59 protein-coding genes, 1 pseudogene and 1 riboswitch (2 of these 61 running past the window's edge) are annotated in these 55,661 nt (G+C 65.4%); of the genes and pseudogenes, 24 read left to right on the forward strand and 36 right to left on the reverse strand.

Going from position 1 to position 55,661, the window contains the following annotated elements; all coding sequences use genetic code 11:
* Positions 1-1,193: the 3' portion of an acyl-CoA dehydrogenase family protein gene (locus ACGFK1_RS21330; RefSeq protein ID WP_393433696.1), read on the forward strand. It extends 91 nt beyond the left edge of the window; 1,193 of the gene's 1,284 nt are visible here — the last part of the coding sequence; its start codon lies off the left edge, out of view; its stop codon occupies positions 1,191-1,193.
* 187 nt (positions 1,194-1,380) lie between these two features.
* Positions 1,381-1,770, forward strand: coding sequence for a hypothetical protein (locus tag ACGFK1_RS21335; protein ID WP_393433699.1), 390 nt, complete (start codon positions 1,381-1,383; stop codon positions 1,768-1,770).
* Here ACGFK1_RS21335 and ACGFK1_RS21340 read toward each other — a convergent pair.
* The gene (locus tag ACGFK1_RS21340; protein ID WP_393433701.1) at positions 1,767-1,988 is read right to left on the reverse strand and encodes a hypothetical protein; all 222 of its coding nucleotides are present in this window, start codon (positions 1,986-1,988) and stop codon (positions 1,767-1,769) included. The genes ACGFK1_RS21335 and ACGFK1_RS21340 overlap by 4 nt on opposite strands.
* A 478-nt stretch (positions 1,989-2,466) precedes the next feature.
* Here ACGFK1_RS21340 and ACGFK1_RS21345 point away from each other — a divergent pair, with 478 nt between their 5' ends.
* Positions 2,467-2,808, forward strand: a complete 342-nt coding sequence (locus tag ACGFK1_RS21345; RefSeq protein WP_393433704.1) for a hypothetical protein — start codon at positions 2,467-2,469, stop codon at positions 2,806-2,808.
* A gap of 8 nt (positions 2,809-2,816) precedes the next feature.
* Here ACGFK1_RS21345 and ACGFK1_RS21350 read toward each other — a convergent pair whose 3' ends face one another.
* The gene (locus ACGFK1_RS21350) at positions 2,817-3,911 is read right to left on the reverse strand and encodes an ROK family protein (RefSeq protein ID WP_393433707.1); all 1,095 of its coding nucleotides are present in this window, start codon (positions 3,909-3,911) and stop codon (positions 2,817-2,819) included.
* A 77-nt stretch (positions 3,912-3,988) separates the two neighbouring features.
* Here ACGFK1_RS21350 and xylA point away from each other — a divergent pair, with 77 nt between their 5' ends.
* The 4 genes from xylA to ACGFK1_RS21370 all read left to right on the forward strand — a co-directional run bounded on the left by xylA (position 3,989) and on the right by ACGFK1_RS21370 (position 8,455).
* Entirely contained in the window at positions 3,989-5,212 is a 1,224-nt protein-coding gene (gene xylA, locus ACGFK1_RS21355) for a xylose isomerase (RefSeq protein ID WP_393433710.1), read from the forward strand.
* A 91-nt stretch (positions 5,213-5,303) separates the two neighbouring features.
* Complete coding sequence (locus ACGFK1_RS21360) at positions 5,304-6,377, forward strand: sugar ABC transporter substrate-binding protein (protein ID WP_393433713.1); 1,074 nt, start codon at positions 5,304-5,306, stop codon at positions 6,375-6,377.
* Between the two features lie 15 nt (positions 6,378-6,392).
* Positions 6,393-7,178, forward strand: a complete 786-nt coding sequence (locus tag ACGFK1_RS21365; RefSeq protein ID WP_393433716.1) for an ATP-binding cassette domain-containing protein — start codon at positions 6,393-6,395, stop codon at positions 7,176-7,178.
* An 11-nt stretch (positions 7,179-7,189) separates the two neighbouring features.
* Positions 7,190-8,455 (forward strand): sugar ABC transporter permease, encoded by a 1,266-nt coding sequence (locus tag ACGFK1_RS21370; RefSeq protein ID WP_393433719.1) that lies wholly within the window; start codon positions 7,190-7,192, stop codon positions 8,453-8,455.
* Positions 8,456-8,460: 5 nt separating this feature from the next.
* On the opposite strand, the gene ACGFK1_RS21375 is transcribed toward ACGFK1_RS21370, so the two are convergent.
* Entirely contained in the window at positions 8,461-9,663 is a 1,203-nt protein-coding gene (locus ACGFK1_RS21375) for an NAD(P)/FAD-dependent oxidoreductase (RefSeq protein WP_393433722.1), read from the reverse strand.
* Between the two features lie 52 nt (positions 9,664-9,715).
* Between ACGFK1_RS21375 and ACGFK1_RS21380 the strand changes: the two genes are divergently transcribed.
* From ACGFK1_RS21380 to ACGFK1_RS21390, 3 genes are all read left to right on the forward strand, one after another.
* A complete protein-coding gene (locus ACGFK1_RS21380) occupies positions 9,716-9,961 on the forward strand; it encodes an acyl-CoA dehydrogenase family protein (RefSeq protein ID WP_393433725.1) in 246 nt (81 codons plus the stop codon).
* Positions 9,958-10,875, forward strand: coding sequence for an acyl-CoA dehydrogenase family protein (locus ACGFK1_RS21385; protein ID WP_393433728.1), 918 nt, complete (start codon positions 9,958-9,960; stop codon positions 10,873-10,875). Before ACGFK1_RS21380 ends, ACGFK1_RS21385 begins: the two co-directional genes overlap by 4 nt.
* Before the next feature lie 271 nt (positions 10,876-11,146).
* Complete coding sequence (locus tag ACGFK1_RS21390) at positions 11,147-11,959, forward strand: hypothetical protein (RefSeq protein WP_393433731.1); 813 nt, start codon at positions 11,147-11,149, stop codon at positions 11,957-11,959.
* Positions 11,960-11,966: 7 nt separating this feature from the next.
* Here the strand turns inward: ACGFK1_RS21390 and ACGFK1_RS21395 are convergent, their stop codons facing one another.
* The 3 genes from ACGFK1_RS21395 to ACGFK1_RS21405 all read right to left on the reverse strand — a co-directional run bounded on the left by ACGFK1_RS21395 (position 11,967) and on the right by ACGFK1_RS21405 (position 15,194).
* A complete protein-coding gene (locus ACGFK1_RS21395) occupies positions 11,967-12,506 on the reverse strand; it encodes a hypothetical protein (protein WP_393433734.1) in 540 nt (179 codons plus the stop codon).
* Positions 12,507-12,516: 10 nt separating this feature from the next.
* Positions 12,517-13,800 (reverse strand): condensation domain-containing protein, encoded by a 1,284-nt coding sequence (locus ACGFK1_RS21400; protein ID WP_393433737.1) that lies wholly within the window; start codon positions 13,798-13,800, stop codon positions 12,517-12,519.
* Between the two features lie 113 nt (positions 13,801-13,913).
* On the reverse strand, positions 13,914-15,194 hold the full coding sequence (locus ACGFK1_RS21405; protein WP_393433739.1) for a uracil-xanthine permease family protein: 1,281 nt from the start codon (positions 15,192-15,194) through the stop codon (positions 13,914-13,916).
* Positions 15,195-15,266: 72 nt separating this feature from the next.
* Between ACGFK1_RS21405 and ACGFK1_RS21410 the strand changes: the two genes are divergently transcribed.
* Positions 15,267-15,701 (forward strand): ester cyclase, encoded by a 435-nt coding sequence (locus ACGFK1_RS21410; RefSeq protein ID WP_393433742.1) that lies wholly within the window; start codon positions 15,267-15,269, stop codon positions 15,699-15,701.
* Here ACGFK1_RS21410 and ACGFK1_RS21415 read toward each other — a convergent pair.
* From ACGFK1_RS21415 to ACGFK1_RS21425, 3 genes are read right to left on the reverse strand one after another with little or no spacing between them, the layout of a single operon-like run.
* On the reverse strand, positions 15,682-16,917 hold the full coding sequence (locus tag ACGFK1_RS21415; protein WP_393433745.1) for an APC family permease: 1,236 nt from the start codon (positions 16,915-16,917) through the stop codon (positions 15,682-15,684). The two genes, ACGFK1_RS21410 and ACGFK1_RS21415, sit on opposite strands and share 20 nt — an antisense overlap.
* Positions 16,918-16,931: 14 nt before the next feature.
* The gene (locus tag ACGFK1_RS21420; RefSeq protein ID WP_393433748.1) at positions 16,932-17,273 is read right to left on the reverse strand and encodes a hypothetical protein; all 342 of its coding nucleotides are present in this window, start codon (positions 17,271-17,273) and stop codon (positions 16,932-16,934) included.
* Positions 17,274-17,284: 11 nt separating this feature from the next.
* Positions 17,285-17,509, reverse strand: coding sequence for a hypothetical protein (locus tag ACGFK1_RS21425; RefSeq protein ID WP_393433750.1), 225 nt, complete (start codon positions 17,507-17,509; stop codon positions 17,285-17,287).
* A gap of 105 nt (positions 17,510-17,614) precedes the next feature.
* Between ACGFK1_RS21425 and ACGFK1_RS21430 the strand changes: the two genes are divergently transcribed.
* Complete coding sequence (locus tag ACGFK1_RS21430; RefSeq protein WP_393433753.1) at positions 17,615-18,853, forward strand: TetR/AcrR family transcriptional regulator; 1,239 nt, start codon at positions 17,615-17,617, stop codon at positions 18,851-18,853.
* Here the strand turns inward: ACGFK1_RS21430 and ACGFK1_RS21435 are convergent.
* From ACGFK1_RS21435 to thiC, 7 genes are all read right to left on the reverse strand, one after another.
* Positions 18,820-19,086 (reverse strand): hypothetical protein, encoded by a 267-nt coding sequence (locus tag ACGFK1_RS21435; RefSeq protein ID WP_393433756.1) that lies wholly within the window; start codon positions 19,084-19,086, stop codon positions 18,820-18,822. The two genes, ACGFK1_RS21430 and ACGFK1_RS21435, sit on opposite strands and share 34 nt — an antisense overlap.
* A gap of 19 nt (positions 19,087-19,105) precedes the next feature.
* Positions 19,106-20,590, reverse strand: a complete 1,485-nt coding sequence (locus ACGFK1_RS21440) for a flavin-containing monooxygenase (protein ID WP_393433759.1) — start codon at positions 20,588-20,590, stop codon at positions 19,106-19,108.
* A 43-nt stretch (positions 20,591-20,633) separates the two neighbouring features.
* Positions 20,634-21,359 (reverse strand): septum formation family protein, encoded by a 726-nt coding sequence (locus tag ACGFK1_RS21445; RefSeq protein WP_393433761.1) that lies wholly within the window; start codon positions 21,357-21,359, stop codon positions 20,634-20,636.
* Positions 21,360-21,375: 16 nt separating this feature from the next.
* Complete coding sequence (locus ACGFK1_RS21450) at positions 21,376-21,912, reverse strand: DUF4190 domain-containing protein (RefSeq protein ID WP_393433764.1); 537 nt, start codon at positions 21,910-21,912, stop codon at positions 21,376-21,378.
* The gene (locus tag ACGFK1_RS21455; RefSeq protein ID WP_393433767.1) at positions 21,909-22,526 is read right to left on the reverse strand and encodes an alpha/beta family hydrolase; all 618 of its coding nucleotides are present in this window, start codon (positions 22,524-22,526) and stop codon (positions 21,909-21,911) included. The genes ACGFK1_RS21450 and ACGFK1_RS21455 overlap by 4 nt, the downstream gene beginning before the upstream one ends.
* Positions 22,523-23,359, reverse strand: a complete 837-nt coding sequence (gene thiD / locus ACGFK1_RS21460) for a bifunctional hydroxymethylpyrimidine kinase/phosphomethylpyrimidine kinase (RefSeq protein WP_393433770.1) — start codon at positions 23,357-23,359, stop codon at positions 22,523-22,525. The genes ACGFK1_RS21455 and thiD overlap by 4 nt, the downstream gene beginning before the upstream one ends.
* Entirely contained in the window at positions 23,356-24,915 is a 1,560-nt protein-coding gene (thiC, locus tag ACGFK1_RS21465; RefSeq protein WP_393433773.1) for a phosphomethylpyrimidine synthase ThiC, read from the reverse strand. The genes thiD and thiC overlap by 4 nt, the downstream gene beginning before the upstream one ends.
* Positions 24,904-25,062, reverse strand: a riboswitch (TPP riboswitch). (Overlaps the previous gene by 12 nt.)
* Positions 25,063-25,196: 134 nt before the next feature.
* Here thiC and ACGFK1_RS21470 point away from each other — a divergent pair.
* Entirely contained in the window at positions 25,197-26,966 is a 1,770-nt protein-coding gene (locus ACGFK1_RS21470) for an MFS transporter (protein ID WP_393433776.1), read from the forward strand.
* 172 nt (positions 26,967-27,138) lie between these two features.
* Positions 27,139-28,074, forward strand: a complete 936-nt coding sequence (locus ACGFK1_RS21475; protein WP_393433779.1) for a lysophospholipid acyltransferase family protein — start codon at positions 27,139-27,141, stop codon at positions 28,072-28,074.
* On the opposite strand, the gene ACGFK1_RS21480 is transcribed toward ACGFK1_RS21475, so the two are convergent.
* From ACGFK1_RS21480 to ACGFK1_RS21500, 5 genes are all read right to left on the reverse strand, one after another.
* The gene (locus ACGFK1_RS21480) at positions 28,057-28,461 is read right to left on the reverse strand and encodes a hypothetical protein (protein WP_393433782.1); all 405 of its coding nucleotides are present in this window, start codon (positions 28,459-28,461) and stop codon (positions 28,057-28,059) included. The genes ACGFK1_RS21475 and ACGFK1_RS21480 overlap by 18 nt on opposite strands.
* Before the next feature lie 7 nt (positions 28,462-28,468).
* Positions 28,469-30,061 carry a DUF222 domain-containing protein gene (locus ACGFK1_RS21485; RefSeq protein WP_393433785.1) on the reverse strand — a complete coding sequence of 531 codons (1,593 nt, stop codon included), beginning with the start codon at positions 30,059-30,061 and terminating at the stop codon, positions 28,469-28,471.
* Positions 30,062-30,150: 89 nt separating this feature from the next.
* Positions 30,151-30,951, reverse strand: a complete 801-nt coding sequence (locus tag ACGFK1_RS21490; protein WP_393433788.1) for an exodeoxyribonuclease III — start codon at positions 30,949-30,951, stop codon at positions 30,151-30,153.
* A gap of 3 nt (positions 30,952-30,954) precedes the next feature.
* A complete protein-coding gene (locus ACGFK1_RS21495; protein ID WP_393433791.1) occupies positions 30,955-31,830 on the reverse strand; it encodes a GNAT family N-acetyltransferase in 876 nt (291 codons plus the stop codon).
* A gap of 3 nt (positions 31,831-31,833) precedes the next feature.
* Complete coding sequence (locus ACGFK1_RS21500; RefSeq protein ID WP_393433794.1) at positions 31,834-32,427, reverse strand: peptide deformylase; 594 nt, start codon at positions 32,425-32,427, stop codon at positions 31,834-31,836.
* Positions 32,428-32,564: 137 nt separating this feature from the next.
* On the opposite strand from ACGFK1_RS21500, the gene ACGFK1_RS21505 reads away from it, so the two are divergent.
* From ACGFK1_RS21505 to ACGFK1_RS21525, 5 genes are read left to right on the forward strand one after another with little or no spacing between them, the layout of a single operon-like run.
* On the forward strand, positions 32,565-32,873 hold the full coding sequence (locus ACGFK1_RS21505) for a DUF3263 domain-containing protein (RefSeq protein ID WP_067805391.1): 309 nt from the start codon (positions 32,565-32,567) through the stop codon (positions 32,871-32,873).
* A gap of 42 nt (positions 32,874-32,915) precedes the next feature.
* A complete protein-coding gene (locus ACGFK1_RS21510; protein ID WP_393433797.1) occupies positions 32,916-33,380 on the forward strand; it encodes a LytR C-terminal domain-containing protein in 465 nt (154 codons plus the stop codon).
* 10 nt (positions 33,381-33,390) lie between these two features.
* Positions 33,391-34,101 (forward strand): superoxide dismutase[Cu-Zn], encoded by a 711-nt coding sequence (gene sodC / locus ACGFK1_RS21515; RefSeq protein ID WP_393433800.1) that lies wholly within the window; start codon positions 33,391-33,393, stop codon positions 34,099-34,101.
* On the forward strand, positions 34,091-35,227 hold the full coding sequence (locus ACGFK1_RS21520) for a glutamate--cysteine ligase (RefSeq protein ID WP_393434100.1): 1,137 nt from the start codon (positions 34,091-34,093) through the stop codon (positions 35,225-35,227). The genes sodC and ACGFK1_RS21520 overlap by 11 nt, the downstream gene beginning before the upstream one ends.
* Before the next feature lie 2 nt (positions 35,228-35,229).
* Positions 35,230-35,862 carry an LON peptidase substrate-binding domain-containing protein gene (locus ACGFK1_RS21525; RefSeq protein WP_393433803.1) on the forward strand — a complete coding sequence of 211 codons (633 nt, stop codon included), beginning with the start codon at positions 35,230-35,232 and terminating at the stop codon, positions 35,860-35,862.
* 20 nt (positions 35,863-35,882) lie between these two features.
* Here ACGFK1_RS21525 and ACGFK1_RS21530 read toward each other — a convergent pair whose 3' ends face one another.
* From ACGFK1_RS21530 to ACGFK1_RS21565, 8 genes are all read right to left on the reverse strand, one after another.
* Positions 35,883-36,782, reverse strand: coding sequence for a class I SAM-dependent methyltransferase (locus tag ACGFK1_RS21530; protein ID WP_393433806.1), 900 nt, complete (start codon positions 36,780-36,782; stop codon positions 35,883-35,885).
* A complete protein-coding gene (gene mnhG / locus ACGFK1_RS21535; RefSeq protein ID WP_393433809.1) occupies positions 36,769-37,131 on the reverse strand; it encodes a monovalent cation/H(+) antiporter subunit G in 363 nt (120 codons plus the stop codon). The genes ACGFK1_RS21530 and mnhG overlap by 14 nt, the downstream gene beginning before the upstream one ends.
* Entirely contained in the window at positions 37,128-37,415 is a 288-nt protein-coding gene (locus tag ACGFK1_RS21540; RefSeq protein ID WP_393433812.1) for a monovalent cation/H+ antiporter complex subunit F, read from the reverse strand. Before ACGFK1_RS21540 ends, mnhG begins: the two co-directional genes overlap by 4 nt.
* A gap of 31 nt (positions 37,416-37,446) precedes the next feature.
* Positions 37,447-37,980, reverse strand: coding sequence for a Na+/H+ antiporter subunit E (locus ACGFK1_RS21545; protein ID WP_393433815.1), 534 nt, complete (start codon positions 37,978-37,980; stop codon positions 37,447-37,449).
* The gene (locus tag ACGFK1_RS21550; RefSeq protein ID WP_393433818.1) at positions 37,977-39,572 is read right to left on the reverse strand and encodes a Na+/H+ antiporter subunit D; all 1,596 of its coding nucleotides are present in this window, start codon (positions 39,570-39,572) and stop codon (positions 37,977-37,979) included. The genes ACGFK1_RS21545 and ACGFK1_RS21550 overlap by 4 nt, the downstream gene beginning before the upstream one ends.
* Positions 39,569-40,039, reverse strand: coding sequence for a Na(+)/H(+) antiporter subunit C (locus tag ACGFK1_RS21555; protein WP_393433821.1), 471 nt, complete (start codon positions 40,037-40,039; stop codon positions 39,569-39,571). Before ACGFK1_RS21555 ends, ACGFK1_RS21550 begins: the two co-directional genes overlap by 4 nt.
* Positions 40,036-42,912 carry a Na+/H+ antiporter subunit A gene (locus tag ACGFK1_RS21560; RefSeq protein WP_393433824.1) on the reverse strand — a complete coding sequence of 959 codons (2,877 nt, stop codon included), beginning with the start codon at positions 42,910-42,912 and terminating at the stop codon, positions 40,036-40,038. Before ACGFK1_RS21560 ends, ACGFK1_RS21555 begins: the two co-directional genes overlap by 4 nt.
* A 61-nt stretch (positions 42,913-42,973) precedes the next feature.
* Positions 42,974-43,633: a potassium channel family protein gene (locus ACGFK1_RS21565; protein ID WP_393433826.1), complete on the reverse strand. Its 660-nt coding sequence runs from the start codon at positions 43,631-43,633 to the stop codon at positions 42,974-42,976.
* Between the two features lie 98 nt (positions 43,634-43,731).
* Between ACGFK1_RS21565 and ACGFK1_RS21570 the strand changes: the two genes are divergently transcribed.
* Entirely contained in the window at positions 43,732-45,228 is a 1,497-nt protein-coding gene (locus ACGFK1_RS21570; RefSeq protein WP_393434103.1) for a potassium/proton antiporter, read from the forward strand.
* A 522-nt stretch (positions 45,229-45,750) separates the two neighbouring features.
* A complete protein-coding gene (locus ACGFK1_RS21575; RefSeq protein ID WP_393433829.1) occupies positions 45,751-47,082 on the forward strand; it encodes a hypothetical protein in 1,332 nt (443 codons plus the stop codon).
* Positions 47,083-47,151: 69 nt separating this feature from the next.
* Here ACGFK1_RS21575 and ACGFK1_RS21580 read toward each other — a convergent pair whose 3' ends face one another.
* Together ACGFK1_RS21580 and ACGFK1_RS21585 are read right to left on the reverse strand one after the other, a co-directional pair.
* Positions 47,152-48,438: an SLC13 family permease gene (locus ACGFK1_RS21580; protein WP_393433832.1), complete on the reverse strand. Its 1,287-nt coding sequence runs from the start codon at positions 48,436-48,438 to the stop codon at positions 47,152-47,154.
* A 12-nt stretch (positions 48,439-48,450) separates the two neighbouring features.
* Positions 48,451-48,945, reverse strand: a complete 495-nt coding sequence (locus tag ACGFK1_RS21585) for a CBS domain-containing protein (RefSeq protein WP_393433835.1) — start codon at positions 48,943-48,945, stop codon at positions 48,451-48,453.
* 133 nt (positions 48,946-49,078) lie between these two features.
* Here ACGFK1_RS21585 and ACGFK1_RS21590 point away from each other — a divergent pair, with 133 nt between their 5' ends.
* Together ACGFK1_RS21590 and ACGFK1_RS21595 are read left to right on the forward strand one after the other, a co-directional pair.
* Complete coding sequence (locus ACGFK1_RS21590; protein WP_393433838.1) at positions 49,079-49,933, forward strand: sensor histidine kinase; 855 nt, start codon at positions 49,079-49,081, stop codon at positions 49,931-49,933.
* A complete protein-coding gene (locus ACGFK1_RS21595; protein ID WP_393433841.1) occupies positions 49,933-50,589 on the forward strand; it encodes a response regulator in 657 nt (218 codons plus the stop codon). The genes ACGFK1_RS21590 and ACGFK1_RS21595 overlap by 1 nt, the downstream gene beginning before the upstream one ends.
* Here the strand turns inward: ACGFK1_RS21595 and ACGFK1_RS21600 are convergent.
* A complete protein-coding gene (locus ACGFK1_RS21600) occupies positions 50,556-51,020 on the reverse strand; it encodes a DUF1707 domain-containing protein (RefSeq protein ID WP_393433844.1) in 465 nt (154 codons plus the stop codon). The two genes, ACGFK1_RS21595 and ACGFK1_RS21600, sit on opposite strands and share 34 nt — an antisense overlap.
* Positions 51,021-51,063: 43 nt before the next feature.
* On the opposite strand from ACGFK1_RS21600, the gene ACGFK1_RS21605 reads away from it, so the two are divergent.
* Positions 51,064-51,552 (forward strand): SRPBCC family protein, encoded by a 489-nt coding sequence (locus ACGFK1_RS21605; protein WP_393433846.1) that lies wholly within the window; start codon positions 51,064-51,066, stop codon positions 51,550-51,552.
* A gap of 73 nt (positions 51,553-51,625) precedes the next feature.
* Here the strand turns inward: ACGFK1_RS21605 and ACGFK1_RS21610 are convergent.
* From ACGFK1_RS21610 to ACGFK1_RS21625, 4 genes and pseudogenes are all read right to left on the reverse strand, one after another.
* Positions 51,626-52,047: pseudogene (locus ACGFK1_RS21610) on the reverse strand (GrpB family protein).
* Between the two features lie 223 nt (positions 52,048-52,270).
* Complete coding sequence (locus ACGFK1_RS21615; protein WP_393433849.1) at positions 52,271-54,472, reverse strand: AAA family ATPase; 2,202 nt, start codon at positions 54,470-54,472, stop codon at positions 52,271-52,273.
* A gap of 1 nt (position 54,473) precedes the next feature.
* Positions 54,474-55,328, reverse strand: coding sequence for a CDP-diacylglycerol--serine O-phosphatidyltransferase (gene pssA / locus ACGFK1_RS21620; RefSeq protein WP_393433852.1), 855 nt, complete (start codon positions 55,326-55,328; stop codon positions 54,474-54,476).
* Positions 55,325-55,661, reverse strand: the end of a protein-coding gene (locus ACGFK1_RS21625; protein WP_393433855.1) for a phosphatidylserine decarboxylase. It continues 362 nt past the right edge of the window; only the last 337 of its 699 coding nucleotides appear in the window; the start codon falls outside the window, past its right edge; it ends in the stop codon at positions 55,325-55,327. The genes pssA and ACGFK1_RS21625 overlap by 4 nt, the downstream gene beginning before the upstream one ends.

Genomic DNA, 55,661 nt, shown 5'->3' on the forward strand with positions numbered 1-55,661 from the left:
ACGTGTTCCCGTACGCGGTGCGTTCACCAGATCCGCACGTCAAAGCATATGTCCGCGGCCTGCAACAGCAGATAAAGAATCAGGGTCTGTGGGCGTTGTTCCTCGACAAGGATCTGGGCGGCCCCGGCTTCGGACAGCTCAAACTCGCGCTGCTGAACGAGGTCATCGGGCGCTACCCGGGCGCGCCGCAGATGTTCGGCGCCGCCGCCCCCGACACCGGCAACATGGAGATGCTGGCCGCGTTCGGCACCGAGGAACAGAAGAAGCGCTGGCTGGAGCCGCTGCTGAACCAGGACATGTTCTCGGCGTACTCGATGACCGAGCCACAGGGCGGGTCTGACCCCAACCTGTTCAAGACGCACGCCGTACGCGACGGCGACGAGTGGGTGATCAACGGCGAGAAGTGGTTCACCTCAGCAGGCCGGGTGGCCGACATCCTGTTTGTGATGTGCACGAACGGCATGTTCGTGGTGCCGCGCCAGACACCAGGGGTTGAGATCCAGCCAGAACCCCGCAATCACAACCACATCATCTATCGCGATGTCCGGGTGCCGCTCGACCATCTCCTCGGTCCTGAGGATGGCGCGAAAACGTTGGCGCAGCGCCGACTCGGTGGCGGCCGCATCCATCACGCAATGCGCACCATCGCACAGTGCAAGCTCGCGTTCGACATGATGTGCGAGCGTGCGCTGTCGCGCGAATCGCACGGCAAGATCATCGGCGAGCATCAGATGGTGCAGGAAAAGATCGCCGACTCCTACGCCGCGATCCGGATGCTGCGGCTGCTGGTGCTCGAAACAGCTTGGAAGATCGATCATTCGAGCACGAAGGACGCCCGCACAGACATTGCGACGGTGAAGTTCACGATGGCCAAGGTGCTTCGGGAAGTGTCGTTCAACGCGCTGCACATCCTCGGTTCGCTCGGCACGACCGACCTGACCCCGCTGCAAGCGATGTACGCGAGTGCGCCGACGATGGGACTGGCCGACGGCGCCGACGAGGTGCACAAGGCGACGGTGGCACGTCGTGTGTTGCGCGAATATCAGCCGCAGGTGCATCCGTACTGGCCGTCGGAGTACATTCCCGCCAAACGCGAGGCGGCGTGGGCGAAGTTCGAGCAGAAGTTCGAAGCCGACCCGCAACTGCGCGCATCGGCAGAGGCGTACAAGAAGTACTTCGCCAACCGCCGCTGAGAGGCCGGTGAGCAGACGCAAAGTTGCGCGACACGCCGCGGCGACACGCACTTTCGCGTCTGCTCACGCCGAAGACCACGCTTATTCAGTCTCTGGGCGAAGGCTGTGAGGCCGAACGGGTAGAGGTCCTGCGGAGTCCGCTTGTCCGCGAGCAACATTCGATGTATCAGCCGGTGCGACGATCTTGTTGGCCGCAGCCGAGGCGATCTGGTCCGGGATGTCCGGGTTGGCGTCGTCGGCCAGCTCGTTGCAGACCGGCGTCAGGGATACGGCGATGAACGCGAACCTGACGCACCTGGCTGATGGCCCCGGCCACCGCCGAGGCTCTGTCGAAGCTGAAGATCGCCAGCGGCTACAACCAGTCGCTGATCCAGTTCGTGCAGGACGGCATCACCGTCGCCGGTCTGCCGCGTGGGACGTGGACAAGAGCCAGCTCCGCTACGTGCTGCGCCAGGGCTCGACGGTCGAGCGCTTCCCGAGCGTCACGAACGATGGTCTTTACATCCGCGCCAACAGCCGGGTGGACTTCGCATTCCTGAACCCGGCTGGCGTCATTCGTCTGCATGACGCGGCCTAAGGAGCACCTTGCTTCTCCTCGGGGTCTCGCTCCTCCCAGATGATTGGCGGTAACCCGACCGCCGTTTCCCACTCGCGCACAGGATTTTTGGATACGGCGCATGACCATTCAGCTACCCCTGCGGTCAGCGCGTGTGAGGGCCACCACGACGACTGCCATGGCTCCAGGTTCGACAACAGGGAACTCGGTGGCACCAAGTGCCGCAGGAGTCGCTCCATCCGATGCTCCTTGTCGTCGTCCCAGTGCGTTTCCGGCTTGAAATGGACGAGCGCGTTTCTGAGCGAAAGCAAGGCGACGACGTCTTGCCCTGGCCGTCGGCCTGTGTCAATGCGCGGTTGCGACGCACAGGTCAGGACTAAGTTGAACTTATCTAGCACCGACAGGCTCCGCTCCAGCCGGTCATTGAGACCTCGTACTCGAACCTGAAGCGAGAAAAATTAACGACTTCATCCGTTCCTACTTCGGGGCAGATGACCTCCTCCCATCGCGTAACCGAAGACATCGCCGCTCGAGTCCTGGCGCGACGGCGTAGGGCGGAGCGGTGTAAAGTCGAACCACCGAGTACCCGCTGTTACACCACCCGGCCCTTGACACGGGTTGATACGCTCACTTCGGCTGTGAGATTGATGATCTCGCGGCCTTTTTGGTGCCCTCGGCCGATTCCGGCCGGGGGCCTTCTTCGTATCTGGAGGAAGCATGACCGAACTCATCTCAGACGATGGGCAGACGTGGGCGGTTCCAGCGATTGGCGATGCGCTGTCCGACATGTTCAAGAAGGACCCGAACTGGTCGCTGTTTCAGGACGGCGGCCACAAGCGGTTCGGCGACGGGCAGGGCGGCGACGACCGGGTGTGCCCTGAATGCGGCGAATTGTGGGGCTTCGTCTGGATGCACATGTGGGTGAATCGCACGGTCAAGGTGTGGGCCAACATCGACTCGTTCTACTGCCCGAACAGTCATCGCTGGACCGTGGTGTGCGTCCCGCCGGTAGACATTGACCAATCTGGTTTTTCGGGAGTTCGTTGGGCCGTGGCTTGATCGATGCCTCAGCCGGAGGCGCTGAAGTAGTGCGCGGCGGGATCAGCGAATAATGGCGCGAATGCCGCCTCGGCGGCACCGATCATCAAGGTCTGCGTCCCCAGGCTGGCCGCGACGATGCGCACCTGCTCGTGGGGTACGCGCATGGAATGGCGCGATACCGCGGTGTCGAGTGCAGCGGCGGCTTGTTCCGGGAAGACCCGGAGGAATCCGCCGAGGACGACAAGATTGGGGTTCAGCAGGTTGATGGCGTTACCGAGCGCGATGCCGAGGTATTGCGCTTGGTGAGCAACGGTTTTAGCGGTCGTCTGACTGACTTCGGTTTCCAGGCATCCGATGCGTCCACAATGACACGGTGCCGCACCGCCGACATAAGTGTGGCCGAGTTCGCCCGCGTAGCCGGCGGCGCCCTCGAGAAGCTCACCCGCGACGACGAATCCGGCACCGATACCGCTCGCGCCACCGTTGACGTAGATCATGTGGTGCGCGTCGGGGTGGCCACCGAAGATGTGTTCGGCGATCGCGCCGAGGTTGGCATCGTTGACCGCGAACACGGGTAGTTCTGCTGCCGCACAGAGCATCTCGCCCAGATGCACTTCGTGCCAGCCCAGGTTCGGGGCCAGCCGAACCACGGAGTCGGGGGCGTGGACGAGACCTGGGACGGCCACACCTATCGCGGTCACGCGGCGGCTGCGGTCCAGCTTGCGCCGAATCCGGTCGACGGCCTTAGCGGTGACGGCGACAGTCTCGACTGCGCTGGGGATACCCTCGGTGGGATACCTGTCGACACTGAGCACCGTGCCGCCCAACGCGACTACACCGATTGTGACAGCGTCGGTTTCAGGGTTGACCGCGATCGCCAGCGTGTCGGTCCGCGGCCGCACGATCGGGCTGGGCCTGCCCACCTGACTGGCAGGTGCGGCCTGGGTTTCTTCCACCAGGCCACCCTCGACAAGGTCCTCAACGAGGTCCTTCACCGTCGAACGGGCCAGACCTGTCTTGCGCGTCAACTCTGACCTCGTCAGCGTGCGACCGCGGTGGACCAGCGTCAGTACTGCAGACAGGTTGCGGCGCCGGACATCGTCGGTATTGGTGCCGATCATCACCGAACCTCCCTTGACAGTGACGCAGGGCACATCTTATGTTCGGGCACAGAACAAATCTAGTGCCAGGAGTAGCCATGTCCGTCCTCGACTCGACCGTCGCTGCAACCGGTGATCTCGCCCCTGAGCCGTCCGACAAGTTCTCGTTCGGCCTGTGGACCATTGGCTGGACCGCCAACGACCCGTTCGGCGCGGCGACCAGGCCCGCCTTGGACGCGGTTGAGGCGGTGGAGCGGCTCGCCGAGCTGGGTGCGTACGGCCTGACCTTCCATGACGATGACCTGTTTCCGTTCGGTAGCAGTGAGGGCGAACGCCGCCGTGCCATCGACAGGTTGACGTCCGCCTTGCATGCCAACGGTCTGGCCGTGCCAATGGTGACCACCAATCTGTTCACCCACCCGGTGTTCAAGGACGGCGCGTTCACCAGCAATGACCGGGGCGTCCGGCGCTTTGCGTTGCGCAAGGCGCTTCGCAACATCGACCTTGCCGCTGAGCTCGGCGCCGAAACATTCGTCATGTGGGGTGGTCGCGAGGGCAGCGAGTATGACAGTGCAAAGGATGTGCGGGCGGCGCTAGAACGTTATCGCGAAGCGCTGGACCTGTTGTGCGAGTATGCAATTGACCAACAGTATCCGGTCCGGTTCGCGATCGAGCCGAAGCCCAACGAACCTCGTGGCGATATCCTGCTCCCTACCGTCGGGCATGCGCTGGCTTTCATCGACACGCTCGCCCACTCCGAGATGGTCGGCGTAAACCCCGAGACGGGACACGAGCAGATGTCCGGACTGAACTTCATGCATGGCATCAGCCAGGCGCTTTACTCCGGCAAGCTGTTTCACATCGACCTCAACGGCCAGCGCGGCATCAAATTCGACCAGGATCTCGTGTTCGGCCACGGGGACCTGGCCAATGGCTTCGCGCTCGTCGACCTGTTGGAGAACGGCGGTGTCGACGGCGGGCCGAGCTACACCGGGCCACGCCATTTCGACTACAAGCCCAGCCGCACCGAGGACATCACCGGCGTATGGGACTCGGCCGCCGCGAACATGCGGATGTATCTACTGCTGAAGCAGCGCGCCGCCGCGTTCCGTGCCGATCCAGAAGTCGGCGAGGCGCTCCTGGCGGCGCGCGTCGACGAACTGCGGACTCCGACACTGGCGGCCGGCGAGACGTATCGCGAATTGCTGAACGACAGGTCGGCATACGAAGACTTCGACGCTGATTCCTATTTCGGCGCTAACGGATTCGGGTTCGTTCGGCTGAATCAATTGGCCGTCGAACACCTGATGGGCGCGCGCTGACATCCGCCCTCGACAATCTGGACGTGATGCACGTCACCCTATATGTTGTCCGGGGCAACAAACAACGGTGGAGTTGAGGAAAGGCGGTCTAGTGAAACGAGTCAGCGGTCTGGTGCTCGCCGTCGTCGTCGGAGCGGGCCTGACGCTCACCGCGTGCGGCGACAATGGCGGGGGTGGCGCCGGCGGTGATGCCAAGGCGCAGAAGATCGGCGTGATCCTGCCGGACACCAAGTCGTCCGTGCGCTGGGAGTCCAAGGACCGTCCGGAACTCGAGGCCGCGTTCAAGGCGGCCGGGGTGGCCTACACCATCCAGAACGCTGAGGGTTCTGCGGACAACATGGCGACCATCGCCGACGGCATGATCGCCGACGGCGTGACGGTGCTGGCGATCGTCAACCTCGACTCCGATAGTGGTGCATCCATCCAGCAGAAGGCGGCGAGCCAGGGCGTCAAGACCATCGATTACGACCGGCTGACACTTGGCGGGTCCGCCGATGTCTACGTGTCGTTCGACAACACCAAGGTAGGTGAACTGCAGGGGCAAGGCATGGTTGACTGCCTGGCAGGCAAGCAGTCGAATGTGGTGTTCCTCAACGGTTCTCCCACCGACAACAACGCCACTCTGTTCACCGGTGGCGCGCACACCGTTGTCGACAAGGTGCCGACGATCAGGATCGTCGGCGAGCAGGCCGTGCCGGACTGGGACAACGACAAGGCGGTGACGATCTTCGAGCAGATGTACACCGCCGCGGACGGCAAGGTCGACGGCGTCTACGCCGCCAACGACGGCCTCGCCGGATCGGTGATCTCGATTCTGCAGAAGAACGGGCGGGCCGGACAGGTACCGGTGACCGGCCAAGACGCCACTGTCGAGGGTCTGCAGAACATCCTGGCAGGCAACCAGTGCATGACCGTCTACAAGTCTGCGAAGGAAGAAGCGGCGGCACTCGCCGCGGCGGCGATCGCCCTTGCCAACGGTCAAGAACCCAAAGCCAACAGCAAGTCTCGCGACGACAAGGGCAACCGAGACGTGCCGTCGGTGCTGTTGACGCCGAAATCGATCACCAAGGACAACGTCGACGTGGTGTTCAGCGACGGCGGCCAGACCAAACAAGACGTCTGCACCGGCCAGTTCGCGGCCGCCTGCACCGCCGCAGGACTGTAGAGAGCGGTGTCCGCTGTGTCTCCGGCGAACGAACCCATCCTCGAACTCCGCGGCGTCAACAAGAGTTTCGGTGTCGTGCACGTGCTGCACGAGGTGGATTTTGCGGTGTATCCCGGTGAAGTCACCGCGCTGGTCGGCGACAACGGTGCGGGCAAGTCGACTCTGGTCAAGGCGATCGCGGGAATCTATCCTCTCGACACCGGGACCTACGTGTTCGACCGCAACCCGGTCACGGTGCACGGACCCAATGATGTATCGGCGCTCGGCGTCGAGGTGGTGTACCAAGACCTGGCGTTGTGCGACAACCTCGACATCGTCTCCAACATGTTCCTCGGACGAGAGCTCAAGCGAAGGGGAGCGCTCGACGAATCCAAGATGGAATCACTTGCTCGCGAGGCGCTTTCGTCGCTATCCGTGCGAACAGTGAAGTCGGTGCGCCAGCCGGTGTCCAGCTTGTCCGGTGGGCAACGTCAAACGGTGGCGATCGCCAAGTCGGTGCTGTGGAATGCCAAGGTGGTGTTGCTCGATGAGCCCACCGCAGCGCTCGGCGTCGCACAGACCCGGCAAGTGCTCGACCTGGTCCGGCGGTTGGCCGATCAGGGCGTCGGTGTGGTGTTCATCTCGCACAACTTGAACGACGTGTTCGAGGTGGCCGACCGGATATGTGCGCTGTACCTCGGCCGGGTGGCCGCGGAAGTGAAGGCAGCCGAGGTCAGCCACAGCCAAGTCGTGGAACTTATAACGGCGGGCCGCTCCGGTGACCTCGGCCTGGCGCCGGCCGACGCCGCACAGTCGATGTGAGGACGACACAGATGACGACTCTGAATTCGAAACTCGCCGATGCCGACTTCGCCGCCGACACCCGATCCGACGACACGTTCGCCGATGCGGTACGCAGCTATCTGCAGCGCGTGCGGGGCGGCGACATGGGCTCCCTGCCCGCGATCCTCGGCCTTGTCGTGTTGTTCATCGTGTTCGGGATCGCCAACGAGCGGTTCACCTCGGCGCTCAACCTCGCCAACCTGGTCACCCAGGCCGGTTCCATCTGCGTGCTGGCAATGGGATTGGTGTTCGTGTTGTTGCTCGGTGACATCGACCTGTCGGCGGGGGTCGCGGGGGGCGTGTCCGCCTGTGTGATGGGCTTGACCATCGTCAATCACGGCTGGTCCTGGTGGGCCGCGATGCTCGCGGGCATTCTGTGTGGGGCGGTGATCGGGCTGGCGATCGGCGTGCTACGTGCCAAACTGGGCATTCCGTCCTTCGTCGTCACGCTGGCGTTTTTCCTTGGGCTGCAAGGTGTGACGCTGAAGCTGATCGGCGAGGGCGGATCGATTCGGGTGGACAACCCCGTCATCCGTGGCATCACGATCGACAATATGTCGGTCACGGCGGGATGGTTGTTCGCCCTGCTGATCGTCGCGGGCTTTTCGGGTATGGAGTTGTATCGGCATCGCACCAAGGTCACCCGGGGACTGGTGCACGCCCCATTCGGTGTGGTGATCGCGCGCATCGTCGGTGTCGCAGTGGTCGCGCTGGGGATGGCGTACGTGCTGAACCTCAACCGCAGCGTCAATCCGAACGCCGAAATCCGGGGCATCCCCTACGTTTTACCGCTGGTCGGGGTGCTGTTGATCGCCCTGACACTGGTGCTCAATCGCACCTCCTACGGTCGGCACATCTATGCGGTGGGCGGCAACGCCGAGGCCGCGCGCAGGGCGGGTATCAACGTCGCCCGCATCAGGGTGTCGGTGTTTGTCGTGTGCTCGTCGCTGGCCGCGATCAGCGGCATCATCGCGGCGTCCTACGGCGGCAAGGTGTCCGCCTCGTCCGGCGGAGGAAACGTGTTGTTGTACGCCGTCGGGGCTGCGGTGATCGGCGGCACCAGCTTGTTCGGCGGTAAGGGGCGTGCCATCGATGCGGTCATCGGTGGGGTGGTGGTGGCGACGATCGCCAACGGGCTTGGCCTGTTGAACCAGGCCTCGTACATCAACTTCTTGGTCACCGGCGGGGTGCTGCTGCTGGCGGCGAGTGTGGACGCCATCTCGCGTCGACGTCGATCGGCGACCGGCCTGTCCTAAGGGGGCTAGTGCGCGGCTTTCTCCGGGAACGGCAGTGAAATCGGCTCGGCCGCAACACGACTGTTGCCATCGGCGTCGAAGCGGTCCAGCCCGAGGTCGGTGAGGTCGAGCCAGGCGCACTCGCCGCTGGTGGTCAAGTCCACAGCGACCTGAGCGACGGCAGGCCCCCACATCATGCCGTGACCTGCGGGGCTGGCCACCACGGTGCCGTCGACAGGGCCCTCGTCGGTCAGCAGTGGGCCGAGGATGGGCAGATGATCGGGCGTGTAGTCGATGGTGGCTGCCCATGTACGCCGCAATCCCAGCCCCTTGAGGCCGGGAAGTAGCTGCTCGATGCGATCGCGCGCCTTCAGGTAGTAGATCTCGTCGAAATCCGTTGCCACCCCGGGCGCTTCGTCGGGATTACTCATTCCCCACAGCAGGCCGCCGCCTTCTCCTGGGCGCCAATAGATTCCGGAGGTGATGTCAAACACCATCGGCACCTCATGGACATCGAAAGCCGACACCGGCGCGGTGACCACCACCTGATGGCGGGTGCCGCCCGCAGGCACTTTGGCGCCGGCCGCCGCGCCGACGTCGGCGAGCTTGGGTCCGCCGGTGAGCACCACGCGGTCCGTGTCGATCGGGCCGTCGGAGGTCTCGACGCCGACCACCCGGCCGCCCACGGTCCGCAGTCCGGTGAACCTGCACCTTTCCCGGACGTCGACGCGATGCGCGGTCAACGCAGCGGTGTAGGCCAGGACATTGCGCGGGGCCTCGATATAACCATCGCCCGGCGCATATGACGCGCCCAGCGTGACACCCGGTGCCAGGCCGGTGTTTCGGTCGTCGATCTCCGAACCGGACAACCACTGCACCGTGAGGCCGAGCCGTTGTTGTAGCGCGATGCGGTCGAGGGCTTGCTGAACCTCTGCGTGTGTGAAGCACGGCATCAGGTAGCCCTGCGGCACGAAGCCGCAGTCAAGCGGGAAGCGGTCGCCGCTCGCGGCGTAGAACGACTGCGTCCACAGGCCGAGTTTGATCGCCGTCTCGGTACCGCCCTGTGCGCGCACCATGCCCGCGGCACGGCTACTGGCGCCGTCGCCCAGCGTCGACTTCTCGAGCAGGACGACTTTCTCGACGCCGCCTTCGGCGAGCAGCACGGCCGTCCATGCCCCGACCGTTCCACCGCCCACCACCACCACGTCGGCGCTGCGGGAGCTGGTCATACTACGGAACGCTGGCATAGACTGAACGCTCAGTCAAGAGGCGGAGGCGCGGATGTACGGGCTGACCGATGACGATCTGCGGATCAGGGACACGGCGCGTGCGTTCGTCGAAACGCTGATACCCCATGAGGTCGAAGCGGAGTTGGCGGGCGGCCTGCTGCCCAAGGAGGTGACGGCCGCCCATCAGACCCGGGCAATCGGAATGGGCTTGTACGCAACGAATATGCCGACCTGGGTCGGTGGTTCGGGTTGCACCGCCTGCAGCAGGTGCTCGTGCAGGAGCAGTGTGGTCGGGTGACCAACGGGCTCGGCTGGGTAATGGCCACCCCGCCGCAGTGGTGGGTGGAGGTAGCCACCGACCACCAGCGCGAGCGGTGGCTACTGCCGTCGGTCCGCGGGGAAAAGCACGAGGCCTATGCGATCACCGAGGAGTTCGCTGGTTCCGACGTGTCCGCGCTGCGAACGACCGCACGCCGTGACGGTGACGAGTATGTGATAAACGGCGTCAAGTGGCATGTGACCTCGTTCAACCTGGCCGATTATGTGTTCGTCGAGGCGGTGCTCGACGGTGGCGACCACGTTCTGCTTGTGGTCGATCTGCCGTGGCCGGGCGTGGAAGTCGTTCGCACGCCCAAGTATTCGCACAACATCGCCGATGAGCATCCGATCGTCGCGTTCAATGACGTGCGGGTGCCGATAGCCAACCTCGTCGGGGCCGAGGGCGCTCCGATGACATTCACGCAGGACTGGTTTCGCTTCGAGCGCATGATGGTCGCCGCGAGATGCGTTGGCGCGGCGCGACGTCTGGTCGACGAGGCGACGGCGTTCGCCCAGACACGGGTCGTGGCCGGGCGGCCACTGGGTGACCACCAGTTGGTCGCGGGCATGCTGGCCGACAGCGCGACAGAATTGTTCGCCGCGAGGACGATGCTCTACGAGGTGGCACGTTCGATCGACGCCGGCGCTGACCGCAAGAGCGTGCACGGCCAGGCCTCGATGGCCAAGCTGTACTGCTCGGAGATGGCGGGGCGGGTGGCCGATCGCGCTGTGCAGATCTTCGGCGGCCGCGGCTACATGCGGGAAAACGTCGCGGAGCGAATGTTTCGTGAACTGCGGTTCGAGCGCATCTGGGAAGGAGCCAGCGAGATCCAGCGGGTCATCGTCGGGCGCCAGCTGATGAATCGCGGGCCAGCGGGGTTGCTCGACATGTGATGCGGGTACCATCAATGCGGGTCGGGTGAGTGTCGAAAGAGCGCATCGGACCAGGTTGAACATGTTGACGAAGCCGCAAATTGTTGTAGCCACCGTCGTGGCCGCTCTCACCGTGTCGACAGGTTTACCGCTCGGCCAGTCGGCAACCGGCTTGGGCGTCGGTGTCGCGACCGCGTCGCCCTGCCCGCCGTTCCTCCCCTGTCAGGGACCCCCGAAGCCACCGAAGCTGCCTGGCTTTGGTGGTGGCGGTGGTGGGCCGAAGGCTCCGAAGTTGCCCGATTTCGGTGGCGGTGGTGGGCCCAAGGCTCCGAAGTTGCCCGACTTTGGTGGCGGTGGTGGGCCCAAGGCTCCGAAGTTGCCGGATTTCGGTGGCGGTGGTGGGCCCAAGGCTCCGAAGTTGCCCGACTTCGGTGGCGGTGGTGGGCCCAAGGCTCCGAACCTTCTCGGCCCGGCCGACATTCGACACGCCTTCACGCGTGGCGGCCCACCCGCCGCGGTGCGCCTCAATGTGCCTGGCGCGCTTCGGATTCCCAAAGATCTTCGCCCCGATTTCCGCGTCCACGTGCCCGGGTTGGGCCGCCTGACTCCCGACGCCCGCATCGACCTGCGCTGGCCCGGTGGTCCAGCAGCGCACCTGCGCGGCGACTTCAAGGCTGGCTGGCCGTGGCTCGTGCGCCCTCGCGCCGACTTCGGTCCCAACCTCCGTTGGCCATGGCCATGGGCAGGCCGGGTGCCCGGTGACTTGCGCGCAGGCTTCCACTGGTTGGTGTCGCCGAGAGATCTACGTGTCGACTTCCGGGTGGGTCCTCTGCTGGACTTCAGTGCTGACTGGCGTGGTCTGCGCCTGCGGTTGGGTCCGCCGCCATGGCACGGCGGCGTCGCGCCGTGGGGCCTCGGACCCGCGCCGTGGGGCTGGGGGCCGCCGCCTCCACCAGATTGGGCGGGGTGGATTCCGCCGCCGTGGGGTCCGGCGCCGGCACCGTTCGACTACTGGGGCATCACCGTGATCCCGGTGTGGGATCCGTATTTCCAGCAATGGGGCTTCTGGGAGTTCGGGATCTGGGTGCCGCTGCCCGGGCAGTAGGCGACCGCTACCACTGCACCCCGAGTGCCTGGCAGATCGCCAGCGGCCCACCGTAGGCGACGATGCTGTCGGTCCACGCGGCCTCGTCGTATTTGGTGCCGGGGCCGGGCCGGATGCTGGCCACGAACAACTGCATGTCGTCGATGTAGCGCTGCAACGAGCGCGTCAACAGTCGCGGCGGATTCGCGTTCGCGTCCAACACCTGCTGGGTTCGTCGCGCCCAATCCTGAGTGTCCGTGACGAACTTCGGTAGCGCCGCATCTTGCTCCGGTGACCCCGGCTGCCCGGTCGCCAGGAATGCGTTGCTGCGGTCGTCGTTCTCCTTCATCAGCGGCGCGATGGCCTCGCACAGCTTGCGATCCGCGTCCGGACTCGGCGCTTGCTGATTCGGAGACGCCGAAGGCGCGGGCGGCGCGGGGGCTTCCTTGTTCAACGCCACGATCGCGATGATCAGGGCAGCGATGGCAATCAGGATGGCCAGCACGACACCTGCGGCTCCTAGGAATCGGCGCCCTGCCGGCTGCACTGGTCCGCCATAGGGGTTCATGTAGTCCAGGTTAGGATGGCGAGTTGCGCGGCTGAGCTGCTGCTTGGATCAGAGCGGCTTTGACGGTTTCGAGGTACACATCGCTAGGCGTGTATCCAGTCGACACCATTCGCAGTCGTCCGTCGTAAGTCGTGACGCCGATGACATGATCGTCGACCTGGGACTGGAGGACAGGACCCCAAAGAGCCGTCGGCTTGATGGGGCCGAACGCGTCTAGATCTTGGACGCCGAGGTTGCTGATCATAAGTTCGAACGGCATGATCTGGGTGAAGAGTTGCTCTGGCACGGCACATTCCGCATCGACGTTGACCGCTTGCTTGATCATCGACGACGTTGCGGCAACGCCTGCCTCAGACCTCGCGATCGCGAGCTCGCCGGTCATCGCCCTGGCCTGCTCCCAGAGTGCGGTGCCGTCCCATGGCGTCATCCCGGTGACCGTGCAGGTGAAATAGTCCACGCAGTCACCGACAGCACCGATCATCGGGCGAACATTTATCGGGCTCAGCACGCGGACGAATTCCTTGTCGGACAGTGTCGCGTGCGCACGCGAGGCAGCGGCGATCAGCGCCGCATGTACGGTGGTCCGCTCGGCCCGGCATCGATCGACCAAGCGGGCGGTGTCCGCGGTGTCCAACGCCACGGTGTGGATCTCGGGGTGGGTTCCGTCAAACGGCCTGATCGAGCGAGGTTCTGCCATTCGGGGATCGCAACTGGCATCGGACCGCGGGGTATCTGCACATGAAAGTGTTTGCGCGACAATGTCTTCCAGCGGCGCCGGTACGTCGCGCGGCGCGGAGATTTTTCCGTTGAGCGCGTCCACGAGGTCGCTCAGCACCGTGATCGACGAAATGCCGTCGGCTATGGTGTGATCGAACGTCAGCAGGATCGTCGAACCGGCCCGATGGTTGACGAGTACGGCCCGCATCAGCGGTGCCGTGGAACGGTCGAACGGGTGGGCCAATTCGGCGGTCGCGAAAGACTGCCAGGGCCTGCTGCTTTCGTGCACCGTCAGGTCGATCGGTGCAACGGAGTCGGTGCGATAGAACCCGAGTCGCGAGCTGGGTCGGTCTTCGACGTGGACCGACAGCAGAGGGTGACGCCTCTGGATGGCCGACAGCGCCGTCCGTACTTGTTTTTCGGTGAAGGTCACATCGAATTCAGCGACTTGGCAGAAGTGTGCCGGGTTGCGTTCCGCGTAGCGGTAAAAGAGCCGTTCAAGGGCGTCGACGGACCGAACGAGTCGAGTCTTCGCTTGGCTGTCGGGGCGGTTGCTCGTACGTGTCGGGGCCGACATCGAACCTCCTTGGAGTCTGAACCTTTCGGCGGTCACAAGGATCGACGATTCAGACCGCGGTTTCTGCTCAACCATGTGCCGCAAATCACAGATGAGCTATGAACCTGCTGTGACTAGTTTGTCGGCATCGGTTCGCTGTCGCGCGTTCGAGTTTTCCTGAACCCCAACATGCGCATGCCGTGATAGACCACAAGCGCGGCGATCGATCCCAACGCGATACCCGTGAACGTGAGATCGCCTGCCTGCCAGGTGAAGTCCGCGATACCGATGATCAGCGGGATTGCCGCCGTCATCTGGTTCAGCGGCTTGGAGAAGTCGACACCGTTGGTCAACCAGATCCGTACCCCGAGTACTCCGACCAACCCGTACAGCACCACCGTCGCACCGCCGAGCACTCCTGGCGGAATCGCCGAGATCGCCGCGCCCACTTTGGGGCACAACGACAATGCGACGGCGACCGCGGCGGCCACCCAGTATGCGGCGGTCGAATACACCCGCGTAGCCGCCATCACACCGATGTTCTCCGCGTACGTGGTCGTTGCCGAGCCGCCACCGAAACCCGCCAACGTGGTCGCCACCCCATCGGCAGCGAGGGCGCGGCCCATCACAGAATCCACATCTGTATCAGTCATCTGGCCCACCGACTTCACATGCCCGATGTTCTCAGCCACCAATGCGATGACCGCGGGCAGGAACATCGGCAGCACGGCGATCGTGAAAGTCGGGGCCTGAAATTCGGGTAGCCCGAGCCAGGGTGCCGCCGTAATTGCCGATGTGTCGACGTCACCGAGCGCCAACGCCAGCAGATAACCCGCGACGACGGCAAGGAAGATCGCGAGCCGCCCGATGATGCCGCGGAAGAAGGCCAGCGTCGCCACCAACAGCACCAGCGTCACGAGCCCGACAAGCGGGCCCTTCTCGAAATTCGATTTCGCCGCGGGCGCCAGGTTGAACCCGATCAGCGCGACGATCGCGCCGGTGACCACCGGAGGCAGCGTGATGTCGATCCAGTGGGTGCCGACCAGATGCACGACCGCGCCGATCACGATCAACACGACACCGACCGCGACCAGGCCACCCAACGCGCTGCCAGTCCCGTGTGACGCGGCCGCGGCGGTGACCGGGGCGATGACCGAAAAGCTCGAGCCCAGGTAGCTGGGCAGCCGGTTACCGGTGATCAGCAGGAACAACACGGTGCCGATGCCGGAGAACAACAGGGTGGTAGCCGGCGGGAATCCCGTCAGCACGGGCACCAGGAAGGTGGCGCCGAACATCGCCACCACGTGCTGCGCGCCGATGCCGATCGTGCGCGCCCAACTCAGCCGCTCACCGGGGCCGACGACGAAGTCGTCGTCGGCCCGGCTCTCGACGGGTTTCCATGTCAGCGGGATCACGGTTGTCGACTACACACCATCATCAGCTCGCTTGCACGGCAATCGGCGTATCGTCGGCATTCTCTGGGGGAGGTGTGGGCCTTGTCGCTCGAGGACAACAAGAATCTGGTCCGTCGTTTTTACCGAGAAATCGACGCAGGCAATCTCGATGCGTTGGACGAGTTGGTGGCCGAGGATTACCTCGACCATTCGCCCGCGCCGTTTCCCGGCCTTGACGCGCCCGGCCGCGCGGGGCTCAAACAGGCCTTCCGGTTGTTCTGGGACGCGACGCCGGGCACCCATCAAATCGAGGACCAGATCGCCGAGGGCGACAAGGTCGTTACGAGGCTGACTGCCCGAGGCAGGCATCGCGGCGATCTGCCCGGCATCCCGGCCACTGGCAATGAAATGTGTATGACAGCAACGGTGATTCACCGCATCGCTGATGGCCGCCTGGTGGAGAAGTGGTCGGACAAGGATGTGCTCGTGATGCTGCAGCAGCTTGGCGTCATCCCGCCGATCGGTTAGCGCGAACTGTATACGCCACGGCGCCGATCGCCACGACGACCGCACCGACGAGCACCGACGAAACCGGCAGCAACACCGCCAACATCAGGCAGCCCACAAGGCCGAGGCCGGGGATTGTCCTGCGTCCCAGGGTCCACGCCGACGCATTCGCGATCGCGTAGTACAGCAACACCGCGAACGACGAAAAACCGATGGCCCCACGCACATCCACCAGCGCCGCCACTGCGGCGACGACGACTCCGACCACGATCTCGGCCCGATGCGGAGTGTTGAACCGGGGATGCACCGCGGCCAGCGCCTGCGGGAGATGGCGGTCGCGGGCCATCGCAAGCGTTGTTCGCGAGACACCGAGGATCAACGCCAGCAGCGAGCCGAGGGCGGCCACCGCGGCGCCGACACGCACCACCGGTTCCATGGCGGGAAACCCGGCCGCGCGTACCGCATCCGCCAACGGCGCGGCCGCCGAAGCCAGTGCGGTGCTGCCCAATTCGCTCAGCACGGCGACCGCCACCACCGCGTACACCACCAACGTGATGCCGAGCGCGATCGGGATGGCGCGGGGAATGGTGCGGGCCGGATCGCGCACCTCTTCGCCCAGCGTTGCGATTCTCGCGTAACCGGCGAACGCGAAGAACAGCAGCCCGGCCGCCTGCAGTACGCCGCGGACCGTTGCATCGTCGCCGAGTGCCAGGCGGGTGCCGTCCACGTCACCGAAGCCGAGCACGACCACGACCACACCGGCGAGCACCGCAAGCACCACTGCCACAATCACTCGGGTCAGTAGTGCCGACTTCTGGATGCCTGCGTAGTTCACCGCCGTCAGCGCCACCACCGCGGCCACAGCGACCGCGTGCGCATGGTCCGGCCATACGTAGTAACCGACGGTCAGCGCCATCGCCGCGCATGATGCCGTCTTGCCGACGACGAAGCTCCAGCCCGCGGTGTACCCCCAGAAATCACCGAGACGCTCGCGCCCGTAGACGTAGGTGCCGCCGGACTGCGGATACAACGCGGCCAACCGGGCCGACGACGTCGCATTGCAGTAGGCGACGACGGCCGCGACGGCAAGTCCGATGAGCAACCCTGAGCCCGCGGCCGCCGCAGCGGGTGCCAGCGCGACGAAGATGCCTGCGCCCACCATCGAACCCAGTCCGATGGTCACCGCGTCGAATGTGCCGAGCCGACGCCGCAGCGCGGGGCTGTCCGGCGTGCTCACGCGAGAATGCTATTTCACGAAGCTGGGTCTTCCCCAAACACCGATTCCCGGCCCCATACGGTGGCGGCGACGGCAACGACGATCACCAGCACTATCCCGCCGACCACGACAAGTGGGATGGTCCACAGCCGTCGCAGCATCAGCGCGGTGCCGCATTGGTCGACGTAGTCATGCTGGCCGGCTGCCGCGGCGGCCTGGCTCAGGTCGGAGGCGAAGCCTGTCCCACACTTGATCTGAAAGCCCCACTGGTCGAACGCATCCAAGAACACCGGAAAGTTCAGCGCCAGCAGTCCGACTGCGATCAAGACGGCGCAAACGACCCCGATGTAGAACGCGCGGTGGTGGTAGTGGTGCACAGGTTCCCCGTTCAAGTCATACAGACGTCGGCGAACAGCAGCACCGGCCACGACACGATCGACCCGAGGTAGGAGACCGCCAGGTCCACGCCTGCCATGTGCTGTAGATGCGCCGTGTGGGTGCTGGACCAGATGACCCCGACGATCAGGTAGGGAACGCCGACAACGACGGCGACGATGATCAGCTGAGCTATCGTCACCTGGAATCCCAGCAGCCGTCGCACCGTGTCGAGCACGCCACTATGTTAATGGCGATTCTCGACGTACGCGAAGAGTTTCTCGTGATGTTGCAACTGAAGTGGGCCTGAAATGTATGCGCACCGTCCGATATGGTGTTTGCCATGGCGCGCAGCAGGCCCACCCAGGCCGAGAGTGTCCGGCGCCGGCCGAAGGATCGCAAAACGCAGATCGCCCGTGCGTCGGCCGAGGCGTTCAGCGCGCTCGGGTACTACGGCGTCAGCATGGAGACCATAGCGACGCGGGTGGGCATCTCGGCCGCGGCGCTGTACCGCCATTACACGGGCAAGTACGAACTCTTCCGCGACGCGGTGCTCAACCTCGGCCAGCAGCTGGTCGACTGCACGGCGTTCGCCGACGAGGAGGAGGGTGATCCCGAGGGGACGTTGCGGCGACTCGTGTCGGCGCTGATCGACACGGCGATGGCCAACCGTGAATCCGGTGGGCTGTACCGCTGGGAAGGCCGCTACCTACACGGCGACGACCAGGCCACCCTGTTCGCCCAGATGCGCACCGTCCATCACCGAATTCAACGGCCGCTGACAGCAATTCGGCCCAACCTGACATCACGGCAGCGCTGGACGTTGTCAACGTCGGCGCTTTCGGTGATCGGCAGCATCGTCGATCACCGTGCCAAGCTGCCCGCCATCCAGGTGCGGGCGTTGTTGGCAGACCTCGCCGGCGTCGTGCTGGCGGCCGACCTCCCCGACGTCGACAACAGCGTCGCTGAACCTCGTCAGCCGCTGCCCGCGGCCGCTGATACGCCGAAATACGAAGCGCTGCTCAATGAATCGATGCGGTTGTTCAACCTCAAGGGGTACCGAGACACCAGCATGGAGGACATCGCGGCCGCCGTCGGGATGCCCGCGTCAGGCATCTATCGATATTTTTCAGGTAAGAGCGACATCCTCGCGGCCGCGTTCCGGCGAGCCGCGGACCGGGTGTCGGCGGAGCTGTCGGAGATCGTGGCCGGCACACCCGATCGGGGCGAGGCGCTGTCGGCGGTGATCGACGCCTATGTCGCGCGATCGTTCGACGGGCCCGAACTGGACTATGTGTATTACACCGAGCGGCTCAACATGACACCTAGCGACCAGAAGATCCTGCGCAACCTACAGCGAGCCAATGTGGAGTCGTGGGTGGAACTCGTTGTGTCGGTGCGGCCCGACTGGACGCCGGGGCAGGCGCGCTTCGCGGTGCACGCGGCGATGTCGCTGGTGATCGACTTGGGTCGGCTTACGCGGTACGAGAATTCGGCGTCGGCACGCGCGGTCGTGGAACGGCTGCTGGACCTGACGCTGCTGGGCCGCTACCGGTTGCGGGCCGCGTTGCCCGCCAAGTAGGCGAGGTAACCGATCGTGCCGGCGGTCGCAAGCCGACGCGTTCTCGCCGAACTCAATCCGAGCCCCAGGGCCGTCTCGACACCACCGTGGATGTAGACGCGCTGGCGCGTGTTGCGCGGAAACGCCGACCTGGTGATGCCGTCGAACAGTTGCGGGCTGGTGAAGTGAGACAGTCCAAGACCGGCGACCGCCAGCCCGGCGAACTTGGCCAGACGCAAATTACTCTTCAGCACTGGTGAGGATCCTCTCGACTCATGCAATCTTGTAGTCGCTCAAGGGAAAATCCGACGCCTCTTTGATGGCCCTGCTTGTCGACATCGGCCGCAGCAGAGTCGGTTCACCCTGCGGATTGAAATAGTACGACCGCGAACTCGCGCAATTGCCGATCGTCCATAGCGAATCGCCGAGCAGTTCGGTCATCCGATCCCGGTACCTGGTGTTGGCTTCTTCGGTCACCTCGAAGGTGGCGGCGTTGCGTCGCTTGAGTTCGCCGAACAGCCGATCCATGTGCCGCATCTGGTATTCCATCGTGTTGAAGAAGTTCAACCCGAGGAATGCGAACGGACTCGCGAGGCTGAGGTAATTCGGGAAGTGCGGCATCGTCACGCCCTGATAGGCCTGGAACCTGGTCTCGCGCCACCACTTTCCGAGATTTCGCCCCTCGCGCCCGATGATCTCGATGGCAGGGAAGTTGGCCTCCCACAGATCAAATCCGGTGGCAAGCACCAACGTGTCGATGAGCGTCTTCGAGCCGTCGGCGTTCACGATACCGTCGCCCTCGATTCGGGTGATCCCGTCGGTCTGCAGGTGCACGTTGGGCTTCGTGAAGGCGCGGTAGTAGCCGTTGGAGAACGTCGGCCGCTTGCAACCGAAGTCGTAATCCGGGGTGAGTCGCATGCGTAGTTCCTTGTCGCGGATCGATGCGAAGCGGTGCATCTTCGACAAGTCCGCCGCGGCGATGTTGAGTCTGCGGAAGTACCGGTGGTGAATGATCGCGGTGTTGATCATGAACTCGTAGATCGAATCGGTCAGCCACCGAATTGCACGCTGAGTCAAGGGGACTCGCGCGAACAGCCGCTTGGCCCGTTCGCCGAACTTGATGTCGATCTTGGGTACCACCCAGATCGGGGTGCGTTGGTAGACGGTGAGGTCGGCGACTCGCTTCGCCAATTCCGGAATGAGTTGTACGGCGGTGGCGCCGGTGCCGATCACGGCCACCCTGCGGCCCTCGAGCGGATACTCGTCGTCCCAGGCTGTGGTATGGATGACTTTGCCTGCGAACTCGGTCACGCCGGGAATGTCGGGCACCTTCGGCTGCGACAGGAAGCCGGTCGCGGTGATCAGGAAACGGGCCGACAGCACTTCACCGTCGGCCAGTGTCACCTTCCAGACGCCTGCTTCCTCGTCCCACCGGGCACCCTCAACGACGGTGCGCAGGCGGATATGTCGGCGGATGTCGAACTTGTCCGCGACGTCGTCGGCGTATTGCTTGATCTCCGCGCCGGTGGAGAACAGCCGCGACCAGTTCGGGTTGGGCTCGAAGAAATACGAGTACGTCGTGGTCGGTACGTCAACGGCCAAGCCGGGATAGCGATTGACGTGCCAGGTGCCGCCGAGGTCGTCCTCGCGATCCAGGATCACGAAGTTGTGGAAGCCCATCCGCTTGAGCTGAATGCCCGCCCCGATACCGCCGAAGCCGGCTCCCACGATGACCGCGTCGTAAAGCTCCGAAGTCATGCTGCAGACGGTACCTCAGGTAACGCAAACTTTGCCGACCGGCTCAGCCCTTGAGCGAGCCTGTCCGCGGTGGGTCCAGTGTCGCAACGCAGGTCACCGCCCGGTCGCCCTGCGCCCACGTCTCGGCCGTCGGGTAGAGCACATACATCTGGACCGAATCGTCGACGAGCGCCTCGGGTGAGTAGGTGGCCAGGGCGGGTTCGCACTTGTTCTGAAACTCCTCGATGGCCGACTGGCCCGGAAAGTCGCCTTCGGGCATCTGCAACACCGCGAACACCTCGCCCGCGTGCGTTTCGTCGCAGCCGACGGTGTTGAGCGTGAGCACCTGCATGCTGTCGGGGATCTTCTCGAGGCAGTCGCCGACCTGCACGTCGGTTGCGGTGACTGTGCCCTTCCAGACAGTGAGCGCGAGGGTGAGTCCGATGACCAGGCCGACTACCCACAGGCCGGACAGCACCAGACCGGCGATCGCCAACCCGCGGCCGCCCTGGCCCTGTTTGGCCTTCTTCAGCCCGACGACGCCGCAGATCACGCTGATCAGTACCCCGCCGATCAAACCGAAGATCAGCGAGACGACGGCCCACCAGTTCGTCGGCTGGGCAGGCGGCGGGGCGTAATAGCCGGGCTGTGGTTGCTGCTGGTACGGCATCGGCGGTGGCTGGTAAGCGCCCTGCGGCGGGGGATATTGACCGGGCGCAGGCTGGCCGTACGGCCCGAATGGCTGCTGCGGCTGGCTGTACGGCGGGAAGTTGCCCGGCGGTGTGGTCACCGGCCTGACAGTAACGTCAATCACGCAGCGATGACGACCGTTCATGCTTTGCCATCGCGACGCAGACGATGGAGCGGTCGCCCTTTGCCCACGCGATTTCGAACACCGGGCCGTCTGGCGAATCCGGCACGTAGCCGAAGAACTCGGCTCCGCAGTCCGCCGGATGCGCGTCAGGCCGCGTCATCACCGCGACCACCTCGCCGTAGTGCGGCCGGTCGCAGCGCACCCGTTTCACCCAGGTGGGAAGCTGGTCATCGTAGGAGTCCTTGACGCAGTCACCGGTGGCGAGGTCACTCGCCCGCACCGACTTCCCTTGTCCCGAAACGCCATACGCGATCACCGATGTGATGGCCGCAACCCACACGGCCGAGATGACAAGCGCCGCGATCGCCAGACCACGGCCGCGCTGGCGCCGACCCCGGATCTGCACCAGTGCCACGATCGCGAAAATCACGCTGAGGATGGTGCCGCCGAGTATGCCGAGGACGAACGCGGCGATGGCCCAGCCGTTCGTGCCGCCCACCCGTTCCGGGTCGGGCGACGGCACGGTCACGCAAGCAACCGTAGCGCCGCGTCGACAGCAAGCACCGGCACGTCCAGCGTCTTGGAGCCGAGGTCATGGCGATCGCCGGTGACCTCGACGATTTCGGTGGGCGCCGACACCAGCGCCGCGGCCTTGCGCAGTTCGTCGATGGTGCCGAACGGGTCGGCGGTGCCGTGGGTGAACACCGTCGGGACCGTGATGGCGGGCAGATGATCGGTGCGCGCTCGCTCCGGCTTGCCAGGCGGATGCAGGGGATATGAGAACAGGGTGAGCACGTCGACAGCGGCTGCCTGATCGGCCACCACCATCGACGTCATCCGACCGCCGTAGGAGTGACCGCCCGCGACGACCGGACCCTTGGTCAACGTGCGGGCCAATGCGATGGCTTCGACGACACCCGCTTGGTCGGTGGTCGCCGAACCGGATGGCGGCCCCTTCGGTCGTCGCCGCCGGTAAGGGAGGTTGTACCGGATGGCGAACCAACCGCGGGCCCCCCACTCGTCGCAGATCCTGATCAACAGCGGGGATTCGCGGCTGCCTCCTGCGCCGTGGGTGAGCACCACTGCGCCCTTGGCCTTGCCCTTGGGCTGATGCGCGATACCCGCGATGGCGTCGAGACTCATGACCCCAGTCTGAACAACGCCGACACCGGGCCGTGCCCATGGCCCAAGGGGTATGCCGCCCGCAGGCATTCGGTGACCCAACGTTTTCCAAATGCGACGGCATCGCGCATGGGGTAGCCGTGGGCCAGCGCGCTCGCCACCGCCGCGGCCAGGCTGTCGCCCGCACCGTGGTCATTGGCGGTGTCGATGCGGGTGGCATCGAATTCGTAGAAGTCGGTGCCGTCGAACAACAGATCCGGACTGTGTGACGACGCCCGCAGATGGCCGCCCTTGACGAGCGCCCACTGTGGCCCAAGCGCGTGCAGGGCGCGCGCGGCGTCGCGCTGACTCGTGTCGTCGACGACGTCTATGTCTACCAGCAGGCGGACCTCGTCGAGATTCGGCGTCACAAGCGTCGCCAGCGGAAACAGTTGGCTCCTCAACGAATTCAGCGCGCTGGGATGCAGCAGCGGATCGCCGTGCATCGATGCGCAGACCGGATCGACAACCAGTGGCACGCTGCCTGCCAGCCCCTGATCACGCCAGGTACCCGCGATGACGTCGATGATCTCCGACGACGCCAACATGCCGGTCTTGGCGGCCTGCACACCGATGTCCTCGGCGACGGCAGTGATCTGACCGGCGATCACCTCGAGCGGAATCTCGTGAAAGCCTTTGACGCCGACGGAGTTCTGCACCGTCACCGCCGTCACGGCGACCAGGCCGTGCATGCCGAGCATCGCGAAGGTGCGCAGGTCTGCCTGGATGCCAGCGCCGCCGCCGGAGTCAGACCCGGCGATGGTCATCACCCGGAGCGGCGTCTGGCCCGGCGGTGTAAGCGGCAAGAAAGTCATGTCGCCAAGGGTAGGTAGATCTGGTTTCCGTGGTCGGCGAATTCCTTGGACTTCTCCGCCATCGCATCACGAATGTCCTGGGTGATACGCATCGAGCAGAACTTCGGCCCGCACATCGAGCAGAAGTGCGCCGTCTTGGCGGGCTCGGCGGGCAGGGTCTCGTCGTGGAATTCGCGCGCGGTGTCGGGATCCAACGACAATGCGAACTGGTCGTGCCAGCGGAACTCGAAGCGCGCCTTCGACAATGCGTCGTCGCGTTCCTGGGCCCGTGGGTGTTGTTTGGCGAGATCGGCTGCGTGCGCGGCGATCTTGTAGGCGATCACGCCGTCCTTGACATCCTTGCGGTCAGGCAGGCCCAGATGTTCCTTGGGGGTGACGTAGCACAGCATTGCCGTACCGGCTTGGGCGATGATCGCCGCGCCGATGGCACTGGTGATGTGGTCGTAGGCGGGGGCGATATCGGTGGCCAGCGGGCCGAGCGTGTAGAACGGAGCCTCGTCGCACAACTCCTCCTCGAGGCGGACGTTCTCGACGATCTTGTGCAGCGGGATATGGCCGGGGCCCTCGATCATCACTTGCACGCCATGGGCTTTGGCAATCTTGGTCAGCTCGCCGAGCGTGCGCAGTTCGGCGAATTGCGCCTCGTCGTTGGCGTCGGCGATCGAACCTGGGCGGAGGCCGTCACCGAGTGAGAACGTCACGTCGTAGCGGGCGAGGATCTCACACAACTCGGCGAAGTTGGTGTAGAGGAAGGATTCAGTGTGGTGTGCCAGCATCCAGGCGGCCATGATCGAGCCGCCCCTGCTCACAATGCCGGTGACCCGCTTGACGGTGAGCGGTATGTAGCGCAGCAGCACGCCTGCGTGCACCGTCATGTAGTCGACGCCCTGTTCGCACTGCTCGATCACGGTGTCGCGGTAGATCTCCCACGTCAGCTGCGTGGGGTCGCCGTTGACCTTTTCCAGGGCTTGATAGATCGGCACCGTGCCGACCGGCACCGGTGAATTGCGCAGAATCCACTCGCGGGTTTCGTGGATGTTGCGGCCGGTGGACAAGTCCATGATCGTGTCGGCACCCCAGCGGGTGGCCCACACCATCTTGTCGACTTCCTCGGCGATGGAGCTGGTGACAGCCGAATTGCCAATATTTGCATTGACTTTCACCGCGAAGGCCTTGCCGATCACCATCGGCTCGCTCTCCGGGTGCTTGTGATTGGCGGGGATCACCGCCCGACCGGCGGCCACCTCGTCGCGAACCAGTTCGGCCGGCATGCCTTCGCGTGCGGCGATGAACGTCATCTCCGCGGTGATCTCGCCGTTGCGGGCGCGCTGCAGTTGTGTGCCCTTGTCGCTGACGACACTCGACCGTGGCGGCAGGCCGCGGTGCAGATCGATCTCGGCGTGCGGATCGGTGTATGGGCCTGACGTGTCATACAGGTCGAAGTGCTCACCGTTGGTCAGGTGCACGCGCCGGAACGGGACACCGTCGACGTAAATCTTGGTGCTGCCCGTGATCGGGCCGGTGGTGACAGACGGATCGACAACAGAATGAACCATTTCATCTCCCTACGCCGGCATTACCCGGTCAGGTTCGTACGGTCGACAGCACCCCTTGGCGGAGGCAAATGATCGCCAAGGCCGAGCCGATGACCAGCTCGAGCTGTCCTCTCAGCGCACTGGGTGTGCGCTCCCGTGTGTGGACAGTATGCAGGCTAGCGCAGGCTGCGGAATCTGCCCACCGGGGAATACGAATTGCCCCGCGTTGCTTTGTATAGCTAATATATGTGTTTTGCGCCGGGTTAGCTGCGCCATTGAGACATAGATACGTGAGTGAACAGATGACGACCGAAGTTGACATGACGAAGACCCCGAGCGCCTCTGACGTCGACGCGGCGCTGGCCGTCACGGCGGACCGGCGGCGTCGGATGGACCACGACCACCCGTTCTACAAGTGGATCGTGTTGTCCAACACCACTTTGGGCATGCTGTTGGCCTCGATCAACGCGTCGATCGTGCTGATCTCGTTGCCCGCGATCTTCCGCGGCATCGGATTGAACCCACTGGCGCCGGCCAACGTCAGCTACCTGCTGTGGATGCTGATGGGATACCTGGTGGTGACCGCCGTGCTGGTGGTCTTCTTCGGCCGCCTCGGCGACATGTACGGTCGGGTGCGCATTTACAACCTCGGGTTTGCCGTCTTCACGGTTGCCGCGATCGCGCTGTCGTTCGACCCGTTCCACATGGGCCCTGGCGCACTGTGGCTGATCGGGTGGCGGGTCGTCCAGGGAGTGGGTGGCGCCATGCTGATGGCGTCGTCGGCGGCCATCCTGACCGACGCGTTTCCTGCGAACCAGCGCGGCATGGCGCTGGGTGTGAACATGGTGGCCGCTGTCGCCGGGTCGTTCCTCGGTCTGCTGATCGGCGGCGTGCTGTCTGAGATCCATTGGCAGGCGATCTTCTGGGTCGGCGTGCCGATCGGCGTGCTCGGAACGGTGTGGAGCTACCGGTCGCTGAAGGAGCTCGGCGTGCGAACACCTGGCCGACTGGACTGGGCGGGCACCTTGACGTTCGGCATCGGGCTGACCGTGTTGCTGACGGGGATCACCTATGGCATCCAGCCGTACGGCGATTCCACGACCGGGTGGACCAACCCGTGGGTGCTCGGCTCGATCCTTCTCGGGGTACTGCTGCTCGTCGCGTTCTGCTTGATCGAGTTGCGGGTGCCACAGCCGATGGTGGACATTCGGCTGTTCCGGTCGGCGTCGTTCGGTATGGGCAACCTTGCGGGTTTGATGTCGTCGGTGGGCCGCGGCGGTCTGCAGTTCATGCTGATCATCTGGCTGCAGGGCATCTGGCTTCCGTTGCACGGCTATAGCTTTGAGTCGACACCGCTGTGGGCTGGCATCTACCTGCTTCCCGCGACGTTCGGCTTCCTGATTGCGGCGCCGATGGCCGGTTCACTGGCGGACCGCTACGGGGCGCGGTTGTTCACGGTGGGCGGCATGGTGCTGATGGCGGGTGCGTTCATCGCGCTGGTGCTGATCCCGGTCGATTTCAACTACTGGGTTTTCGCAATCCTGGTGTTCTTGAACGGCCTCGGCGGTGGCATCTTCACCGCGCCCAACACGGCGGCGATCATGTCGAGCGTGCCAGCGGCCCAACGCGGCGCGGCATCCGGTGTACGAGCGACCTTCTTCAATGCCGGTTCGTCGCTGTCGATCGGAATCTTCTTCTCGCTCATGATCATTGGGCTGGCGAACACGCTGCCCTCGGCCATGAGCTCCAGTCTGCAGGAACAAGGTGTGTCCGCGACGGTGGCGCACGAGGTCGCGAACCTGCCGCCGGTCGGCAGCCTGTTCGCCGCCTTCCTCGGCTACAACCCGATGGCTGAGTTGTTGGCGCCGTCGGGCGCTCTGCAGCACCCGGGTGTGAACGCCGACGTGCTGACGGGCCAGACGTTCTTCCCGCACCTGATCACCGAGCCGTTCCATGCCGGGCTGGTGGTGGTGTTCACCGCCGCCGCGGTGATGATGGTGATCGGCGCGATCGCGTCGGTCTTCAACCCGGGCCGCTACGCGGACGAGCCGGGTGCTGACAACGAGGCGTGACGACGAAGCCGGCGAGGTACTCGCCGGTGAGGAGTTGCGCGATCAAGCCGAGGCGTGACGACGAAGCCGGCGAGGTACTCGCCGGTGAGGAGTTGCGCGATCAAGCCGAGGCGTGACGACGAAGCGTAAGGGCGACGGATAGCCGACTGCGGGTCGTGGGTATCCATGCCCCATGACTACGACAGATCATCGGTCTTCTGAAGTACGTCGGCAGGCGCGCGAACACGCCGACGAGGCCCGCAGCCGGATGGACGCCCGGCGCAGTCAGCAGGACGAAGGCCTGGTCGGGTGGCTGAACGAGCGCGCAGGCGAATGGGAGCTCAGCGGTCCCGACGAGGCCACCATGCAGCGGCAGAAGTACTTCTGGAACTTCCTGGTCGATCACTGGTTCCGGATGGAGTTCGACGGTTGGGAAACCCTGCCCGACCCGCCGGTGCTGTTGGTGGGCATTCATTCGGGAGCTCCGTTCGTCTGGGACGCGTGGACCGTCGGCGTGCAGTGGTGGCGGCGGTTCGGCCAGGAGAGGGTGCTGCACGGCACGGCACACGACGTGCTGATGGCCATGCCGCTGATCGGCCGCTACTTCCGCGCGATGGGCGTGCTTCCCGCCGCACCGGACTCGATGGCGACCGCGTTGGCGGAGGGGCGAGATGTAGCGGTGTGGCCGGGCGGGGAGGTCGACTCATTGCGGCCGTGGACCGAACGCGACCGCGCGAACCTCGCCGGTCGCAAGGGGTTTCTGAAGATGGCCATCCGCGCTGGAGTGCCCATCGTTCCAATCGCGACTGTCGGTGGTGCGGACGCGATGCCGGTGCTGGTCCGCGGCGACCAGCTCTCTCGCACTTTGCGGTTGGACAAGCTGCTGCGGCTGAAGGTGTTCCCGATTGCCGCCTCGCTGCCATGGGGGATCGCGCCCGCCGCCCTGCCCCAGTTCCCGTTGCCCGCGAAGATCCGGACGCGGCTGATGCCTGCGGTCGAGTTGGACCACGATCCCGCTCGCGCCGACGACGACGAGTACCTCGAAGAGAAGTACTGGGAGGTGCAGAACAGCATTCAGCGTGGGATGGATGCGCTGGCGCGTAAGCGGGCTTTACCGCTGTTCGGGTGACGGGGACGGCAGCAGCACGCCGCGCACGAAGTAGCGCTCCATTTTCCGCACGATGATGGCTCCCTCCGGCAATTGTGCTGCGATTTCCAGGTTTTCGTCGGCAACCTCGTCGGCCCACTCGATCGGCCAGCCGCCGTCCGCGAGGCTTGTCCGGAAGGCGAGTATGACGTCGTCGCGGGACATCGTTGACTCAATGACCATCGCCGTCGTCGTGGCCCGGTGCGATGCAGCGCCGGCGAAGCCTCGGCCGCAGCCGCAGGGCCCATCAGGATCCTTCCTGTCTCGATCGCACGGATCTTGCAGCCAGACCAGCTCACCCTCGATGCAGTGGTGATAGTCGTCCGGACTGGCGCCTTGCGAAAAGGCAGTCGCCACAAGAATCTTCATGGTCCTCCTAGAAGGGTGGGTCGTCGTCTTCGGTGGGTGTTGGGGGTGGTGGTGGTTTCCAGTCGGGTGGGAGTTCTTCGGGTTCGAAGGGGTCGTTGAGCCAGGTGCACCAGGGGCTGATGCTGTGTTGTTTGCCGTGGAACAGGATCAGGTAGCGCCGTGATTGGTTGCGCCATTTGCGTAGTTCGATCTCGCGGCGGCGGGCCTGGTTGACTCGGCGGTTTTCGGCGTTGACCGGCCGCTGAGCGCGCAGGTGGGCACGCGCGCGGGTGATCCGCGTGGCCAGCTCTTTGGCTCGGCTGCGTTTGCGTGGGGTGGGCGCCCGACAGGCTTGGCGCAGTTGGGGGAACAGGTCATACCCCAGCGGGGTGGTGATGTAGGTGCGCCCGGTCGGCGAGGTCCACACGATGGTGCCGTCGGGTAACTGTTTTTCGCGCCAGCCACCCGGCCCGCCGTGAAAGGTTTTGAGCCGGTGGTGTTCGCGGCATTCACACCCCAGGTCCTGCGGCACGGTCAACCCGCCGGCCGAGGGATCGGCGTGGTTGAACGCGATGGTGTGGTCGATATCGCAGATCCAGGCTTTGCGGTCACAGCCGGGAAACCGACAGGTCAAATCCCGACACCGGATCCAGTTTGCCAACTCCGCCGAGGGTTGATAGCGGCGCGCGGCCTCGTCGCTGACCTGCGGGCATTGCACCGGGCGCATCGCCGCGGTCTCGGCGATCTCGCGGACCTGTTCGGCGTCGATGACCCCGTAGCCCTCCAGATACCCGGGCTGCTCACTGTCGCCGACCACGGTGGCCTCGGTGGCGATCACATTGATCACCGTGCTTACCGGACTCGGCGGCCCCTCCGCGTTGCTCATCCGTGTCGGGCAGTCGGTCTGCCCGCAGTCACAGGTCAACTCGCGGCGCTGGCTCAGCGCCCAGATCGCATCGCTGCGGCGCTGTTCGATGGTGCGCGAATCCTTGCCGCACACCGATCTGGCCATCTGCGCCAGCCGCTTGTCGAAGGCGGCGCCCACCACCGCGGGCAGCTTGGCGTGCACGCGGGCCATGCCGTCGGGGCCCGGGGTGACATGCACGTAGCGCTCGTGATGGGCGCGCACCCGGCGCTCCTTGGCGGCCTGCGGATCGACCTGGCGCACTGCGGCGTCCACGGCGTTGATCACGCGTCGACGCGACCAGCACACCCACGACCCGATCCGCTCGGCCAACTCGGCGTCCAGCGCGGCCATCGACACCGCATCGCTGACCAGTTCGGTGCGCGCGATCACCTGCTCCACGGTGCGCCAATCCGTCCGGCCCGCCGCCAACAATTCCGCGACCTTGGGCAACCGCACATCCAGCGCCTCGGCCTGAGCCACCAAATGCTGCGCCCCACGCGCGGTCATGTTCATCGCCGCCGACACCTCGGCGGTGGCGCGGGCGAACCCGGTGATCATCGACCAGCCCGGATCCGGATCAGCGGCCTCAGCCTCGGCGGTGCGCAACATCAACAGCGCCGCGATCGCCGCGCACCGATGCGCCATCAACGCCGACTCACGTCCGACACTGTCCTCGATCTCACCGACCAAGACCTCCGCCGAACCCTCGAACATACGTTCGATTATGCCAGACAACAGGCCGGCGAACAGAAGTTATCCACAGGCTGTTGACTCATCAGAAATGCGCGCGTAAGCCTGCGGATCTAAGCAAGCTCCACCAGGACGGGGGCGTGGTCGCTCGGTGCCTTGCCCTTGCGCTCCTCACGGACGATCTCCGCATGCGTCACGCGTTGTGCCAGTGCAGGCGAACCGAGGATGAAGTCGATGCGCATGCCGCGGTTCTTGGGGAACCGCAACTGGGTGTAGTCCCAGTACGTGTACACCGCGGGTCCTGGCGTGAACGGCCGCACCACGTCGGCGTATCGGGCGTTGACGATCGCGTTGAAGGCAGCACGTTCGGGTGGCGTGACGTGGGTGCTGTTCGCGTAGAACTCCGGGCTCCATACGTCCTCGTCGGTGGGCGCGATGTTCCAGTCGCCGACGAGTGCGATCTGTGCCGATAGATCCTCGGCTAGCCATCGGTGTGCTGTATTGCGAAGCGCTGCAAGCCATTCCAGCTTGTAATCGTAATGTGGCGAGCCGACGAATCGGCCGTTGGGTACGTACAGGCTCCACACCCGCACGCCGCTGCACGTCGCGCCGAGCGCCCGTGCTTCCGCGGCGGCCTCGACATCGGGTTTGTCACTCCACGTCGGCTGACCCTCGAAGCCCACCTGCACGTCGTCGATTCCGACCCGCGACGCGATCGCCACTCCGTTCCACTGGTTGAAACCGCAGTGCACGACCTCATAGCCGGCCGCAAGGAACGGCATGACAGGGAACTGCTCGTCGGAGCATTTCGTCTCCTGCATCGCCAGCACGTCGACATCGGCGCGCCCGAGCCAGTCGGTGACCCGATCAACGCGGGCGCGGATCGAGTTCACGTTCCACGTGGCCAGCCGCATGGCCTACAGGCTACGGGCGTCCACGTAGCGGGAACGGTGATGAACGGTGAACCCCATCGACTCGTACAGCGTGATGGCCGCGCCGTTGTCCGTCAGCACCTGCACGTAAGCCCGCGTGGCACCCCGTTCGCCGCCCCATGCCAGCAGTCCCGCACACAAGTGACGTGCCAGGCCGCGCCGCCGCGCCTCGGGCACCACGTGCACCGCCGACAGTCCCACCCAGCGCACGCCGTCGGGCGCGACCGTGACCGCGGCCCTGCCCACAGCGGCCCCCGCGATCGAACCGAACGCCACCTCGCCGTCGACGACGGCGGCCAGCACGTCGGTGGGAACCCCGCGCTGATACAGCCGCAGCCAGTCGTCGTCCGGCGCGCCCGCGATGTCCACACCAGCGGCCGTGACATCCAATTCGCCTGTCATGATCAAGTTTTCACCGTCGGTCGCTACTGCGTGCGGAATCCGAAGTAGCCGGTCCGGCGCCGCCACCAGAGGTGTCAGGCCATGCGCCGCATACCATTCGACAACCGCACCAACACCGCTCGGCGAAACAGACAGCGGCACAGCCGAATTCGCCCGGCGGGTGCTTCCGTGTCCGAATCGCATCAGCCAACCGTCGACCCACTCATGCTCCGCACCGGGCCATGCCATCGCTGCTGCATACTCGAGATTGCGGATATCACCTGTCCGCACCGGCGCTGCGGCAAGCGTTTTCATCGTCACCACGTCCGCAGTCGCCACGTCGACCACCTCGCCGCGTTTGGTGCGTATCGACAACGTATCGCCGAAGGACAACACGTGTCCGACCACATCGGTCAGCGGCGGCGTGGAACCGGCAGGTAGCCGGTACCGCACGACGACGCGATCGCCGACCTCGACCACAGGTCAGTGACCGAACGGATCTGGATCCTCGCCGGGCATCCACGTCAGCCCAGGCACGCCCCAACCGTGCGACTTCACCGCCCGTTTCGCGCTGCGCGCATGCCTGCCCACCAGCCTGTCCAGGTACAAGAACCCGTCCAGATGGCCGGTCTCGTGTTGCAGCATCCGCGCGAACAGGTCGGTGCCCTCGAGCGTGATCGGCGTGCCGTCGGCGTCGAGACCGGTAACCCGAGCCCATTTGGCCCTCCCCGTCGGGAATGACTCACCGGGCACCGACAGACAGCCTTCGTCGTCGTTGTCGGGATCCGGCATCGTCTCAGGCACCTCGGACGTTTCGAGGACCGGATTGACGACGACGCCCCGGCGGCGCTCCGTGCGTCCTCGCTCATCGGCGCAGTCGTAGACGAACACCCGCTTGGCGACACCGATCTGATTCGCCGCCAGTCCGACCCCGTTGGCGGCGGCCATCGTGTCGTACAGATCCTCGATCAAATCGGCGAGATCCGCAGGCAGCGAACCGTCGTCAGCGACGGGCACCGGTTCGGTCGCAGTGTGCAAGACGGGATCTCCGACTATGACGATGGGTCTGATGGCCACGGGGGAAGCTTAAGTCGGCAATCCTTCTAACCCGACTCGCGGGTCCGGGTAACGCTTACGCCTCCGATCCCGTGATTGAATGTTCGCCGAAACGTCAGCTATGTCATTTCGAGTGTGGGGAAGGGTCCAGGGGCAATATGGACGGCGCGATCGCGCGGACTGAGCAATCCGGGGACGACTCTGAACTCACCGATGGGCTGACCCGACGCGAGCACGACATCCTGGCGTTCGAGCGTCAGTGGTGGAAGTACGCGGGCTCCAAGGAAGACGCCATCAAGGAACTCTTCTCGATGTCGGCCACCCGTTACTACCAAGTGCTCAACGCATTGGTCGACCGTCCGGAGGCGTTGGCGGCGGATCCGATGCTGGTCAAGCGGCTGCGTCGGTTGCGGGCAAGTCGGCAGAAGGCCCGTGCGGCTCGTCGGCTGGGCTTCGACGTCACCTAGGGTTTTCGGGCCTGGGATCCCCTCTCGATAGAGTGGGCGCCAATGAATCAGCGAAACTCGTCCGGACTGCCACTGCGCGCCATGGTGATGGTGTTGCTCTTCCTAGGCGTGGTGTTCCTGCTGGTCGGGTTCCAGGCGATGGGGTCCGACGACTCGGACAACGACCAATCCTCGTCGATCGCCACCACCACCAGCACCCCACCGGCGACGTCGCCCTCACCGACAGCCGCGGCCGCCAAGGCCGACGTGCGGGTCTACAACATCTCCTCAACCGAGGGTGCCGCCGAGAACACCGCGAACCGGCTACGCGAAGCCGGCTGGAATGTGACTGACACCGGCAACCTGAGCCTGCCGGAGATCTCGGCTACCACCGTGTTCTTCAGCGACGCGCCCGGTGAGCGCGAGGCCGCCGACGAAGTGGGCAAGCTGCTCGAGGCGCCGGTACAACCGCGGGTTCCCGAGCTGACCGAGCAACCGCCGGGCGTGGTCGTAGCGGTTACCGGCTAGGCTCTTGCGCATGCTGAAGACCGTCGCTGCCGCTGCCTTCTTCGCCGTTCCCCTCGTCGCACTGACTGCGTGCAGCCCGAACGAACCCGTCGCCACCCAACCCGGCACCACACCGCCGGTATGGACCGGTTCGCCTGCGCCCACCGGCTCGCCCACCGAGGCCCAAACCGGACCGGGCGCGCAGGGGCAGGCCGCCGCGGGCGGGGAGAAACTCACCGCACAGCTGAAGACGGCCGACGGAACCACGGTGGCCACCGCTGACATCGAGTTCGCGGGTGGCTTCGCGACCGTCACCGTCGAGACCACCACACCCGGCAAGCTCGCCCCTGGCTTCCACGGTCTGCACATCCATTCGGTCGGCAAGTGCGAAGCCAATTCCGTCGCCCCGACCGGCGGCGCGCCCGGTGACTTCCTCTCCGCGGGTGGGCATTTCCAGAAGTCCGGCCACACCGGCCACCCCGCGAGCGGCGATCTGGTCTCGCTGCAGGTTCGTGGGGACGGCACCGCGAAGTTGGTGACGACGACCGACGCGTTCACCGCGGAGGATCTGACGGGCGGCGCGAAGACCGCGATCATCATCCACGAGAAGGCGGACAACTTCGCCAACATCCCGCCGGAGCGCTACCAGCAGGTGAACGGCGCGCCGCCGCCGGACGCCGAGACGCTGGCCACCGGCGACGCCGGAAAGCGTGTGGCGTGCGGTGTCATCAATTCCGGGTAGGCAACCGGCTAGCAGCCACATAGACTTCGCCGGCTCCCCCCGGCCGACGCTCGGCGTCGAGTGGGAGTTCGCGTTGGTCGACGCGGAAACCCGCGATGTCAGCAACGAGGCAGCGCAGGTGATCGTCGAACTCGGCGAGAACAACCCCCACGTCCACAAGGAACTGCTGCGCAACACCGTCGAGGTCGTCACCGGCATCTGCGATTCGGTGCCTGAGGCGATGGACGACTTGCGGTCGACGTTGGGCACCGCGCGCAAGATCGTCCGCGATCGCGGGATGGAACTGTTCTGTGCGGGCACCCATCCGTTCGCGAAGTGGTCTCCGGGCAGCCTCACCGACGCACCGCGCTACGCCGAACTGATCAAGCGCACGCAGTGGTGGGGCCGCCAGATGCTGATCTGGGGTGTGCACGTGCACGTCGGCATTTCGTCCGCGCACAAGGTGATGGCGATCAACACGTCATTGCTCAACCACTATCCGCACCTGCTGGCGCTTTCGGCCTCCTCGCCGTTCTGGGACGGGGAGGACACCGGCTACGCCTCGAACCGCGCGATGATGTTCCAGCAGCTGCCCACCGCGGGCCTGCCGTTCCACTTCCAGACGTGGGCGGAATGGGAAGGCTTCGTATACGACCAGAAGAAGACCGGCATCATCGACCACATGAACGAGATCCGCTGGGACATCCGGCCATCGCCCCACAAGGGGACGGTCGAGGTGCGGATCTTCGACGGGGTCTCCAACATTCGTGAGCTCTCGGCGCTTGTCGCGCTGACCCACTGCCTGATCGTCGATCTGGACCACCGCCTGGACGCCGGCGAGCGGCTGCCCACCATGCCGCCGTGGCACGTGCAGGAGAACAAGTGGCGCGCGGCGCGCTACGGTCTTGACGCGGTCATCATCCTGGACGCCGACAGCAATGAGCGGCTGGTGACCGAGGACCTCGACGAATTGCTGAACAGGCTTGAGCCGGTTGCCAAATCATTGAAATGCGCCGACGAGCTGGCAAGGGTCTCCGACATCTACCGGTCGGGCGGCTCCTATCAGCGCCAGCGCAGAGTTGCCGAGGAGAACGACGGCGATCTGCGTGCGGTGGTCGACTCTTTGGTTGCGGAGTTGGACATCTAGCCGTGCTCGTCACACCGATGTTCCCGCTGGAGGTGGCGATGCTGCCCGGCGAGGAGCTGCCGCTGCGGATTTTCGAACCCCGCTATACCGCAATGGTTTCGGACTGCTTGACCGCAGCGGATCCGTCGTTCGGCGTGGTGCTGATCTCGGCGGGTCGCGAAGTCGGTGGGGGAGACAGCCGCAGCGATGTCGGCACGATGGCGCACATCACCGAATGTGCCGATTTCGGCGACGGGCGCTACCGACTGGGCTGCGTGATGGCCGAGCGGATCCGGGTCCTCGAGTGGCATCCCGACAATCCCTATCCCCGGGCGGCCGTGGAGTTTTGGCCCGACGAACCCGGCCCTGCGGTCGACGTCGACGCAATCCGCGACGTCGAGGACCGGATCGTCGCGTTGTTCGAACGGCTTGCCAAGGCCAACGGATCCGAAGTCGACCCGAGGGAGATCGTGGCCGGTGCCGACGACTCCGGGGACGCGGCAATGTGGTTGTACGCGCTGGCTTCCCGTCTACCGATGGGCCAGGCCGACCGCTACGCGGTGCTGGCCGCACCCACCGTTGCCGAGCGGGTGGCCGCCCTTCAGGACGCGGTGGACACCGTCACGGCGATGGTCGAGTTTCAGCTCTCCGAATAACGGTGGCCGAAGGCCGTCGCTCAACAGAGCAGATGTCCCTCGATGAACACCGAGCGCGGGGTGGTGTCCTCGGACTGATCGGACTTGCAGCGGCCATAGCGCTTCATCAGGTCGCGTGCCTCGACCGCCGTCACCTGCCAGCCCCGCTCAGCCAGCCAATCGGCCACATCGGTGCGGTCCTCGATGTACCACAGATCAGAGACGTCGGGGCCGTCCGGTTCACCGGCTTCCTCGCGTAACCGGCGCATCTGTTCCCGACGGGCGGCCAGATAATCCGAGTCGAAGAAGCCCTTCCCGAACGATTCCACCGCGACACGGCTGCCGGTGGCGCTGAGTTCGGCGATCCGTTCGAACAACAGGTCCTGGCCGGCGGCCGGGAGATAGGGGAGTAACCCTTCGGCCGTCCACGCGGTCGGCACCGTGATGTCGAATCCGGCGTCGCGCAACGCTTCCGGCCAGTCCTGCCGCAGGTCGATCGGCACAGCGACATAGCGCGACACGCTCGGTTCGGCGTCGTTTCGGGCCAGCGTCTCGGCCTTGAATTCAAGTACGCCGGGCTGGTCGATTTCATAGAGCACGGTGCCGTCCAGCCACGGCAGCCGCCAGCCCCGCGCATCGAGGCCTGCGGCAAGGATCACTGCCTGGTCGATGCCGTTGGCGCCTGCCGCCATGAAGAACTCGTCGAACCATTTGGTCCTGGACGCGGCGTAGTTGCCGATGGATCGGATGCGCTCGAGCATATGACTCGGCGGCAGTTGCCAACCCTGTTCCATTGCCGCATCGACGAACATCCGGGCGTACGGATCGGTGAACAGCGGACAGTCCGACGTCGCCTCCTGCGACCGTGACCATGCCACGCCGAGGGCTGTCGCGCCGACTCCCTCGGTGATATCCCAACTGTCGTCGTCAGTTCTCGCCATTGCCACCGGATTCCCTCTCCTGGGCGAACTCAAGCATTTCGTCACGGGTCATCAGGTCGTCGCGAATGTTCTGCTCGCGGTAAGCGAGTTGGCCGACACGGTTGGCGATCACCGGGGCGGTGATCACCGTGAACAAGCCGGTGAGGATGATCATGCCGACGTCGGCGTGGCCGCGCAGTCGGATCGCGGCGCCGGCCAGCACCAGCAACAGCCCCAGCACCTGAGGCTTGGTCGCCGCATGCATGCGCGTCAGCGTGTCGGGGAAGCGGACCACCCCGATGGCCGCCGTCAGCGCCAGTGTCGAACCGCCGAGCACCAGCACAGCGGTGACGATGTCCCACCCATTCATCGCGAACCCCGTCGTGCCCTTGGCTTTTCGGTGTCGGGGACACGGAAACGGGCGACGCTGACGGAACCGACGAAACTGATCAACGCCAGAGCGGTGAGGCCGTACGTCACTGTGGTGTCCAGGCTGTAGGCGGCCCAGGCACCGATCGCGCACATCGTCACTGCGACAAGGGCGTCGAGCGCGACGAGGCGGTCCAGCGTGCTGGGGCCTGCGAGCAACCGGTACATGGTGAGCGCGCCCGCCGTGGTCAGCATGACCGCCGCGATCACCCAGACGCCCATCACGCGCGATCCGCCTTCGCTACTCGCTCGCCGATCATGCGCTCTCCCCCTCCGCCACAGGCCGCCAATCCTCGTCGCGCTCGAAGGCCGCCACCAGCATCCGCTCGATCTGCGCGATCTGGCGGTAGAACCTGGCCACCGCGCGCTCGGATCCGACGTCGATCACGTGCACATAGATCATTCGCCGAACCTGGTCGATCTCCAGCACGATGGTGCCAGGGGTCAGGTTGATCATGTTTACCGCCAATGCCAGCACCAGATCCGATTTGACCGCCACGTGTGCGCGCAACACCGCGCTCAGCGGCGGCGGCCCAGGCTTGAGCGCGAGCCACGCCAACTGCATCGACGACACCACCAGATGCCACGCCACCAGGGCGATCAACCGCAGCAGCGACACCGGATGCAGCCTGCCCTCGACGGGCACCACGGGCAGCGGCAACAGCAACGTTATGCCCAATGCGACGGCCAGGCCCGACACGATGTTGGCAGCAGACACGGCGCCCCACAACAGGATCCACACCAGCATCAGCCAGAGCAACACCCATCCCCGCAGCGCGATACTTCTCATTCTCGGCTCCCCAGCACCGCGCTGATGTAGTGACCGCGGTCGAGCACCTCGTCGGCGGCGCGGCCGCTGTAGGAGATGATCGGCCCGGCAAGCACCGTGAGTGTCAGGCCGACGGCGATCAGCGCCCCGGTCGGCAACACCATGCCGACAGGCATCCGGCCGACGTGATCGCGGTCGACGAACTCGATGTCCTCCGGCTCGTCGAGGAGCACCGAAGGCGACGCCGCGGACAGCTGACCTTCCGGCGCGTCTTCACGTGATCGCCAGAACGCCTTGGTCCACACCCGGGCCACCACATACAACGTCAACAAGCTCGTCACGACGCTCCCGCCCACCAGGACCCAGGCGAGCACGGAGCCGCTCTGCGCGCCCGCCTCCAGCAGCGCCACCTTGCCGATGAACCCGGAAAACGGGGGAATGCCACCGAGATTCAGTGCAGGAACGACGAACAGGAACGCCAGCAGCGGGCTGACTGCAGCCAGCCCGCCGAGCCGCTGCATCGTCGACGCGCCCGCCTGGCGCTCGATCAGGCCGACCACCAGGAACAGCGTCGTCTGCACCACGATGTGGTGCGCCACGTAGTAAATCGCACCCGACATGCCGAGCTGACTGGACAGCGCGATGCCGAACACCATGTAGCCGATGTGGCTGATGAGCGTGAAGGACAGCAGACGTTTGATGTCGCTCTGAGCGATCGCACCCAGGATGCCGACCACCATGGTGAGCAGCGCGGCCACCAACAGCAACGGATCGAGCCCGCCGCTGGGGAACAGCAGCGAGTGCGCCCGGATGATCGCGTACACACCGACCTTCGTCAGCAGGCCGGCGAACACCGCGGTGACTGGTGCGGGTGCGGTGGGGTAGGAGTCCGGCAGCCAGCTCGACAGCGGAAACACCGCGGCCTTGATGCCGAACGCGACGAGCAGCACCGCGAAGAACGCTGTCCTGGTGCCCGCCGCCACTCCGTCGAGCCGGACCGCCAGCTCGGCCAGGTTCAGCGTCCCGGTCGCGGCGTAGACGAGTGCGATGCCGAACAGGAACACCAGCGACGACACCATCGACACCATCACGTACGCGATGCCCGCCCGGACGCGGTCCTTGCTCGCGCCGATGGTCAACAGCACGAAGCTCGCGGACAGCAGCACCTCGAAGCCGACGAACAGATTGAACAGGTCGCCCGCCAGGAATGCGGTGCACACGCCCGCCGACAGCACCAGATAGGTGGGCAGAAAGATCGAAACCGGTTGGCGGTCATCGCCGTCGCGGATGCCCTGCCCGATGGCGTAAAACACCACGGCGAGCAACACGATCGACGACACCACCAGCATCAGCGCCGACAACCGGTCGACCACCAGGCTGATTCCCAGCGGGCCCAACCCGGCCTCCGTCGGCCCCCAGCCTCCGATGTGCAGCACCAGCGTTCCGTCGCGATCGGCAAGGTGCAGCAGCATCCCGCATACCACCGTCACCACGCACAGCGCGACAAGAGTGATCAGCCGCTGCAGCCGCGGCCTGCGCCCCGCGAAAAGCGTCGCCGCCGCGCCAACCATCGGGATCAGCACCGGAAGCGGCATCAGCACGGCGGCGGTCATCGCGACCCCTCGTGTTCCGGCAACGCGTCGAGTTCGTCGGGCGCGTCGGTGTCGATCGCGCGGTCGGGCTCGGGGCGGTCGTCGGCAAGCGGCGCCCCGTCCGACTCGGCGAGTTGCGAAACCCGCGCATCTTCCGGATCGACGTCGACTTCCTCGACCGTGTTCAACCGATAAGAGCGGTAGCTCAGGGCCAGCACGAAGGCGGCGATGCCCATCGAAATCACGATGGCTGTCAGGATCATCCCCTGCGCCAACGGATCCGCGGTGGTGGTCTCGCCGTCGCTGACGCGGCCTCGGATAGGCGGATTGCCGGACGCACCGCCGACGCTCAGGATCAACAGGTTGATGGCGTTGCCGATCAGCAGCAGTCCCAACAACATTCGCGTTAGGGTCCGCTCCAGAAGCAGGTAGACCCCGACGCTGGAGAGTCCGCCGATCAGGACCAGGGGCACCAGATATGTGGTCATCGGGACGCCACCGCCGCGGCACGCTCGCTGATTTCCACGTCGACCCGCGCGCCGAGGCTGCGCAGCACGTCGAGCACCAGTCCGACGACGATCATGTACACACCCAGGTCGAAGAACAACGCCGTGACGAACTTGACGGTGCCAAGCACCGGCACGTCGATCTGGATCAGTGCCGACGACAACGCAGGCGCGCCTACGAGCAGCGAGGCCACCGCGGTACCGGCCGACAGGCCGAGGCCGACGCCGAGGATCTTGCCCGCATCCAACGGAAGCGTCTCGCCGAGTTCGTAACGCCCGCCCGCCAGATAGCGCAGCACCAGCGCGAGGCCTGCAGTGAGCCCGCCTGCGAACCCGCCGCCGGGGGTGTTGTGCCCTGCGAAGAAGAAGTATGCGGACAACACCATGATGAGCGGGAAGATCATCCGGGTGGCGACCTCGAGCACCAGCGACCGGTGCCTCGGATCGCGCAACTCGCTGCCACGCAGCCAGGTGACATCGCCCGCGGCCGGGCTGATCGCGAACTCCGGTAGCCGGCCGATGTCGGGCTGACCCGCATCCGAAACGCGTGGCGGAGCACCGAAACGCCTGTGCCGGAACACCATTGACGCGACACCGGTGGCCGCGACCAGCAGCACCGACACCTCGCCAAGGGTGTCCCAGGCCCGGATGTCGACCAACAACACGTTGACCGTGTTGGCGCCGTGGCCGCGGAAGTACGCCGCGTCGGGCAGCAAGGAGGCGATCGGGGTGCCGGTGCGCGCGGCCATCGCGTACGCGGCCAGCGAGGTGACGGTGGCCCCCACCGCAAGTGCGAGCACTGCGCGCGGTAGCCGCAACCGCTTGATGTTCTCCCTGTCGGCCTCAGCGGGCAGCGTGCGCAGCACCAGCACGAAGATCACCAAAGTCAGTGTCTCGACCAGGAATTGGGTGAGCGCCAGATCTGGCGCGCCGTGGAAGGCGAAGATCACGCCGCAGCCGTAGCCGGTGACACCGATCAGCAGCACGGAAGCCAACCGGTTGCGCATCACGGTCGCACCCAACGCCGCCGACAGCATCAGCAGCCCCACCACGACCTGCAGCGGCGAGTCCCACAACGCGAACTGGGGTCGGTCGCGGGCGCCGACAGCGAGCGCGACCACCGGCACCACCACCAGCGTGCACAGGATCGTCGACTGGATGGCCGGGATCGAACCCCGCTGGATGAAGCCGGTGAGCCGCACCGACCCCAGATCCAGCAGGCGCAGCGCGGCGTCGTAGATGTGGTCGGCGTTGCCGAGCGGTTTCTTGATCGTGCGAAGCTGCCGCAACCTGGCCCGGCCGAAGAACGCGGCGGTGCCGACCACCAACACCAACACCGACAACAGCACAGGCATGCCGAAGCCGTGCCACAGCGCAAGGCTGTACCGGTCACTGCCGGGAACGGTGTCGACGTAGGTGTCCAGAACCCGGTCCAGGCCGGCGGGCCACACCCCGAACACCAATCCAGCAGCGGCCAAGATGGCCGGGGATATCAGGAAACTCGTTGCAGGACGGTGCATTTCGGCGACCAGCTTGCTGGGTTCTGCCCGACCCTTTCTCGCGAACGCTCCCATCAGGAACCGAAGGCTGTAGATGGTGGTGAACACCGAGCCAAGCACGATGCCGGCAAGGACATACGGCGCCGCGGCACCCAGTTGCGGCGCGTGCGCGACGGTTTCGAAGTCGGCCTCCTTGGCGACGAAGCCGAGGAACGGCGGAAGCGCGGCCATGCTCGCGGTCGCGCCAATGGCGACGATCAGCAGCCGGGGACTGCGGTGACCGAGCCACGCGAGCCTGCGGATGTCGCGGGTACCGGTGGCGTGGTCGATGATGCCGACGACCATGAACAGCGCCGCCTTGAACATGGCGTGCGCGCACAGCATGGCCAATCCGGCCAACATCAGATCCCCGCCGCCCGCACCGACCATCACGGTGATCAAGCCCAATTGGCTGACCGTGCCGAACGCCAGAATCAGCTTCAGGTCGTATTCGCGGACCGCACGCCAACCGGCCAGCAGCATGGTGAGCACGCCGAGCGTTACCACGGTCGGCCGCCACGGCGGCGAGTCGGCGAAGCCGGGGCTCATCCGGGCCACCAGGTAAACGCCGGCCTTGACCATCGCGGCGGCGTGCAGGTAGGCGCTGACCGGTGTCGGCGCGGCCATCGCGCCGGGCAGCCAGAAGTGCATCGGGACGATCGCGGACTTCGACAGCGCGCCGACCAGAACCAGCACTATTCCGATCGACGCCGCGACACCTGTCGGCGGTGCGGCGAGCAGTCCGGACAACAGATAGGTGCCAGACGCATTGCCGAGCACGACGATGCCGACGAGCATCGCCAGCCCGCCGAACGTGGTCACCAAAAGGGCTTGGGTAGCGGCCCTTCGACTGGTGGCGCGTTCGGCGTAGTGCCCGACGAGCAAGAACGACAACACCGTGGTGAGCTCCCAGAACACGTAGAGCACCAGCATGTTGTCGCTGCAGACCAGGCCGAACATGGCGCCCGAGAACGCGACGAGTTCGGCAGCGAAGCTGGGCAGCCGCTTTTCGGTGTGCCCGTCACGGTGATGGAAGTAGTCGGTGCAGTAGAAGAGCACCAACGCGCCGATCCCCAGCACCAACACGCTCATGATCGCGGCGAGCGAATCGAAGCGAAGGGTGATGTCCATCGACAACGCGGGCACCCACGAGACGTTGACCGTCGTCCCGCGGGGGCTGGGCCAGTTCGACACCACCCAGAACAGGGAACCGAGCGGGACGAGCGCCAGGGGATAGAACGCCAGCCGGCCCCATCGGTACACGAGCAGCGGTGCTAAGGCGGTCGCGACCGCATGGGCGAAGAGGACGGCGAGCATGGCACTCCGAATTCGGTCGGGGTGTCAGCCTTGGTTTTACTGACTTTGGATTGGTCCCAGTCTACGGGCCGTGCACGATCGCTCGTATCTTGGCTTCGACCTCGTCGTTCGCGACGAACAGCAACTCGTCGCCCTCTTCGAGGACATCCTCGGACGTGGGAAGGATGACGCGGTCGCCACGCAGCACCGTGACAAGCGCGCTGTTCGCCGGGTCAGCCAAGTCCCCGACCCGCGTGCCGACCAGCGGGTTGTCGGCGGGCAGCGTGAGTTGCGCCAGATTCGCACTGCCCTTGCGCAAGCCCATCAGTCGCACCACGTGGCCGACGTCGATGGCGCCCTCCACCGAGGCGACCATCGCGACCGGGGTGGACACCGCGACATCGATGCCCCACGCGTCTGTGAACAGCCACTCGTTGCGGAAGTCGTTGACGCGGGCAACCACTCTGTCGACCCCGAACTCGGTCTTGGCCAGCAGCGACATCGTGACGTTCGACTTGTCGTCACCGGTGGCGGCGATGACGACATCGCACATCTGCAACCCGGCCTCTTCAAGCGACGTCAGCTCACACGCATCGGCCAGCAACCACTCGGCACCGGGGACCGCAGACGGTTCGTACCGCGCCCACTTCTGCTCGATCAACAGCACCTTGTGACCGTTGTCGACCAGTTCCTGGGCGACCGATCGGCCGACCGCACCCGCTCCGCCGATGGCGATCCGCATGACCTCCGTCCCCTCCGAGCGCCGCGCTCATAGACGTTCGTACTGGTTAACTAGCACCGACACAAGTCCTGGCCGCCGGGAAGATCGAGGAGGTCGCCATCACCCTGCACCAGCTGTATCTGGCCTTGTTCGCCGGCGGCTTGGTGCTGCTGGCGAGCATCGTCGCGACGCGGGTGGCGACCAGGGTCGGCTTCCCAAGCCTGCTGTTGTTCCTCGCGGTCGGTGTCGTGCTCGGCGAAGGCGTGCTGGGCATCGAGTTCGACAACGCGCAACTCGCGCAGGATCTCGGGACCGCGGCGCTCGGAGTGATCCTGGTCGAGGGCGGTCTGACGACTCGGTTCGGCGATATCCGCAAAGTGCTTGCGCCCGCGACCATTCTCGCGGTCGTGGGTGTCGCCGTCAGCACGGCGGTGACCGCGGTCGGGACGCATTACCTGCTCGGCATCCACTGGCAGTTGGCGCTGCTGCTCGGCGCGATCGTGTCCAGTACCGACGCGGCTGCGGTCTTCTCGGTGCTTCGAGTGGTACCGCTGCCAAGGCGGCTTGCCGGCCTGTTGGAGGCGGAGTCAGGCTTCAACGACGCGCCAGCCGTCATCCTCGTGCTGTTGTTCGCCGCGATCCCGTTCGAGTTGCATCTCGGGATGATCGTGGCAACCGTGTTGTACGAGTTGACAATTGGCGCTGTGATCGGCCTCGGGCTCGGATTCGTCGGGGCCCTCGCGTTGCGGCGCATCGCGCTGCCCGCTTCGGGTCTGTACCCGATCGCCACCTTCGGCTTGGGCATGGTGGCGTTCGCCGCCGCAGGCTCCGCGCACGCAAGCGGTTTCCTGGCGGCGTACCTGGCGGGGTTGGTGCTGGCCAACTCGGGGCTGCCACACCGCTCGGCGACCAGGTCGTTCGCCGAGGGCGCGGGTTGGCTGGCTCAGATCGGCCTTTTCGTGTTGCTGGGGCTGTTGGTGTCGCCGACCGAGCTCGCGGCCCAGATGGTCCCGGCTGTCGTCATCGGCCTGGTGTTGCTGTTGCTGGGTCGGCCGCTCTCAGTTGTGGTGTCGCTGATCGGCTTTCGAGTGCCGTGGCGCGAGCAGGCGTTCCTGTCGTGGGCGGGGCTGCGCGGCGCCGTTCCGATCGTGCTCGCCACGTACCCGATCGTCGCGGGCGTGCCCGGCAGCGACCGACTGCTGTCCATCGTGTTCATCCTCGTCGTGGTGTTCACACTGGTGCAGGCGCCGAGCCTGCTGCTCGTCGCGGAACGGCTGGGATTGGTCCGTCGCGACACCGCCCGCGAGATCCAGGTGGAGGCCGCGCCTCTCGACGTGCTCGGCGCCGAACTGCTCACCATGACGGTGCTTCCGGAGTCGCGGTTGCACAACGTCACCGTGCTGGAGTTGCGACTGCCGGATCCCAGCGTCATCACGCTGATCATCCGGAACGGGCACTCGTTCGTGCCGCAGCCGGACACCCACATCAGGACCGGGGACGAACTTCTCATCGTCACCACCACCAAAACACGGGAGAACGCCGAGCGCAGGCTTCGCGCCGTCAGTCGTCGCGGCAAACTCGCGTATTGGTTCGATGAGTACGGCGAGGCGGAGTAAGCGGCCGAACTAGCCGCGCCGGTCGATCGCTGGAATGTCGGCCGGCAAGGCGTCGTCGGCTCTCACATGCCGTCCGATCCCACAATGTGATACGCAGCCGACCCGCGGCAGCAAGTGAGCCACGTCTCCTTCCGGCGAACCTGAACGCCAGCTGTGAACTCGGTGAACGTCGTTGCTCGCTCAATTGCCATTCCGATCGCAACGCTTCATGTCCGTCAGACGAAATACCGCGACGCGGCGTTGCGAAATTTCGCTCGTGACCAGCATCGTTTGCTGTATCGCACTAGCTCCCAACTGACCTACTAGTAAGTTGATGGCCGCGCGACGGCGTAAGCCTAGTTATGCCGAGGCGGCCGTTGTCCGTTTGCTGACGCGTAAGGAAACCAGCTCTAACAGCAACTTCTCCGCCAGTCGTGGTCCGCTGGCAACACGTGACAAGCGTCGAAATCGAAGCTTGACCAAAACTTACTAGTAGGTAAGTTATCGCGGCACAGAGCAGTTCCAGGTTCAGAAAGGTCTCACATGCAATTAGCTGCCGCCCGGGCATCGATCGCTACCGGCGTTGCGATCGTCGGAGCCAGTGTCCTCGTCGCGTCCCCTGTGGCACCCCCGATGCCAGATGGGCCCGACGTCCGCCTCCCCGCGGGTCACTCGGTGCAGCTCACCGCGCTGGTCAACCCGATCGCGGTGCTGACGCCGATCTTCCAGCAGGCGTTCCAGAACGCGGGTGCGCTCGGGCAGGAACTGCTCCATGCCCCGGCGGCGGTAGCACAGCAGATCATCACGGGGCAGCTGAGCACTGTATCGGAGCTCCTCAGGATCGCGGGGGCGTTCGGTGAGCAGTTCGCCACCGCCCTAGGTGATGCGCCGGCAATGCTGCACCAAGCGATCGGCCAGATCTCAGCCGGGCAGATAACCGCAGCGCTGAACACACTTACCGAGATCGTCCTCACGCCGGTCACCGGCCCGGTTCTCGAAGCGATCTTCTCGGGTAGCGGACCTCTCGTCGATTTGGTCGACGTGCTTTCGCAATCGCTCAGGTTCGTCCCGGGCGTCTCGAATGCTGTTGAGTTGCTGGCGGATCCGGATTTCCTGCTCACCGTCGGGCTCGGTCCGCTGCAGTCGATCTACGCCTTGAATACTGCAGTCGGCGGCACCGCCGAGACGTTGATAGCCGCAGCCAAAGCAGGGGACCCGACCGCCTTCGTCAACGGGGTGACCAACGGCGTCGCAGACATCCTCTCCGCGGTACTCGACCGGGTGCTCAACCCCGGCACCCCACCCTACGGGTATGACCGGGGCCTGATCGCAGCAGTCATCGAGGCGGGCAAGATGATCATCCAAGCGTTGGTCTCACCCGCTCCGGCCTCCGGCGTGGCCGCGATCAATGCCACCGCGGTCGCCGCGGAGGCGACAACGGTGACACTGTCCACGGGTCCAGTCGACACCCCAACCGAGGGGAAGGTTGCAGCCGAAACGAACACGGCCGCAGTCGGACCCGCAAAGACGGAGAGCGGCGAGCCGACGGCGCGGGAGGTGGAGAAGGACTCCGAGGAGTCGGCGGTAACCGAGAAGGTCGAGGCCGAGAAGGCCGAGGGCGAGAAGGCGCCGAAGACTCCCGCCGTCCGCACCGGCCTGGTTGCGATCCCGGGAGAAGTGACCGTGGGCGTCAGTGACAAGTCGACGAATGCGTCTGAGAAACAACAGGAGTCGACATCGGCTTCCAGTGAGGGCACGACGACGTCGGACACCTCAACGACCGGGTCGACCACGGCCTCCCAGAGCGGTTCGCAGGAGTCCGCCGGCAGCGCTGACAACGGCGGTTCGAGCGCAGGCGGTGGTGCTCACGAGTGACGTGAGGACCCGGCGGGGGCCTCTCTGAGACGAGGGAGAGGCCCCACCGGAGCAGTCGCAACGCGTGGATCAGAAGTAACGGAGCCAGACATAGACCCACGCCAGCGCGGTGCTGAGCAGCGTCACGATGATCCCGTAGCGGGTGAACCGCCAAAAGCTGATCGGATGGCCCGCGCGCTGGGCAATGCCGACGGCGACCACATTGGCGCTGGCCGCGATCGCAGTGCCGTTGCCGGAGAAGCACGCCCCGAGAGCGAATGCCCACCACAACGCCCTGCCGGTTTCGACGTCTGGAGCCTGCGCCGCCATTCCTTCGACGACAGGTGTCATGGTCGCGGTGTAGGGGATGTTGTCGACGAAGGCGCCGAGCACCGCCGATCCGAACAACAGGCCGGTGGCGGCGAGGAAGAAGTCGTCGGCGAACATGGTGATCGCCGCGTCACCCAACCAACCGATCACCCCGGTGTGCACGAGGCCGGCGACCATCGCGAACAATCCCATGAAGAACACCAACGTCGGCCACTCCACTTCCGGGAGCACCTCGGCGACATCGATGTTCGTCGCCAGCAGCATGCCGCCTGCCCCGAGCAGTGCGACGATTGACGGGGCCACGTGCAGCACCGAGTGCAGACCGAACCCGATGATCACGACGGTGAGGACGGCAAGCGAGCGCACCAGCAGCTTCGGGTCCTTGATCGCGCGGCGCTCCTGAAGCGCCATCACCTCTTCGAGGTGAATGCTATTGGCTCGCAGATCTTTTCGGAACAGTAGCTTGGTGAAGACCACAAACAACGCAAAGATCACCGCTACCGCAGGTGCCATGTTGACCAGGAAGTCGTTGAACGTCAGTCCCGCTCGGCTACCGATGATGATGTTGGGTGGGTCGCCGATCAGGGTCGCGGCACCGCCGATGTTGGATGCCAGCACCTCGGCGATGAGAAACGGCTGCGCCGCGATGCGCAGGCGGTCGCAGATCACCAACGTCACCGGCGCGACCAGCATGATGATCGTGACGTTGTCGAGGATGGGCGAGGCGATCGCGGTGATCACCATCAGCATCACCATCAGCCGGAACGGTTTCCCACGCGAACGCTTGGCGGCCCAGATCGCGAGGAAGTCGAAGAGTCCGGTCTGTTTGATCACGCCGACGATGATCATCATGCCCAGCAGCAAGAAGATGACGTTCCAGTCGATGCCCTCGTGCTCTGAGTAGAAGACTTTCGAGCCGGGGGTCAACCCGAGGACGGTCATCAGGCCGGCCGCGACCAGGACTGTCTTGACCTTGGGGGCCCGTTCGGTGGCGATGAACCAGAACGCGCCGACGAAGATCGTGAGGGCGAGTACCGGGGCCAGCACGGCGCCGGTGGCTCAGTCGTTGGGGCCGGCTACTGCCAAGCTGGTGAGCAACCGCTCGAGGGTGACCGCGCCGGTGAGGCGTCCGCTGCGATCCACCACGGCGATCAATGGGCTGCGTTTGTTCGCCATCACCGTGGCGACCTCGAGCAGGGTGGCCTCCGGCGCTACCGTGGTGGGCTTGGCCGCCGGTTTGGGCAGGCAATCGCCGACAGTGAGCTTGCCGGGCCCATGCCAGAACAGATCGGCATGGATCTCGTCGACGGTACGCACAAGGGCCGGATCGTCGCGGTAAGACTCCGGGATGGTCAGCCGCAACACTTGCGTACCCGGTAGCACGGCGACCGGGCGGTCGTCATCGTCGACCACCACCAACCCCGGCAACCGATTGACCACCATCAGTTGCACGGCCTTGGAGACGGGATCTTCGATTCGAACCGTGGGTGGCGTCACGGCGATCTCGTGTGCTTGCATGACTTCGTTCCGTTGAATGCCGACTGTGAGTGTCATGGTCCTCGTTCTCCGATCAATTCAGGTGCTCAGTGTCGAAAACCAAGCCGCCCAAAAACATGGGGTCTGACACCCATTTCCGTGGGATGCAGCCCGTATGGACAAACTCTCGCCGGGCATCCACGCTGGGGTCATGAGACAGGCCCGCACTCCCGCGACGGCGCTGATCCGGCGGGTCGTGGTGATCAACGGCCTGATCTTCACGCTCGGCACGCTGATCCTCGCGTTGTCGCCTGCGACGGTCTCGTCGAGGATCAAGCTGACCGAGATTCCGGTGCTGGTGGTCGGATTGGCAATCATGCTGGCCGCGAACGCGTTTTTGCTGCGATCGAGGCTGGCGCCCATGCTGAAGTCCGAGCGGTCGACCGCCAACGCGTCTGCGCTCGCGGCGCAGGAGAACGAACGTCAGCGCATCGCCAGGGAGTTGCACGACGAAATCGGTCAGACGCTGACCGTGGCCCTGTTGTTCTTGAAGCGGGCCGTCGACCGTGCGCCAGCCGAGATCCGGGGCGAACTCGCGGATACCCAGGAGGCGGTGCGTGCCGGACTCGACGAAGTGCGCAGCATCGCACGTCGGTTGCGCCCGGATGCGCTGGAGGATCTCGGATTACACAGCGCGCTGAGTGCGCTGTGCAGTGAGTTCACCCAGGCGACAGGCATTGGTGTGGTCAAAAGCATTGCGCCGCAAGCAAATCGCCTTCCCCAGGACATCGAGCTGGTGTGCTACCGCATCGCGCAGGAGAGCCTGACGAACATCACCCGACACGCGAAAGCATCGAAGGTCTGGCTTGATCTGCACACGTCGGCCGAGCAACTGTTGCTTCGCATCGCCGACGACGGGCGAGGCGGCGTCGACACCGAGGGCGCCGGCATCAACGGCATGCGGGAACGTGCGCTGTTGGTCAACGCTGAGTTCACCATCGCCTCGCCGCCAGGAGAGGGCACGGAGGTGCGGCTGACGATCCCGCTGACCGGAAGATGCCCGTGATGCCTTCACAACCCGCCCAGATCCTGCTGGCCGACGACCATGCGTTGGTGCGCAGCGGGCTGCGGAGAATCCTTGACGCCGAGCCCGATCTGAAGGTCGTTGCCGAGGCTGCCGACGGCCACGAAGCGCTCGCGGTACTCGAACACACCCCGGCTGATCTGGCCATCCTCGACATCGCCATGCCGCGGATGACCGGGCTTCAGGCGGCAAGGGAAATCAACCGCCGACATCCGCACCTTCGGATCTTGATTCTGTCGATGTACGACAACGAGCAGTATTTCTTCGAAGCGCTCAAGGCCGGTGCATCGGGATACGTGCTCAAGTCGGTGGCCGACCGCGACCTGCTCGAGGCGTGCCGGGCGACACTGCGGGGTGAGCCGTTCCTGTACGCGGGCGCGGTGACGGCGCTGATCCGCGACTACCTGCACCGCGCCAAACACGGTGACGACCTGCCCGACACGATCCTCACCCCACGGGAGGAAGAGGTGCTCAAGCTGATCGCCGAGGGTTACTCGACGCGGGAGATCGCCGGCACGTTGGGGATCAGCGCCAAGACCGTGGACCGCCACCGGACGAACACACTGGCCAAACTCGGTCTGCGGGACCGTCTGGAATTGACCCGCTATGCGATCCGGGCCGGGTTGATCGAGCCGTGACGCCGGCCCGGCGTCAGCACCGCGTATCGAATCGGCAGCGCGTGGCCGACGACGCCGATGCCCGCGCCGAGAATCGGCCAGATCGGCCAGAAGTACCACGCGCCCGCCGTCAGGCCGACCGCCAACCACACTGTCAGCACGGTGGCGACCATCGCCAGGTAAGCGCCGAGATGGATTCGAACGCCGAGTCGCGCGGCACGCCGTCGCGCGGCCTGCCGCTCGGGATCGTTGCGCCGAAGCTGCCCCAGCGGTAGGTCGGCGAGGAGTTGACGCAGCTCAGCGGCGCTGTGTGCGGCGAAGGCTGCCTGCATGCGGTGCTCGTACTCGTCGAGTGCGAGGTAGCCCTGAGACAGCGCAAGACCCAACTGCTTGGCGGTCCGTTCGCGGTCGCGGTCGCCTGCGCGAACAGACGTGACGGCTGGTGCGGTCATCGGAGCCTCCGATCTTGGCAGTGACAAGTTTCCTGGCTCGACTATGCGCGCTGAACTTGCCACTGTCAAGATGTTGTTGAATCTGATGGTGACCTCCACCGTCGTCACCGCGAGCCGCGCGATCGCGGCGCCCGCGGACAAGATCTTCGAATTGATCGCCGACCCGGCAATGCAGCCGCAATGGGACGGCAACGACAACCTGGCGGAGGCGCCGACCGGACAACGGGTTCGGACAGTGGGTGACGTGTTCACCATGCGGCTGACCGAGGGCAGCGACCGCACCAACCACGTCATCGAATTCGAGGAGGGCAGGCTGATCGCGTGGTTGCCCTCCGAACCGGGTATGCCGCCGCCCGGCCACCTCTGGCGGTGGCGGCTGGAACCGATCGACGGGTCACGGACGTTGGTCACCCACACCTACGACTGGTCGGGCCTGACCGATGAGACGCGGTTACCCCGCGCGCGGGCAACCACCGCCGACAGGCTGTTGGCCTCGATCGAGCGGTTGGCGGCGTTGGCCGAGCGCGGTTGAGCCGTCGCCAAACTGCGCATAGATCGCCAATCGGGCGAAATTCGCGATCTCGCCGCAGTCTCGACGCCGGACGCTAGCTTCGTCGCGGCCGACGAAGCGGCACTATTCCCCTTCGACGTAACGCATCCTCGACAAAGCGGGCCTTGGCGGTGGTGTATGCCTCGCGATCGTCGCGAAACTCTTTGCCCAAGCTGCGTTTCAGCGCCTCGTAACCGTCGCGAAGCGCATCGTCGGCACCGAGTACATCGCGAAGGCTCGTAGCTCCGCAGTGTGCGGGTCGTCGTACTGGATGAGATACAGGTGATGGGTACGAGCTTCAGGTCGAGGTCGTAGGAACCAGAGTCGCCATGAGCTGTTCGGATCAGAGGTCCAGTGACGCCACCCGTCCTCCTCGAGGAGCGGCACCGCAGCGTGTGCATCAATCAACGAGGTGACGGGTGCAAGGATGTCGACGATCGGCTTCGACGCCAGACCGGGCACCGCGGTGGAACCCACGTGCTCTACCGGCTCAGCGAGCCACTCAGTCAAGCGGATCGTCAATCTGTCGCGCTAATCCGCGAAGCTCTGTTGCCAAGTCGGGTCGTAATCAACGACTTCGACGGGCATATCGACCGCCACACGCTCAGCCTATAGTTGCGTCGCCCCGCGAAACTGCGGACAGATCGCCAATTGAGCGAACTTCGCGATCTCACCGCAGTCTCGACGAAGCCGAGCGCGGTCAGCGGGCGGCCGAGAACGCGCGCAGGGACTCGACCTGGGCCGGATCCAGTGACGGCCGCACGGCTTCGCGCGCCTTCGCGACGTCGCCCGCGGTCACGTCGGCGGCATCGATCGAACGGCGCATGGCGGTCAGCGCGGCCTCCCGCAGCAGTGCGACGCAGTCGGCGGCGCTGTACCCGTCGAGCTCGCCGGCCAGCGTGTCGAGGTCGACGTCATCGGACAGCGGAATGGATTTGCCTGCGGTGCGGAGGATTTCGCGGCGCGCCTCAGCGTCAGGTGGCTCGACGAACACCAGCTTCTCCAGTCGGCCGGGCCGCAACAGTGCCGGGTCGATCAAATCCGGCCGGTTGGTCGCCCCGAGCACCACGACATCACGCAGCGGTTCGATGCCGTCGAGTTCGGTCAGCAGCGCGGCTACCACGCGGTCGGTGACACCGGAGTCGAAGCTCTGCCCGCGTCGTGGCGCAAGCGCGTCGATCTCGTCGAGGAACACCAGCGACGGCGCAGAGTCGCGGGCTCGCTGAAACAGTTCGCGCACAGCCTTTTCCGACGATCCGACCCATTTGTCCATCAGCTCTGCGCCCTTGACGGCGTGCACCGACAACCGGCCGGAACTGGCCAGCGCACGTACCACGAACGTCTTGCCGCAGCCGGGCGGTCCGTACAGGAGCACGCCGCGCGGCGGGGCGACACCCAGGCGCTGGAAAGTGTCGGGGTGTTGCAGTGGCCACAGCACCGCCTCGGTCAACGCCTGCTTGGTGGCCGCCATGTCGCCGACGTCGTCCAGGGTCACCGATCCGACCGAGACCTCTTCGGTCGCCGAACGCGACAGTGGCCTGATGACGGTCGTCGCGCCGATCAGGTCTTCCTGGGTCAACTCGGGCGGTTTACCGTCGGCGCTGGCCCGCGAGGCCGCCCGCAACGCCGCCTCGCGCACCAGCGCGGATAGGTCGGCTACGACGAAACCTGGTGTGCGATCGGCGACTTCGTCGAGGTTGAGGTCCTTCGACGGCACGTCGCGCAGCAGCACCTCGAGCAACTGTTTACGGACAGCCCCGTCGGGCAGGGTCAGCCCGAGCTCGCGGTCGCACAGATCCGGGGCCCGCAGTCGCGGGTCGACGCCGTCGGGCTGTTGTGTGGTGGCGACGAAGGCCACTCCGCGAGTGGCGACGGCGTTGCGCAGTTCGGTGAGAATCAGGGTGGACACCGGGTCGGCGGTGGACGGCAACAGTGCGTCGATATCGGTGATCAGCAGCACGCCGCCGCCGTCGCGGACGGTGGCCACCGCAGAAGAGACACTCTTGAGTCGGTCCTCTGCCCGCAGTGCGCCCACTTCGGGACCGTCGAGTTCGACGAGCCTGCGATCAGTGCACACCGCCCGCACCAGCGCGGCCTTACCGACGCCCGCGGGCCCTGACACCAGCACACCGAGATTGGATGTGGCGCCGAGTGTTTCCAGAAGCTCCGGCTGGTCGAGCGCCAGCTTCAGCCATTCCGTCAACCGCGACGCCTGCGCATGCGACCCTTTCAGGTCGTCTATGTTGACCGTCGCCGACTTCTTCGGCGTCGACACGGTGTGCTGGCCTGCTGTCGCAGGTCCGCTGGGCTCCAGCCCGTCGCCCCAGTTCACCACCGAATTCGGTTGCACACTCACCGGTCCGGCGGGATCAACACCGGTGACCGTCAACAACTCCGACGTCCACGTGATCCCGACCGACGACGCCAGCGCCGCCGTGGCCGTGGATGTCGGGATGTCGGGGCCGAGTTCACGCGGCAGCAGCGACACCGTGTCGCCGACCGTCATCACCTTGCCGAGCAGGGCCTGACGTAGCGTCGCGGGCGAAATGGATTGCGTGGCAAGGTTGGAGCCACTGACAGTCACCGACCGGGCGCCGTAGACGGTGACGGCCGAGACGATCACGGTGGTGTCCTCCCGCAGGCCGGCGTTGGACAGCGTCACGTCGTCGAGCAGCGCGGTGCCCGTCGGCGTGCCCGCGGGCGCCAGCCCGGCCACTGCGGCGGTGGTGCGTGAGCCGGTGAGCGAGACCGCATCCCACTCGCGGATGCCAAGGGCGGCAATGGCTTCGGGATGCAACCGGACCACTCCGCGACGGGAGTCCAACGCCGAGGTGTTCAGCCTGGCGGTCAGCCGAAGATGGCTCAGCGGCGGATCGGATGCCGCGGCTTCGGTCTGCGTCATCTCAGCGGCCCGGCCTGCGCAGCCCGAGCCTCAGATTGGACCGGCGCCGCTGCGGTCCTGTCGCCCGCCGAATGGCCCGTCGCGCGGCGCGCTGTTGTCGTGGTTTGTCGTCCCATATCTCCGGATGCTCCGCTAGGAAGCGGCGGGTGCGGATGGCGAACGGGATGTGAACGACGTAGGCCGCGATGATCACCAGGATCGTCAGGTAGCCGTAGAAGATCGACGCCGCCACCAGGACCACCACGCCGAGGAGAAGCAGGGGAACCATGTTGGGCGACACCGAAAAGGTGTGGATCTTGCGCATCGGCAGGGTGCTGACCACCAGCAGCGAGACACCGATCGTCCAAATCACGACCGCCGCCTCCGATGTCCACCAGCCGTCACCGAACTGCATCTTGGCGGCCAACGGCCCGATCGCACCGATCGCGCCTGCCGGGGCAGGCATGCCGACGAAGTACTCCTTCTCGTAGGCGGGCTTGTCGACGTCGAGCATCGCGTTGAACCGGGCCAGCCGCAACACGATGCACACCGAGTACACCAACACCACGATCCAGCCGACCCGCGAATGCGAGAGCAACGTGCCATAGACGATAAAAGCAGGCGCCACACCGAAATTCACCGCGTCGGCCAGCGAGTCGATCTCCTCGCCCATCCGCGACGTGGCCTTCAAGATGCGGGCGATGCGGCCGTCGAGGGCGTCGAGGATGGCCGCCACCGCCAGAAACGCCATCGCCTCGGTGGGGCGATCGTCCAAGGCCATCTTCACCGACGTCAACCCGAGACAGATGGCCGCCACGGTCATGGCGCTCGGCAGGATTTTCAGGCTGACGACGGGCGCCTTGATATGAGGTTTCACAGCAACTCGGCCAATACGGTCTCGCCTGCGAGCGCGCGCTGCCCCGTGGCCACCATGACGGTGGCGCCCGCGGGCAGGTAGGTGTCCAGCCGGGACCCGTAGCGGATCAAGCCGTAGGTGTCGCCGATGGTGAGTTTGTCGCCGGGCTTGGCCTCGCACACGATGCGCCGGGCCACCAGGCCGGCGATCTGCACCGCGATCACCTCCACACCCTCCGGCGTCCTGATCAGCATGCTGTTTCGTTCGTTGTCCGCACTTGCGGCCTCCAACTCGGCAGAGCCGAAAGCCCCTGGGCGGTGCACGACGGAGATCACCTCACCGCTGATCGGCGCC

Source organism: Mycobacterium sp. NPDC048908 (assembly GCF_043197955.1).
Lineage (GTDB): Bacteria > Actinomycetota > Actinomycetes > Mycobacteriales > Mycobacteriaceae > Mycobacterium.

What these genes read in the sequence shown, in the direction of transcription:
- thiC (WP_393433773.1), bottom strand. Translation starts at nt 24,915, where the DNA reads ATGGTTCATTCTGTTGTCGATCCGTCTGTCACCACCGGCCCGATCACG.
- sodC (WP_393433800.1), top strand. Translation starts at nt 33,391, where the DNA reads ATGCTGAAGACCGTCGCTGCCGCTGCCTTCTTCGCCGTTCCCCTCGTC.
- ACGFK1_RS21350 (WP_393433707.1), bottom strand. Translation starts at nt 3,911, where the DNA reads ATGATCGGCACCAATACCGACGATGTCCGGCGCCGCAACCTGTCTGCA.
- thiD (WP_393433770.1), bottom strand. Translation starts at nt 23,359, where the DNA reads ATGACTTTCTTGCCGCTTACACCGCCGGGCCAGACGCCGCTCCGGGTG.
- xylA (WP_393433710.1), top strand. Translation starts at nt 3,989, where the DNA reads ATGTCCGTCCTCGACTCGACCGTCGCTGCAACCGGTGATCTCGCCCCT.
- ACGFK1_RS21395 (WP_393433734.1), bottom strand. Translation starts at nt 12,506, where the DNA reads ATGAACCCCTATGGCGGACCAGTGCAGCCGGCAGGGCGCCGATTCCTA.
- ACGFK1_RS21545 (WP_393433815.1), bottom strand. Translation starts at nt 37,980, where the DNA reads ATGAGAAGTATCGCGCTGCGGGGATGGGTGTTGCTCTGGCTGATGCTG.
- mnhG (WP_393433809.1), bottom strand. Translation starts at nt 37,131, where the DNA reads ATGAATGGGTGGGACATCGTCACCGCTGTGCTGGTGCTCGGCGGTTCG.
- ACGFK1_RS21380 (WP_393433725.1), top strand. Translation starts at nt 9,716, where the DNA reads ATGTACGGGCTGACCGATGACGATCTGCGGATCAGGGACACGGCGCGT.
- ACGFK1_RS21340 (WP_393433701.1), bottom strand. Translation starts at nt 1,988, where the DNA reads ATGGAGCGACTCCTGCGGCACTTGGTGCCACCGAGTTCCCTGTTGTCG.
- ACGFK1_RS21510 (WP_393433797.1), top strand. Translation starts at nt 32,916, where the DNA reads ATGAATCAGCGAAACTCGTCCGGACTGCCACTGCGCGCCATGGTGATG.
- ACGFK1_RS21550 (WP_393433818.1), bottom strand. Translation starts at nt 39,572, where the DNA reads ATGACCGCCGCCGTGCTGATGCCGCTTCCGGTGCTGATCCCGATGGTT.
- ACGFK1_RS21480 (WP_393433782.1), bottom strand. Translation starts at nt 28,461, where the DNA reads ATGAAGATTCTTGTGGCGACTGCCTTTTCGCAAGGCGCCAGTCCGGAC.
- ACGFK1_RS21485 (WP_393433785.1), bottom strand. Translation starts at nt 30,061, where the DNA reads ATGTTCGAGGGTTCGGCGGAGGTCTTGGTCGGTGAGATCGAGGACAGT.
- ACGFK1_RS21555 (WP_393433821.1), bottom strand. Translation starts at nt 40,039, where the DNA reads ATGACCACATATCTGGTGCCCCTGGTCCTGATCGGCGGACTCTCCAGC.
- ACGFK1_RS21490 (WP_393433788.1), bottom strand. Translation starts at nt 30,951, where the DNA reads ATGCGGCTGGCCACGTGGAACGTGAACTCGATCCGCGCCCGCGTTGAT.
- ACGFK1_RS21475 (WP_393433779.1), top strand. Translation starts at nt 27,139, where the DNA reads ATGACTACGACAGATCATCGGTCTTCTGAAGTACGTCGGCAGGCGCGC.
- ACGFK1_RS21345 (WP_393433704.1), top strand. Translation starts at nt 2,467, where the DNA reads ATGACCGAACTCATCTCAGACGATGGGCAGACGTGGGCGGTTCCAGCG.
- ACGFK1_RS21505 (WP_067805391.1), top strand. Translation starts at nt 32,565, where the DNA reads ATGGACGGCGCGATCGCGCGGACTGAGCAATCCGGGGACGACTCTGAA.
- ACGFK1_RS21430 (WP_393433753.1), top strand. Translation starts at nt 17,615, where the DNA reads ATGGCGCGCAGCAGGCCCACCCAGGCCGAGAGTGTCCGGCGCCGGCCG.
- ACGFK1_RS21375 (WP_393433722.1), bottom strand. Translation starts at nt 9,663, where the DNA reads ATGACCAGCTCCCGCAGCGCCGACGTGGTGGTGGTGGGCGGTGGAACG.
- ACGFK1_RS21370 (WP_393433719.1), top strand. Translation starts at nt 7,190, where the DNA reads ATGACGACTCTGAATTCGAAACTCGCCGATGCCGACTTCGCCGCCGAC.
- ACGFK1_RS21455 (WP_393433767.1), bottom strand. Translation starts at nt 22,526, where the DNA reads ATGAGTCTCGACGCCATCGCGGGTATCGCGCATCAGCCCAAGGGCAAG.
- ACGFK1_RS21440 (WP_393433759.1), bottom strand. Translation starts at nt 20,590, where the DNA reads ATGACTTCGGAGCTTTACGACGCGGTCATCGTGGGAGCCGGCTTCGGC.
- ACGFK1_RS21600 (WP_393433844.1), bottom strand. Translation starts at nt 51,020, where the DNA reads ATGACCGCACCAGCCGTCACGTCTGTTCGCGCAGGCGACCGCGACCGC.
- ACGFK1_RS21590 (WP_393433838.1), top strand. Translation starts at nt 49,079, where the DNA reads ATGAGACAGGCCCGCACTCCCGCGACGGCGCTGATCCGGCGGGTCGTG.
- ACGFK1_RS21595 (WP_393433841.1), top strand. Translation starts at nt 49,933, where the DNA reads ATGCCTTCACAACCCGCCCAGATCCTGCTGGCCGACGACCATGCGTTG.
- ACGFK1_RS21530 (WP_393433806.1), bottom strand. Translation starts at nt 36,782, where the DNA reads ATGGCGAGAACTGACGACGACAGTTGGGATATCACCGAGGGAGTCGGC.
- ACGFK1_RS21615 (WP_393433849.1), bottom strand. Translation starts at nt 54,472, where the DNA reads ATGACGCAGACCGAAGCCGCGGCATCCGATCCGCCGCTGAGCCATCTT.
- ACGFK1_RS21470 (WP_393433776.1), top strand. Translation starts at nt 25,197, where the DNA reads ATGACGACCGAAGTTGACATGACGAAGACCCCGAGCGCCTCTGACGTC.
- ACGFK1_RS21605 (WP_393433846.1), top strand. Translation starts at nt 51,064, where the DNA reads ATGCGCGCTGAACTTGCCACTGTCAAGATGTTGTTGAATCTGATGGTG.
- ACGFK1_RS21585 (WP_393433835.1), bottom strand. Translation starts at nt 48,945, where the DNA reads ATGACACTCACAGTCGGCATTCAACGGAACGAAGTCATGCAAGCACAC.
- ACGFK1_RS21560 (WP_393433824.1), bottom strand. Translation starts at nt 42,912, where the DNA reads ATGCTCGCCGTCCTCTTCGCCCATGCGGTCGCGACCGCCTTAGCACCG.
- ACGFK1_RS21575 (WP_393433829.1), top strand. Translation starts at nt 45,751, where the DNA reads ATGCAATTAGCTGCCGCCCGGGCATCGATCGCTACCGGCGTTGCGATC.
- ACGFK1_RS21565 (WP_393433826.1), bottom strand. Translation starts at nt 43,633, where the DNA reads ATGCGGATCGCCATCGGCGGAGCGGGTGCGGTCGGCCGATCGGTCGCC.
- ACGFK1_RS21400 (WP_393433737.1), bottom strand. Translation starts at nt 13,800, where the DNA reads ATGTCGGCCCCGACACGTACGAGCAACCGCCCCGACAGCCAAGCGAAG.